This is a genomic window from Adlercreutzia shanghongiae, from assembly GCF_035830635.1.
Lineage (GTDB): Bacteria > Actinomycetota > Coriobacteriia > Coriobacteriales > Eggerthellaceae > Adlercreutzia > Adlercreutzia shanghongiae.
In genome coordinates this window covers 229999-286464 of the sequence record NZ_JAYMFI010000001.1, presented here as the reverse complement: position 1 = coordinate 286464, position 56466 = coordinate 229999, and the positions used below count along the sequence as shown (strand labels likewise).

The window sequence follows — 56466 nt, the reverse complement described above, 5'->3', positions numbered from 1 at the left end:
CTGGCGCATTCACGGGGGAGGGTTCGGCGGCTCGGTGCTGGCGCTCGTGCCCTGCAACGAGGTCGAGGAATTCACGGGCGCCATGAACCGCATGCTCGGTTATCAGGCCTGTCGAGAAGTGACGGTGGGCGGCCCCGGCGTCCTCGTAAGGCCCGTGTCATGAGCGACCTCACTGATTCGTCTTCGATTGAAAAAGACGTCCACGGCAATCCCTTCTGGACCTGCGGTTCCCCGGTGGGAAAACTGGAAATAACCATCAACTTGGCAAAGCCCGAGAAGGACCCGCGGGCCATTGCCGCGGCGGCCCAAACGGCTGTGGGCGAAAGCGAGACCTGCGACTTGTGCTGGACGCCGGCGGGTAGCGACGACCCTGCGCACCTGCTGCATTCTGGCGCGCCTGTGCGCGAGGTGCGCTTGGGTAACGAGAGCTGGGCTTGGTGGTTCTCGCCCTACGGCTACTTCCCCGAGCATCTCATCGTGGCCGCGCCCGAGCACCGCCCTATGCTCATCGATCATGCCACCATTGGCCGCCTGCTCGATTTCGTGGACGTCTTCCCGCAATGGTTCATCGGCTCGAATGCCGATCTGCCCATCGTTGGTGGTTCCATTTTGGGCCACGATCATTTCCAGGGAGGCGGCTACCGCTTCCCCCTCATGGACGCACCAGTGGAGCGCCGCTTCGCGATCGACGGCTTGGAACGCGTCCAGGCCGGCATCGTCCGCTGGCCCGCCTCGGTGGTTCGTCTTCGCTGCGCTGATCGAGTGGCCGTCAGCGAGGCCGTCTGCCGCGTCATGGATGCCTGGCGCCCCTTCACTTTCGAAGAATGCGCCATCGAGGCGTTTACGCTACAAGAGTCAAGCGCGCCTGCCTCGGCGCGCTTCGTCCGGCACAACACCCTGAACCCCATCCTTTGGCGCGAAGGCGACGACTACGTGATGGATCTGGTACTGCGCAACAACCGCATCACACCCGAGCGCCCCTACGGCCTGTTCCACGTGCCTGAATCGCTCTTCCACATCAAGAAGGAAAACATCGGCCTTATCGAAATCATGGGCCGCGCCATTCTGCCCGCCCGCCTCGCTGCGGAGCTCCCCGCCGTCAGAGACGAATGCAGCCGCGCTTTCTGCGAGATCCTACAGGCCACCGGCGTCTTCAAGCAAACCCCCGCTGGTCGCCGCGGTTGGGAGGCTTTCACAAGTTCGATCTAGCAATTCCCAGTGCACACGTGGGGGAGGAATTCGCGGGCGACGTCGGCCAACCGAAAGACGGTGGAGACGGGGGTGGCGCATAAGCAGCGAGCAGGGCCATGGGCCACCTTCCTTTTCCAGCGGGCAAGAACCCGACCGTTCCGGTAAGCAATAGCCCTATGATGCCCTACGACGTTGGGGCGAGGCGGTGGGGCCCGCCAAGCGTCACAGGATTGTAGCCGCCGCAAGGCCCTCTTCTGTCGCAAGCCAGGAGACGGGGATGTCGAGGGCGCCGCAGGCGCCGAGCGCTTCCAGGCTGTCCACGCGCTGCTGTTCGCGCACGAGTCCCAGAGAAATGCCGAGGAATTCCGCGAGAAAACGGTCGTAGTACCCGCCACCGTAGCCGAGCCGGTATCCGGCGTCGTCGAACAGGAGCCCCGGCACGAGGGCGAGGGCGGCAGCCGGCACCTGAGCGGGGTTGAGAAGGGTGGCGTCGTCGTTGGCCGGCTCGTCGAGTCCGCAAAACCCGGGCCTCACGTCGTCTGGCGACGCGATGCGGTGCCAGGCCATGGTTTTTGTGCCGCGCACGCAGCGGGGGACCGCCACAACCTTGCCCGCCTCAAGGGAGCGAGCGATAATCGCCCGCGTGTCCACTTCGGTATCCACCGAGACGTAGGTGAGCACGATGGGCGCCTCGCGATACCATGCGCTTTCCGCGATGACGCGGAAGATGGCCGCGTCCGCCTCGGCTCGATAGCTTGCGTCGAGCTGCTCCCTCAAGGTGAGGGCCCGGCGGCGTAGATTGTTTTTTCCGAGGAGTTCCATGGCCCCATCATAGCCGTGCATCTGCTCGAGCCATTGCTTAGCGGGGGGATTCGCCAAGACAACAAAACCGCTCTGCGACGATTCGGTGGGCTTTGCGACCGCTCCCCTCGCGCCGCTGCCCAATCAGGGGCAAAGGAATGCCTTGACTTGAAGTCGACTCCAACCTTTACCATGCTTCTCATCAAAAGAGAGGAGACTTCATGACTGCATCTTACGAGGGCGTGGCCAAGCTCGGTTTCGGCGCCATGCGCCTGCCGCTCACCGACCCCGACGACGTAACGGCAATCGACATCGAGCAGGTGAAGGCCATGGTGGACGAGTTCATCGCGAAGGGCGGCACCTATGTGGACACCGCCTTCGTCTACCACAACGGCGCCTCCGAGACGGCTCTGCGCGAGGCGCTGGTAGAGCGCTACCCGCGCGAGGCCTACACCCTGGCCACGAAGTGTTTGGCCTGGGCTTGCGGCAGCAAGGAGGAGGCCCAGGCCTGCCTGCCCACCTCCCTTGAGCGGCTGGGGGTCGACTACATCGACTACTACCTGCTGCACAACCTGGGCGGCGCGCGCACGGCCAAGTTCGACGAGTACGACATGTGGAACTACGTGGCGAAGGCCAAGGCTGACGGGCTCGTGCGCCACGTGGGCTTTTCCATGCACGACGGCCCCGAGACGCTGGAGGAGATTCTCACGGCGCATCCCGAGGTGGATTTCGTGCAGTTGCAGGTGAACTACCTGGATTGGGACGATCCGGTCACCCAGTCGGCCCGCTGCATGGAGGTGGCTGCGGCCCACGGCGTGCCGGTCATCATCATGGAGCCGGTGCGCGGCGGACGTCTGGCCAACCTGCCCGAGCGCGGCGCCGAGGTGCTGGCCGCGGCCGACCCGGACGTAAGCCAGGCTTCCTGGGCCTACCGCTTCTGCCTCGATCTGCCCGGCGTGCTCACGGTGCTCGCCGGCGCCTCCACCCTCGAGCAGATGCAGGACAACATGGCCACCTTCCAAGCCCACACCCCGCTGACGAGCGAGGAGCGCGGCGCCATCGACGGTGCCATCGCGGCTTTGCGCAGCGCGGACCTCATCCCGTGCACGAACTGCGGCTACTGCGTGAAGGACTGCCCCGAGGGCGTGAAGATCCCCATCGCCATGAACCTGCTGAACCTGGAGAAGACCACCGAGGACCGCGAATTCGTGAAGGGCCTCTATAGCTGGCAGGCCGCCGAGGGCCCCGCATCCAAGTGCGTCCAATGCGGCACCTGCGAGGCCATGTGCCCCCAGTCCATCAGCATCATCGACCACCTCGCCGAAGCCGTGAACCACTTCGAGGGATAAAGCTTTCTGCTGCAGAACAATTGCCCGCAAGCTCATCGAGCAAGAAGGCCACCTTTTGGTGGCCTTCGCTGCTTTAGGCTCGGTAAAAACCTTCGTCGCTGAATTGCGACCACTTCAGGTACATCTCTCGATAGTTCTCAGCAATGAAAGACTGAATTTGCCTTATCTCGCGATCGTTGAGGATGCCCGTCGATTGGAGCACCGACGATCCGTCTTCCCGCACGAAGAACTTTGCCGAGCCCTGTTCGGTCAGTTTGCGGTCGTTGGCATGCACGTGCATACATTCAACGATGCAATGGCTTGTAAAGTACAAATAATAGCCGCAAACTTTGAAGTTGAAGTACTTCGGCATATTATGCCTCCAGGTACTTGAGGCTGCGGGCAAGATATTCGCGGGAGATTTCCAGTTCGATGTCGTCCATGGTGGTCTCCCACACGTCGCCGTTATTGCCGAAAACTGCAGCGCTGGACGGGCGATTGAGATTGAGTACGCGCACGCTCCCGTCTTTGCAACGGGTGAAGGCATAACCGTTTACGATGACATCGGCCTCGTCGGCGACCTGCAGCACGTCAGGCATAGCTTATCTTCACATTCTTGATGGGGGCCAAAAACCATTCGGGATCAATGTACAAATTTTTCAAGATGGGAACAAGGTCAATGTATTCCTCGGTGGTAGGGAGATCTTTGTATTTGGCGTTTACGACCAGATAGCCATGATCCCATTCGAGCACATCAAGGTAGCGCACGAGGCTGCGAGGGGTTCTAAATCGAATGTTGCGGCCTGCGAAGGAGAAGCAGCTGAAATTGCCATCGCTGCTCAGGATGGCCGAATCTGGCGGAGTCATAGCGCACCTCCGATCTTGTTTCGCTATATTGCCAAGCATACCAAATAGTTGTGGAGATGGGGATGCGCGGTGGCAGTTGCTTTTGGTCGGGGTTGCTTTTCGGACAGCCGATTCCGCCTTCTACATCACCGCGCCAGCAAACCCGGCGAGCACGGGAATCGTCGCCAGCGCCAGCACGGTGGTGACGAAGGTGCCTTGGGCCATGACGCGGGAGTTGCCGCCGTACTGGTAGCAGAGCATGGTGCCGTTGGTGGCCACGGGCATGCCGGCGAGCACCACGGCCACCGAGAACATGAGCCCTGCCGGCACGAAGGCATGGAACACGGCCCAGATGACAGCCGGCATTCCGAGCAGGCGGAATGCCGCGCACAGCCACAAGCGCGGGCCGCCCACCAGATCACGCACCGGCAGGTTCGCGAGCGACGAGCCGATGATGAGCAGCGCCGCCGGCGTGGTGATGGAGCCGAGCGTGTTCAGCGCGTCGCCTGCAATGGGCGCGTAGTGGATGCCGGTCAGCGTGAGGACGACGGCCGCCACGCACGACAGCATCACCGGCGTGACGAAGGTGCGCCAAGTGGTCTGCACCTTCACGTCGCCGTCGGTGTCCTGGGTGAGGAACCATGCGCCCACAGTGAACACGAAGAGGTTGAAAGGCAGGTTGAATACGGCGGCGTACACGAGGGAATCGGGCCCGAAGATGGCCGAGAGCACCGGGTAGCCGATGAAGCCCACATTGCCGAAGCAGAGCATGAAGCGGTACACGCCGCGGTGCCCGTCGGGAATGCGCAGAAGCAGGGTGAACCCGTAGGCCACGGCGAACATGACGAGGTTGCTGGCGACAGAGAGGCCTAAACACAGCCACACTTCCATCTGCGTGGGCAATTCAGTGGCCGTGAGCACCGAGCCCAAGATCATGCCCGGCAGCGCGATGTTGATGACCAGCTTCGAGAGCATGCGGTCGAATTCGTCGTTCATGAATCGCAACCGCTTGGCGGCATAGCCCACCCCCACGATGGCGAACAGCGTGACGATCTCCTGGAATATGCCGATCATGCCCGCGGCCATTGCGGCGCGCCCTCCTTCCCTTCGCAGCCTCTTCCTTGCTTTGAGTTCCCCTTGTCTCCAGGGCTCGTTCCCATGCCGGTCTCGTTAGCGCGCTCGGGCGCAGACGAAGTTTTGTCTGAATTTTTGCAAAGAAAGCACGATTGTTCGACATAGAAACTTCGACAAAACAGATTTCTGGGGCAAAACAGGCCATTTTTGGGCGGCAGAGCGGGGAATCTCGCGCCTGCGTCAGAGGTGCATGTCTAACAACCCTACTTTTTCGTCAAATAATCGACCTAAAGTTTTTTGGCGAGGAGCCCAAAGCTTTGTCGTATACTGGCGCGAACCTCAATGCGGCCCCTGTCAAAATGAAAGCAGCCCGAATCGAAAGGAAGGCCATGTTCACCATCGGTTGCCATCTGTCCAGCGCCAAAGGCTATCTGAAGATGGCGAAGGACGCGGTTTCCATCGACGGGAACACGTTCCAGTTCTTCACGCGCAACCCACGCGGGGGCAAGGCCAAGGCCATCGACCCGGCCGATGTGGCCGCCTTCCACGAGTACGCCGGCGAGCATGGCATTGCCACGTTTCTTGCCCATGCACCTTACACCATGAACCCCGCGGCGGCCAAGTCCGAGACGCGCCAGTTCGCCATCGAGCTGTTGACCGACGACCTTGCGCGCATGGAGAACACGCCCGGCCAGCTGTACAACATGCACCCGGGCTGCCATGTGGGCCAGGGTATGGATACGGGCATCGAGCTGATTGCCGACGCCTTGAACCAGGTGCTCACGCCCGACCAGTCCACCACGTTGCTGCTGGAAACCATGGCGGGCAAGGGCACGGAAGTGGGCGGCCGCTTCGATGATCTGGCCGCCATCATCGAGCGCGTGGAATTGTCCGACAAGGTGGGCGTGTGCCTGGACACGTGCCATGTGTGGGACGGCGGCTACGATATCGCCGACGACCTGGACGGCGTGCTGGAGGAGTTCGACCGCGTCATCGGGCTCGACCGGCTGCGTGCCATTCACCTGAACGACTCGAAGAACCCCCTCGCGGCCCACAAGGACCGTCACGCCCCCATCGGCGAGGGCTGCATCGGCTTCGACGCGCTCGCCGCCGTGACGAATCACCCGGCCCTGCGCGATCTGCCCTTCTTCCTGGAAACGCCCCAGGACGACCTGGCCGGCTGGGGCGCCGAAATCGCCGCTTTGCGCGCGGCGCATGTGGGGGAGTAGGCTCTGGCTCCGCATTCTTTCATCGACAAAGCGGGCCGCCCCTTTCTCGAGGCGGCCCGCTGGCATTTCGGTCCAGATTGGAGGGATATCCGATCCGGATCGTTAAATCACGAAGAAGTACACGCTGAAGAACTGCAGGATGCTTCCGACTAGCACGAACAGGTGGAAGACGGAGTGCAGATAGCGTACCTTCTTGAAGATGTAGAACACGGCTCCCACGGTGTAGCTGATGCCGCCCGCGGCTAAAAGCCAGAAGCCCGCCAGGTGCAGCTGCGCGTACAGCTCGGGCAGGAAGAACACGATGGACCAGCCCAGGGCCACGTAGAGCGCGGCCGATATCCAGCGGGGGCGGAAGGTCCAGAAGGCCTCGAAGGCGATGCCGAGAAGCGAAACGCCCCACACGAAGGTCGCGAGCCACAGACCGCCCACATGCCCCAGCGAGACGAGGCAGTAGGGCGTGTAGGTGCCGGCGATGAGCAGGTAGATGCCGGAATGGTCGAGCACCTTGAACACGCGCTTGGCACCTTCGGCGGCGATGGCGTGGTACAAGGTGGACATGAGGTATTCCACGAGCATGGCGATGCCGTAGACGAGCGCGGCCGCCAGCAGGATGCCGCCGCCGTCGCTCACCGACTTCACAATGAGCAGCACGAGCGCCGCCACGGCAAGTCCCGCCCCCACGCCGTGGGTGACGGCGTTGAAGATCTCCTCGCCCAGGGTGTACTCGCGCACGCTCTTCTTGCCGTGCCGGCGCAAAAGCTCCCGGATCTCGGGCGACACCTTGGCCGCCGCCGCAGCGGCATTGGGGGAGAGCTCGGGATGGGCAAGGGCGACATTCGGCATGACGGCTCCTTCGCGTCGGGGAATTACCGCATGATAGATTACCGGCCTGGTTTTCCGGACGGCGATTGGTAAACCGTAGGAGAAAGGCAAATCGCGGGAAGGCGGTGCAGGAAGGGCGTTTTTTGCTTTGAAAACGACGGGTAGCGTAGTCCTTGCAGCTGGCAAGCGACTGAGCGGGGGGAGTTTCCCCAGTTCATTTTCCTTGACCGGAAATTACCTGCATCTCAAAACTACGCTACCCGTCATTTTCAAAGCAATCGGAGGGGCGCGGTTTATTGCTGCGCGCGCAGGGCCTTCAGGATGGCGCGCTTCTTGGCCTGCGCCTCGGCGTAGGCCTGCTTTTCGGCGCGGTTGCGGGCGCGTTTAGCCTCCTCGGCGGCGCGCTCATGGGCATGGGCGGCGAGTTCGGCCTCGCGGGCGGCTCGGCGGGCGGCTCGGCGCTGGTCGCGCTCGGCGGCGGCCTCGGCATCTGAGAAGCGGCAGCCGCAGTAGTTCTGGCGGTACATGCCGCCCTCGCGCGAGCGCCGGGTGGCCTCGTCGTAGTAGGGGCGGTAGTCGGCGAAGCGGGCCTCAACGCCCTCGCGTTCGCAGGCGCGCTCCAGCTCCTCGCGGATGATGCGGGTGTACTGGTAGGGGCTCACGGAAAGGGTGGTGCCCACAGCGGTAAAGCCGTGCTCGCGGGCATAGCGGGCGGCCTCCTCGAAGCGCAGGCGGTAGCAGGCCCGGCAGCGGGCCTCGCGCGCAGCACGGGCCTCCGTGGCACCCTCCGCAGGAGCGGGGCTTGCACCGTCTCGGCCAAGCGGGGTGGCCTCGCTCGGGGAGGGGCGGCTGAAGCCGTCCCCTGCGAGGTTGGGCCGAGAGGCGGAATTGGCGCCGGCGTGGGGGGCGGCTTCCGCATCGCCTTCCTCGTTGACGATCACGCCGAACTTGGCCTCGGCGGCGTCGCCCACACGGCCGACAACGGCTTCCCACTCCTCGGCATCGTAGGTGCCTTCCACCACTTCCAGCCCCTCGCCTGCGGCCCACGCGCGTAGGGTTGCCAGGCGTCGGGCATACTCGTCGGCAGGATGGATGTTGGAGTTCGCGTAGAACACCACGGGCTCGGCCCCCTCCGAGCGCAAAATGCGGACCGGCTCAAGCGAGCACGGTCCGCAACAGGCATGTAGCAGTATGCGTTCCAAGGGCACGTCGGGCGGCGAGGCGTCGACTACTTGCCAGCCAGCGGGCTGGGCACGGCGTAGACGCGGGCGGCGCACTCGCGGTCCAGGTCGTACAGGCCCTTCGGGTCGCCGCCGAACAGCTTCATGTTGGTGATCATAGTGTCGGCGTTGTCCTCTTCCTCCAGCTGCTCGTCGATGAACCAGCCGAGGAACTTCTGGGCGCGGTAGTCGTGGGCCTCGAGCGCGGCGGCGTAGATGTCGTTGATGAGCGCGGTCACGTACTTCTCGTGCTCCATGGCGGCCTCCAGCGGCTCCAGGAAGCTCGCGAAGGTCTTGTCGGGCATATCGATGGCCAGAAGACGCACCTTCTCGCCGTTCTCGTGCAGGTAGTTGCGGAAGATCATGGCGTGGTCGCGCTCCTCGGCCGCCTGAATCTCGAAGTAGTTGGCGTAGCCGGAAAGCCCCTCCTCCTCGTAGTAATCGGCGAAGGACAGGTACAGGTAGGCGGAGTACAGCTCCTTGTTGATCTGATCGTTGATGAGTTCGTACACTTTGGCGTCCATGGACGGTCCTTTCTGCTTGCGCGCGGCCCGGAGCCGGCGAAAAATTGAACCCCGACAGAATACCGCGAAATTGGCCGCTGCCGTGGCAAATCTGTGCAAATAACTCGCTTTTTGACGAAAGCGTTAGAAGCCCTCCACCGAGAGCATCATAATAGGCGCGATTAGGAGAAGAGGGAAAGAGACGCGCATGCTCCAGCTGAAGAATATCTGCAAATCCTATCGAACGGGCGACTTCACCCAGGTGGCCCTGAACGACGTATCCATCTCGTTTCGCGACAACGAGTTCGTGGCCATCCTCGGCCCCTCGGGCTCGGGTAAGACCACGCTTTTGAACGTGATGGGTGGCCTGGACCACTACGACTCCGGCGACATGGTCGTCGACGGCATTTCCACCCATCGCTACAAGGACCGCGATTGGGACACCTTCCGCAACAACCGCATCGGGTTCGTGTTCCAAAGCTACAACCTCATTCCGCACCAGAGCATTCTGCAGAACGTGGAGCTGGCGCTGACGCTGTCGGGCGTAGGGAAGGCCGAGCGCACGCGGCGGGCCAAGGAGGCCCTGGCGGCCGTGGGACTTGCCGAGCATGTGAACAAGAAGCCGAGCCAGCTTTCGGGCGGCCAGATGCAGCGCGTGGCCATCGCCCGCGCCCTCATCAACGACCCCGAGATCGTGCTGGCCGACGAGCCCACCGGCGCCTTGGATTCCCACACATCCGTGCAGATCATGGACCTGCTTACGCAGATTGCCAAAGATCGCCTGGTCATCATGGTCACCCACAACCCGGAGCTCGCCGCCGAATACGCCACGCGCACGGTGAATTTGGCCGACGGCGTCATCCGCTCCGACACCGACCCCTACTTCCCCACAGAAGAGGAGATGCACGCCTCGCGCAAGCCCGTTCGCAAGACCTCGATGAGCTTCCTCACGGCGCTCGCGCTTTCAGCGAACAACCTGATGACCAAGAAGGGCCGCACCATCATGACGGCGTTTGCCGGCTCCATCGGCATTATCGGCATCGCGGCCATCCTGGCCTTGGCCAACGGCGTGGACAACTACATCGAGCGCACCGAGGAGGAGACGCTGTCGGTGTACCCGCTGCAGATCATGTCCACGGGCTTCGATATGACGGCGCTCATGGGCATGGCGGCCGACGAGGGCGACGATGCCGGCGCCGGCTCGACCGAAAGCGACGGCAACCCCTTGGAGGAGGCCGGCTTCAAAGGCGGCACGGAAGGGGACGAGAACGACCCTGAGACGAGCGGCAAGGTGCCCGAGACGCGCATGGTCACCGACATGTTCGCCAGCCTTGAGAACAACGACCTCGCCTCGCTGAAGCTGTTCTTGGATGAGAACGGCGGCGACATCAACAGCTACGTGAACTCCATCGAGTACTCCTACAACGTGGCGCCCCAGATCTTCGACGGCAACACGGAGGCCGGCGTGCGCCAGATCAACCCCGATACGACGTTTTCCGCCTTCGGCATGGGCGGCACGTCGTCTAACGCGCTTATGTCCACGATGTATTCCACCGACGTGTTCAGCGAGATGATGGGCAATACGGCCATCGTGGAAGACCAGTACGACGTGAAGGCCGGCCGCTGGCCCGAGGCCTACAACGAGTGCGTCGTGGTGCTGACGGGCCGCGGCACCGTGCCCGATCTGGTGAGCTACGCCCTGGGTCTTCGCGACCATGCCGTGCTCGAGGACATGATCAAGCAGTTCATGAACGAGGAAGACGTGGAAAGCCCCGAGGACGACCTCTCGTTCACCTACGACCAGATCATGGGCGTGTCGCTGAAGATGGTGCCCGCCGCGGACTTCTACAGCTACGATGAGACGAACAAGGTTTGGGTCGATAAGACCGGCGACGAGGACTACATGAAGAACCTCGTCGACAATGGCGAGGAGCTGAAGATCGTCGGCATCGTGCAGCCGCGCCCTGATGCGAAGGCAACGGCGCTTTCCATGGGCATCTACTACACTCCGGCGCTCACTCAGCACCTTATCGACCAGGCCAAGGACGCCGCCATTGTGCAGGAGCAGTTGAACTACCCGTCCATCGATGTGTTCAACGGCAAGGAATTCTCCGAAGAGGACGGCTCGTCCGGCTCCGACTTTTCCATGGACAACCTGTTCAGCATTGACGAGGGCGCCATCCAGGACGCCTTCAAGTTCGATGAGTCGAAGCTTTCCATGGACCCAAGCGCGCTGCAAGACGGCATGTCCGCCGACGACATGCCCGCGCCGCCGGCCCTTGATCCCAGCTCGTTGAACCTGGATATGTCCTCGGCGTTCAACGGCGACGCCATGGGAGAGATGATGGGGGCGGCTCTGGCCGGCTACACCCAGGCCCTCGGTGCGGCCTACCAGCAGGCGGCATCGTCGGGCACGCCGCCGGACTTCCAGCAGCTGGCCCAGTCGACGCTGGAATCCTATGCCCAAAGCTCCGAGCTGCAGACGCTCATGGCCCAGTATGCGGGGAAGATCGTGGACGCCAACGCTATGCAAAAGGAGATGGCCACGAAGATTTCCGCAGCCCTTCAGTCCACCATGACCGCCTACATGGAGCAGGTCATGGCCCAGGTGGCTGCCAAGACCGAGGCCTCTATGGCCCAGATGATGACGCAGCTGCAGCAGTCCATCCCGTTGGCAATGTCCGTGGACACGAACGCGTTCCAAAATGCCTTCCAAATGAAGATGACCGAAGAGGAGCTCACGGAGCTCATCATGTCGCTCATGGCCCGCGAGACGCGCTCTTTCGATGCGAACCTGAACAAGCTGGGGTACGCGGAGCTTTCGAAGCCCTCCCAGATTGACATCTACCCGGACAATTTCGAGGACAAGCAGCAGGTCATCGCCATTCTTGACGACTACAACGACCGCATGGTGGCCTCGGGCCAGGACGACAAGAAGATTTCCTACACGGACTTCGTGGGCACGCTTATGAAGTCGGTTACGACCATCGTGGACATGATCAGCTACGTGCTCATTGCGTTCGTGGCCATCTCACTGGTGGTGTCGTCCATCATGATCGGCATCATCACCTACATCTCGGTGCTCGAGCGCAAGAAGGAGATCGGCATTTTGCGCGCCATCGGTGCGTCTAAGGGCGACATCAGCCGCGTGTTCAACGCCGAGACCATCATCGAGGGTTTGGTGGCAGGCCTCATTGGCGTGGGCGTGGTGGCCCTTGCCTGCATTCCGGCGAACGCCATCGTCTACGCGATGCTGGATGTGCCCGACATCGCCCTGCTTCCGGTAACGGCGGGCGCGATCCTTGTGGCCATCAGTGTGTTTCTGTCCTTTGTGGCCGGCCTGTTCCCCGCTATGGCCGCCGCTCGCAAAGACCCGGTGGAGGCGCTGCGCAGCGAGTAGGGCATATTGCTATGCCGGCGTACCTCTCGCTGCCAGCAGAGGGGACGTCGGGTTTGCGCAGCGAGTAGGGAACCGCTTCTTTTCGCGAGCGCAACGGATGAGCGTTTCGCTCAGTAAACGTCGGCCGCATCGCTATTGTTATTGATGTGGCAGCAAGGCGCGAGCGATCGAGCCAAACAGGTGGGCCCGGTAGAGACTGAGCAATCTCTACCGGGCCCAATGTTTTGCAGCAAAACCGGCGTGCGCTGGCAAAAAAGTTCGATTTGAGGCGCAAGGACATCGTTCGAGCGAAGAAAAAGCTCCCTAGAAAGGCATTTTCTAGGGAGCTAACGCCTTGAAGCGCTGCATTCTGCTGCTCGCTGCGCCTCGAATCGAACTTTTTTGCCAAAAGACGCGCCCATCTCTGCAAGAGACAGGCGCGCGAAAACCTGGGGGCCTTTAGGCCTCGTTGCCCACCAGACTGTTTACCAAGGCGGACACGATGGAGATGACGATAGAGGCCACAAAGGCGCTGCCGAAGCTGGCGATGTAGAAGCCCGCACCGAACAGCCCGTTAGCGAGCCATGCGGCAATATAGAGCAGAAGCGTGTTCACGATGAGGTAGAAGATGCCCAGCGTGAGCACCGTTACCGGCAGCGAGAGCACCTGCAGGATCGGCTTGATGGACATATTGATGAGCGACAAGATAAGCGCGAAGAACACGATGCCCACCCATGACGATCCGTTGTTGATGACCTCGACGCCGGGCACGAGCCACACGGCGGCGGCCACGGCGATGGCGGTAACGATCCAGCGAATAATGAAGTTCATGATTGCCTCCTTTTCCGATGCCGCCATTATGTCAAAATGAGACCATGAGCAGAATTCATGACAACAATCCGAAACGCACCAGTAACCATGCCGCTAAGCCTTGCGCCTCGTGCCCGGTGTTCGGCCGCTGCGGGGGATGCAGCCAGCTGAACATCCCCTATGCCGAGCAGCTCGCCGCCAAACAGCGCGAAGTTGCCGCCCTTTTCGAAGGCGTTGCTCCCGCTGACGCGCTGCTGCCGATTCTCGGTATGGAACATCCCTTCCATTACCGCAACAAGGTCGTCTCTCCCTATGCGCCCGCCAAGGGCAAGAGGCGCAAAGGGAGAGACGCCAAGCTCGCCCGAACCGACATCCTCACGGGCATGTACGCGCCGGGCAGCCACCGCCTCGTGCCCACCGATGCGTGCGCCATCGAGAACGAGACGGCCAAGAACGTGACGCTTGCCATCCGCGACATTATGGCCCGCTGGTCCATGGCGCCTTATGACGAGGATGCCGGCACGGGATTCGTGCGTCATGCGGTGGTGCGTGTAGGACATGAGAGCGGGGAAGTGCTCGTCACCGTGGTGACCAATGGCGACGAGTTTCCCGCGTCCAAGGCCTTCTGCCGCGAACTCAAGCGCCGCGTGCCCGAGGTCACCACCATCGTGCAGAACGTGAACACGCGCCAAACCAACGTCATCTTAGGCGATAAGGAGCGCACGCTGTTCGGTCCCGGGTTCATTCTGGACACGCTGTGCGGGCTGTCCTTCCGCATCTCGTCTCAGTCGTTCTACCAGGTGAACGCCACGCAGACCGAGGTGCTCTACAACGAGGCCATCCGGCTGGCGAACCTCACCGGTGCCGAGACGGTCATTGACGCCTACTGCGGAACGGGCACCATTGGCCTGGTGGCTGCCAGGCGCGGCGCCACACGCGTCATCGGCGTCGATTCCGTGGCCTCGTCCATCCGCGACGCTGCCAACAATGCCCGTCACAACGGCGTGGAAAATGCCGAGTTCGTGGCCCAAGACGCCACTGTCTTCATGAAGGAGCTGGCGGCTTCAAGCGAGCGCCCAAAGTCCCTTGTACTACTCATGGACCCGCCCCGTGCGGGCTCTACGCCCGAGTTTCTTGCCGCCGCGGCGTCTTTGGCCCCCGAGCGCATCGTCTACATCTCGTGCAACCCCGCGACCCAGGCCCGTGACGTGCGGCAGCTGGTTGATGAGGGCTACGAGGTGCGCGCCATTCGCCCGGTGGACATGTTCCCCCATACCGACCACGTAGAATCCATCGTGATGCTGGAGAAGAGAAATGACTGACGTGCTTGAGAAGGCGAAGGCTACTATTGCCGACCGCCACTTGGCCTCAAACGATGCTGCGGTGCTGCTCATGGTGTCGGGCGGCTCCGACTCTACGGCGCTCGCGTATGTGGGCGCCGCCCTGCGCGAAAAAGGGGCCGTGGGCCCGGTGGCCATGCTGCATGTGAACCATAAGCTGCGCGGAGAAGATGCCGACGCCGACGAGCGCTTTGTGCAGCGACTCGCCGAGGCGCTGGATATCCCGCTGTTCATCTGCTCCATCGACATCGCCGCCGAGGCCGAGCGCAGCCGCGAGAACGTGGAAGCCGTGGCCCGGCGCGAGCGCTACCTGGCCGCCAACGAGGCTTTGCGCTCGATGTGCCAGCACGAGGGCCGCCCGCTCTCCGAGGCGCGCATCTTCACGGCGCATACCGCTGACGACCGCATCGAGAACTTCTACATGCGCTCCATCGTGGGCACCGGTCCGGGGGGCTTTCGCAGCATGCTCTACCGCAACGGGCCCGTGGTGCGCCCCCTGCTGGATGCCACGCGCGACGAGCTGCGCGACTACCTTGCTGCACGCGAGGCGGCAGGGGAGATGGTGGTCTGTGACGAGGGCGGCGCGCTTTGGCGCGAAGACGCTACCAACGCCCATACCGACCGCTTCCGCGCCTATGTGCGCCACAAGATGGTGCCCGTGGCCAAGGAGTGGAACAGCGCCTTGCCGGACGTGCTCGTGCGCTCGATGAACCTTATCGCCGACGAGGACGACATGCTGCAGGCCATGGCCGAGAAGCTGGCCGAAGAAGCGGTGGTGTGGGTGGCCGATGACGACACCTTCGGCATCGATCGTACCGAGGGCTTTCGGTTGCTGCCCGCCTTCGGCAAGGCGGAGCGCCCTTTGCAGCGCCGTGCCGTGCTGGGTCTTCTGGAGGCTATGCTCGGTCCCGATGCGCGGGTGGAATCCGCCAGCGTGGAAAAGGTGCTCGCTGGCTTTGCGGGCGGTGCGCCGAACGGCGGATACGTCGCTAATATCCAATATGATTTGGCTGTAAGCGCCAATAAGCAGGGCGTCCTGGTGGAGCCCATGGCCTATTTCCGAGCAAGAAGGAAGAAGCATGACTGAGAGAACTGACGAATTCGCCAACGATGTGGCCGCGAAGGTGGCTGCCGACGAGCTGCAACAAGCCGTGAGCGAGAAGGCGGAAACGCCAGTTGCGCCCGCCTTCGAGGTGATTCTCGCCTCTAACAGCCCGCGTCGCCGCCAGCTGTTGGAAGAGGCTGGCGTGAAATTTACCGTGCGCACGCCCGTGACGCCGGTGGACGAGTCACTGGAGCCCGACTTGGCCGCCAATCCCGAGGAGGCGGCCAAAAAGCTCGCCGAGCGCAAGGCCGGCGCGGTCATCCAGGAAGTACTTTCCGAAAGCTACACGGGCATGCTCATCGTCATCGGCGCTGACACCATGGTGGTGCTCGATGGTAAGATCTTCGGCAAGCCCCGCAGCGCTTCGGACGGCAAGCACATGCTGCGCCAGCTGTCCGGCCGCACCCACGAGGTCATCACCGCCGTCTCCGTTTGGATGGTGGCTGCCCCCAACGCCGAGGATGTGTCGTTGGGCTTCCGCACCTTCGCCGATATAAGCCGCGTGACCTTCCGCGATCTTACCGACGAGGAAATCACCGACTATCTGCGCAAAGGCGAGTCTTTCGACAAGGCCGGCGCCTATGCCATCCAAGGTGAGGGCGCAGCGCTCGTCGATCATTACGACGGTTCCCTCGACACCATCATCGGGCTGCCCGCCGAGCGCCTCCTGAAGGAATTCCCGGACCTTACGCAAGCTTGAGATACGATAGGTGCGCTCGTTTGAGGAGGGCCACTGACTTTGCTATACTCCCAAAGGAGTATAGGAGGCGTAGAATGGTCAAGCAGCTTTTCCATGGTTCGAGGGACATTATTGAGCGGCCCCTTTTCGGAATAGGGAAGCCCTACAACGATTATGGGCTTGGCTTCTATTGCACCGAGTCGATTGACATGGCGAAGGAGTGGGCCGTTGCGGTGGATCGCGGCGGTTTTGCTAACTGTTATGAGCTCGAATGCGAGGGGCTGGCGATTCTCGATTTGAATCAAGAGGAATTTTGCTTGCTCCATTGGCTCGCACTGCTTCTGCGCTATCGTGAGTTCGATGCGACGGGACCCTTGGCTTTTGAGGCAAAGGAATATCTCCTCAACCGTTTCGCTATAGATTTGGCTCCCTATGACGCCATAGTGGGCTATCGAGCGGATGATAGCTATTTCTCTTTTGCTCAAGATTTTATTTCGGGCGCTATTTCCTATCAGCAGCTTGGGCGCGCAATGCGTCTGGGTAAACTCGGCCAGCAGTTTGTCTTGAAAAGCGAGCGTAGCTTCGATCGGATTCGATTCGTAGGCTACGAAGAGGCGTCGCGCGAGGAGTGGTACGAGCGAAAGATGAGCCGCGATCGAACGGCGCGCAGGGAGTATCTCGACGTTGAGCGTAATCGGCGAAAGCCAGGGGAGCTCTTCATTGCGACAATCTTGGATGAAGGGATGGGGGCCGAAGATGAGCGCCTACGATGAGGTGTACTTGCAGCCCGCGAGGGCGAATCTCGGCCGTATGCTCGATGTTGCCGTCGATGGCTTGAATTACGAGTTAAGCGAGTTCTATGGGCTCTTTCTCGTATCGGGACTTGCCGGACGGTTTGGGGCGGGAGACTATGGTCTTATCACCGGCTGTTCAGGTGCCGAACTGGCGTTTCGAGTTCTCGACGAAGTCAGGCCGGGCGAGGTTTCGAGAAATGCCGTGAGGTACCGGTACGACAGAAGTCCTGAATACTGGTGTGGATGGGCTTTGGCGCGCTATCAATGGAAAACGTCAATGAGCTTCGAAACGATAAATCGTATGGCACCCATTAACGAGGTGCGGGAGATGTACGATGCGTTTCATGAGATGGATATCCGTCAGTTTGATGCTGCTCTGAATGAGCGGCGGGCGCGTTTTTTCCGTACGCCGCTTCGCATGCGCCGTATGGCAGCCCGACTGAGCCAGGCCCAACTTGCAATTGAGTCAGGTGTGCCCGTGCGCAGCATCCAGCAGTACGAGCAGCGACGTAAAGATTTGAACAAGGCCGCCGCCGAGACCGTCGTCGCTTTAGCGCGGGCGCTCTTCTGCTCGGTGGAGGACCTGTTGGAGTGAGTGATCAAATTCATTTCGTTCGAAATAACCGACTTGATGACAATTGGCGCACATAATTTGTGGCGTTGCTGTCTCGCGGTCGTTCGTCAAAAGGTCTTTGGTAAACTGGACTGCGATTAAAGCGCTCCGCAGCACCTGTGCGTTCGGGCGGCTGCGGGCAAGGAGAAAGTGGTTTACGTGCACAAAGACGTATCAGAGATACTCTTTTCCGAGCAGGACCTGGCTAATCGCGTCCGTGAGATAGGCGCGAACATCACGGCGGACTACGCCGAGGCGGCAGGCGAGACGGGCATCGTCGTTGTCTCCATCTTGCGCGGCGGCGCGGTGTTCGCCTGTGATCTCATCCGGCAGATCGACCTGCCGCTCGAGGTGGATTTCATGGCCGTGTCCTCCTATGGCAACGAGACGAAGAGCTCGGGCGTGGTGCGCATTCTGAAGGATTTGTCTACCGACATCCAGGGGCGCCACGTCATCATCGCCGAAGACATCATCGACTCGGGGCTCACGCTGCGTTACCTCATGGAGAACCTGCTCTCGCGCAAGCCCGCGTCAATTACAGTGGCCGCGCTTCTGCGCAAGAACACCGCCGTTCAGGCGGACATCGATTGCCGCTACGTGGGTTTCGAATGCCCCGACGAGTTCATCGTCGGCTACGGGCTCGATTATGCCGAGCACTACCGCAACCTCCCCTACATTGGCGTTCTCAAGCCAGAGATTTACCAGTAAAGGCAGACAGACATGGCAGACAATAACTCCAAGAAACCGACCCCGCCCAATACCACCCAGCGCACCACCATGGCCATGGTGATTATCCTTTTGGCTGTGGCGTTTTTCGTGGGCAGCCAGTTTTTGCGCACCGGCGCCATGGGCGGCACGGTCACCGACCAGCTCATCACCTCCGAGTTCACCCAGGCGGTGGAGCAGGGCCGCGTGAAGTCGGTCACCTATTCCGCTGGCGATTATATGGTGTCGGGCAGCTACTTCCCGGCGGCCACGGCCGGCGCCGATGCGGCCGACGCTTTCAACGGGGCCTTCGACTCGCTGAACGCGCTCATGGCTACCGAGCGCGGCGAGGACGGCAAGGCGCTTTCGGGCGTCGCCACTACTACTCTGGATCCGGCCACCCTCGGCAAGGAGCACAACTACACCTCCACCTATGTGGGAAGCGACTCGCTCGGCGAGCTTCTGGCGGCGCACCCCGATGTGTCCTACCAGGTCACGCTGCCGAGCCCCTTCCTCGAAATCATCGCCACGCTTCTGCCCATCCTCATCATCGGCGGCCTTCTGTTCTTCTTCTTCTTCAAGATGCAGCAGGCCAACAACTCCCAGATGAACTTCGGCAAGGCCAAGACGAAGAAGGCCGCCGAGGAGCGCCCCGACGTGAAGTTCTCCGACGTGGCCGGCGTGGATGAGGCCGTGGAGGAGATGCAGGAAATCAAGGACTTCCTGGCGAACCCCGCGAAGTACCAGTCCATGGGCGCGAAGATTCCGCGCGGTTGCTTGCTCGTGGGCCCTCCGGGCACCGGCAAGACGCTTTTGGCCCGAGCCGTGGCCGGCGAGGCGGGCGTGCCCTTCTTCAGCATTTCCGGCTCGGACTTCGTGGAGATGTTCGTGGGCGTGGGCGCAAGCCGTGTGCGCGATTTGTTCCAGCAGGCCAAAGACGCTGCCCCTGCCATCATCTTCATCGACGAGATCGACGCGGTGGGCCGCCAGCGCGGCACGGGCCTGGGCGGCGGTCACGACGAGCGCGAGCAGACCTTGAACCAGCTGCTCGTGGAGATGGACGGCTTCGAGTCCAACGACTCGGTGGTGCTCATCGCGGCCACGAACCGCGCCGACGTGCTGGACCCGGCGCTTCTGCGCCCCGGCCGCTTCGACCGCCAGATCGTGGTGGACACCCCCGACGTGAAGGGCCGTGAGAAGATCCTCACCGTGCACTCCAAGGACAAGCCCATCGGATCGGATGTCGACCTCTCCAGGATCGCGAAGATCACCCCGGGCTTCACCGGTGCCGATTTGGCCAACCTCATGAACGAGTCGGCCCTGCTCACCGCCCGCCGCGGCAAGAAGATCATCACCATGCGCGAGGTAAGTGAATCTATGGAGCGCGTCATTGCCGGTCCGGAGCGCAAGGGCCGCGTGATGAACGAGAAAACCAAGCACATCATCGCCTACCACGAGAGCGGCCATGCCCTCGTGGGCCATCTGCTCGACCATGCCGACCCGGTGCACAAGATTTCTATCATCTCCCGCGGTCGCGCCTTGGGCTACACGCTTTCCATCCCCGACGAGGACAAGGTACTGAACTCGCTTTCGGAGATGAAAGACGAGCTTGCGGTCTTCATGGGGGGCCGTGTGGCCGAGGAAATCTTCTGCGACGATGTGACGACGGGCGCCTCCAACGACCTTGAGCGCGCGTCCAAGATGGCCCGCGCCATCGTGACCCAGTACGGTATGAGCCCGCTTGGCACCCAGGTGTTCGGCCAGCCTAACCACGAGGTGTTTCTGGGCCGCGACTACGGCAACACCCAGGACTATTCCGAGGAAACGGCGCGTCGCATCGACGAAGAGGTGGCGAAAATCATGAAGGAGGCCCATGACCGGGCCCACAAGATTCTCTCGGAGCACGCCGACCAGATGAACCTCATGGCCAGCGTGTTGCTGGAGCGCGAGACGGTGGAAGGCGAGGCCTGCGAGGCGCTGCTCGACAACAAATGGGACGAGTACCTGGCCCGCGAGGACGACATCATCGCCGCCAAGGAGGCCGAGGAGGCCGCGGCCCGCGCGAAGGACGCCGAGCTGCTCGCCGCCAAGGGCGAGGGCGGCGCGCAGGGCGGCACCGACGGTGGCGAGACGCTGGCCGACCCGAATTGGCGCGAGGCCCCGGTGGAGCCGGGCGACCAGGATCCGAACGCTCCCTACCGCCAGCCCGCCGAGCACGCCGACCGTGCGGACATGCCCACTCAGGCCGAGGTGAACGCCGAGCTCGACCGCGAGGACGACATGGACGCTTCTGCCGACGCTCCCGACCCTAATAAGAAGTAAGGGCCGCGACAGTCATCAAAAACAAGGGCACCTGCGGGTGCCCTTTTTGCTGCCATGAGCGGTCGGTTGAACCGCACTCTAAGAGATTATGCGGTGCATTCACCTAAAATCATTGTACACGGGCCATTCCTGCCGTTACACTTAGCGCTTAAGTCTTTACGGGAGGAAGCATCAAGCGAGACGAGGCGCGAGCTTTTCATGATTTGGCATTGCGGACAATACGATTTCGACACGGCCACGCCCATCATCATGGGCGTGCTGAACGTGACCCCGGATTCGTTTTCCGACGGGGGAGCGTACCTCGACCACAAAGCGGCCTTTGACCACGCCATGGCTCTGGTGCGCGCCGGCGCCTCCATCATCGACGTGGGCGGAGAATCCACCCGTCCCGGTGCCGAGCCGGTACGCCCCGAAGACGAGTGGGATCGCATTGGCGGCGTGGTGGCGGCCCTTGTCGAGGCCGACGTCTGCGTGTCGGTGGACACGCGACACGCCGAGGTGGCTGTCCGCGCCCTGCATGCCGGCGCCTCCATCATCAACGACGTGTCCGGCTTCCGCGACCCGGCTATGGTTGAGGCTGTGCGCCGTACGGGCTGCGGATGCGTGGTCATGCACATGGCCGGCGAGCCGGCCACGATGCAGGACAATCCCGTCTACGATGATGTGGTGACCGAGGTGCGCGACTATCTGCGCGACGCGGCGGCGTCCCTCGAGGCGGCCGGCATAGATCGCTCGCGCATCTGCGTCGACCCGGGTCCCGGTTTCGGCAAGACCCCCAAGCAGACCATCGAGCTCATGCGCAATCTGCACGAAATCGTGCATCTGGGCTATCCGGTTATGGTAGCTGCCTCCCGCAAGAGCTACGTGGGCTATGCCTACCATGTGGAAGAGCCCCGCGAGCGCGATGTGGCCTCCGCGGCCGAAGCGCTGCTCGCCTGCGAGCTGGGCGCATCGGTGGTGCGCACCCACAACGTGGAGCTGACCGTGGCCGCGCTGAAGGACCTGCGTCCCGCCGTGCTTTTGGGCCTGGGGTCGAATGTGGCTCTTGTGGCCGAACCCGGCGAAGAGACCGAGGCGAAGATTGCCCAGCTGAACCTTGCCGTGGGTCAGTTGTGCAGCCTTCCCGATACCCAGATTATGGACATGTCGTCGTTCTACGAAAGCGAGCCGGCCTACTATGAGGACCAGGATGCCTTTGTGAACGCGGTGGTGCTGCTGCGCACGGGGCTGCCGCCCAAAGAGCTGCTCGGCTACCTGCACGGCATCGAGAACTCCCTGGGCCGCGTGCGCACCGTCGAGAACGGCCCGCGCACCCTCGATATCGATATTCTTGACTATCAGATGTACGTCGCTTCCGACGACGAACTCACGCTGCCGCACCCGCTGGTGACCGAGCGCGATTTCGTCGTGAAGCCGCTGCTCGAGATTCTCCCTGGCTGGGAGTTGGCCGACGGCACGCCGGTGGGGCGCATCCCCGAAGACGACCGCGTTGGCAAGGCAAGGAGGATCTAGCCATGAAATTGACCGTGCTCGATGAGGTGGCATCCACCAACGAGGTCGTGAAGAACGCCCTGCGCGAAGGCAAGGCCGAGGGCCTGATCGTGCGCGCTCGGCGCCAGAACAGCGGCTACGGCCGTCAGGGGCGTGAGTGGGATAGCCCCGCGGGCGGTCTGTACATGTCGGTGCTGCTGCGTCCCGATGTGGCCGGCAGTGGTCTGGCGACGCTCAGCCTGGTCGTGGGCCTTTCGGTCCAGCGGGCCTTAGCCGCCCTGGCCGCACCCCCGTTCGAGGACGGCATCCAGGTGAAGTGGCCCAACGATGTGGTGTATCTGCCCGCCGATTGCGAGCGCGCCGACGAGTACCGCAAGCTCTGCGGCATCTCGCTGGAGGCCTGCGGGGGCGGTGTGTGCGTGGGCATCGGCATCAACGTGTTTCGCCCCGATGTTGATGTGCCGGTCCAGGGGCGCAACGTGCCCGCGTACATGGCCGAGCTCATGCTGGCTCCCGAATCGCAGCCCGGGACGCCCATGACCGTGGCCGAGGCCGCGGCCGCCCTGCCCGAGCGCGAGCAGGCCGCCCGCCGCGAGGGGGTCATCACCGATATTCAGCGCGAGGTCATCGCCCGCATGCTCGTGAGCTACGGCCGCTGGCGCGAGCTGGGCTTCACGCCCTCCCTCGGCAGCTTCGAGGCCGCCTCCTTCCTGCCCGGCCGCCTAGTGCGCGTCGAGGATGCCGTCGGCGCGACCACGGTAGAGGGCACGGTGACCGGCGTCGATGAGCGCGGTCGCCTCCTCGTCCGCACCGCCGATGGTACCGTCCCCGTGGCTTCAGGCGAGGCCCACGTTATGGTGATGCCGTAGAGGTCTACAATAGCGCCGATTATGAAGAAAGGCGCGATAGCATGACCGAATACGAGAAGAATCTTCCCGAGAAGCCCGAAAGCCCCCAGCCGCTGGATTTGCGCGGCGAGAAGCTGAAGCCCACATCTGCTGGCGACGACAAGGTGCTGCGCATGGGCACCGCCTCCATTCCCCGACTCATCACGGAGTTTGCCATTCCGTCGGTGGTGGGCATGCTCATCAACGGCTCCTACGCCATCATCGATTCGGTGTTTCTGGGGCACGCGGTAGGCGAGATCGGCCTTTCGGCCATGACGGTGGCCAACCCTATCATGATCGTGTTCATGGCCATCTCCATGCTCATCGGCAACGGTGGCAATGCCTTGGCGGCCTTGCGGTTGGGCGAGGGAAAGCGGGAAGACGCCGAGCGTGCCCTGGGCAACGTGGTCTCGCTCAGCCTTATCGCATCGGTCATCGTGCTCATTATCGGGTGGAACCCGACGCTGGTGGCGGCGGTGCTCGACATGGCCAGCGCCACGCCCGAGGTGCGTCCCTACGCCCAGGTGTTCATCCAGATTCTCTGCGCCGGGTTCATCCTGCAGTGCATCGGCCTTGGTGTGAACAACTTCATCCGCACCTGCGGCGCCCCCAATCGCGCCCTGGGCACCATGGTCATCGGCCTGGTGGGCTCGGTGGCCTTCAACGCGCTGTTCGTGCTCGTTTTCGGCTGGGGCGTTTTGGGCAGCGCCCTTGCCACCGTGCTCGGTTGGGCCTGCTCGTGTGCGGCGGTGCTACAGTACTTCTGCCTGCGCAAAGACGTCCCTATGCGCCTGCGCTTCTCGGCTATGCGCTTCAACCTTGCCATGGATCGCACCATTCTGGCCTTCGGCCTGCCGAGCTTTTGCGTGCAGGCGGGCATGGCCATCGTGAACTTCGTCATCAACTTTCAGCTGGTGAAGTACGGCGCGCTCACGCCCATCGGCGCCGACGACGCTCTGGCTGCCATCGGCGTGGTGCAGCGCATCGGCCAGTTCTCCGTTATGCCGCTCATTGGCATTGCCATCGCCTTGCAGCCGCTGCTGGGATTCAACTACGGCGCCCACAACGTCGACCGCGTGCGCAAGACGCTATGGTACGGCATCGGTGCCGCGTCTTCCATTTCGGTGCTCATGTTCGCTATCGTGGAGATCTTCGCCGTGCCCATCGCCCATGCCTTCGGTATCTCCCATGATGGTCTGGTGGATTTCACGGCCTTTGCCATTCGCGTGCAGTTCCTGATGCTTCCCTTCGTGGGCTTCCAGATTGTCAGCTCGAACTACTTCCAGGCCACGGGCCAGCCGGCCAAATCGGTGTTTCTCACGCTGACGCGCCAAATTCTGTTCCTCGTGCCGCTTCTGTATCTCATGCCCGTGATCCTTCCGGACATGTTCTCGCAGTTCACGGGACTTGACGCTCTGTATTTCGCGGCTCCGGTGGCAGACTTCTTGTCCATCTTCACGACAGCTATCTTCGTGGCCTGGGAGATGGTGCGCCTGCGCAAGCTCGCGGCGCTATACGACAAAAAGTAGCGCGGCGTCGCCGGATGGGCGGCAAGGCGGCGTGCGGCGCATCGCCATCGTCGGCCATCGCGCTGGATTTGTGCGCCTTTGCTTAGAGTGTTATGCATATGCACAAAACGCTCGCATCCGCGTTCCTCCGGCCGTTAGCTGCGCAGTGCGCCTCCTGCGGGGTTCAGCCTCGCGGCTACCATGGGCTTCTCGAGAAAGGAGCCCTCTATGGAATCAGTGAAAACTCGCAGCGCGACATCGCAGCGCGCTCGCTCGGTGGCCTTTGTGGGCCTTGCCATCGCCATCATGGCCGTGTCGGCTTGGGTGGTGGTGCCTTTGGGCCCCATTCCCTTCACCCTGCAGATGTTCGCTATCACCTTCGCCATTGTGGTGCTGAAGCCCAAAGATGCCATGGTCGCCATCGCGGGGTACCTGCTGTTGGGCGCTGTGGGCGTGCCGGTGTTTTCGGGCATGCGCGGCGGTATCGGCGTTCTGGCCGGACCTACGGGCGGCTTTTTGTGGGGGTATCTCATCGGCGTTCCCGTGGCATCGCTGTTCTTGTGCCTCGTGCGCGATGGGCTGGGCATTGCGAGCAGTAGGAAAGCGGTGGGGCGGACGCGCGCCGAGAAGACTGCTTTGTCGAAGGTCCAGCGTGCAGCCGGCTTCTTCCGTAGCTTCGGGTTGGAAATTGTCGCGGGCGTCATTTTCACGGTCATTGCCGACCTCTGCGGCTGCGTCCAGTTCATGGTTGTGGGCCATGTGGATTTCGCCACAGCGTTTCTTGCCGCAGTGGCTCCTTTCGTGGTTCTCGATTTCTGCAAAATCGTAGCTGCCGTCATCTGTGCTCGCGCCGTCTCTGAAGCAGTGAGGTAGCCAGGTGCTTGCCACTGGCCGAGCGGATGGCTGGATGCTTGAGGCGAAGGGGAAAAGGCCAAGCGTCTGCGGCTGAGCAGATGGTCGGCGCGGCACTTTCAGGACAAATACGGGCGATATGGACAAGTTTCGCTGTCCATATCGCCCGTATTTGTCTTCAATATAACGATGAACGTTTATCCTAAAGTCCATTTCGGCGATATTTGACAAAAACGATTTTAAAGCCACAGGGGAGAGCGGTATGGGTAGCCAAAAAGAGAAGCCCTCCGATAGGAGAGCTTCTCATGCGAGCGAATCGATACGGGGAGCGCTGCCGGCTGCTTACGCCTTGAAGCGATAGCCGTAGCCGCGGACGGTTTCCACAAGGGCCGGGTCGTAGCCGGCGGCGTGGATCTTGTCGCGCAGGCGCTTGATGTGGGTGTCCACCGTCTTGGTCTCGGTGAGGTACTCCCAGCCCCAGGCGTCGCGGAGCAAATCCTCGCGGGAGACGACCTTGCCGGCGCTCTTCATGAGGCTGGCCAGAAGCTCGAACTCGCGGGGCGTCAAATCGATCTCGCCGTGGTCGCCGGCGGCGGTGTGGGCGTCTTCGTCCAGCGTGATGCCGGAGGCGGTGATGGAGTTGGAGGCGCCGGGGAACTCGCCGCCCTGGCCGCGGCGCAGCAGCGCGCGGACGCGGGCGATGAGCTCGCGCACGCCAAAGGGCTTCGCGAGGTAATCGTCGCCGCCGATTTCCAGGCCCACCACCTTGTCGAGCTCGGTGTCGCGGGCCGAAAGGAACAGCACGGGCGCGGTGGTCTTCGAGCGCAGGCGGCGGCACAGCTCGTAGCCGTCCATACCCGGCAGCATGATGTCCAGAATGAACAGGTCGTAGTTGTTTGCGCTGGCGAGCGCGAAGGCGTCCTCGCCGTTGTCGACGACGTCGGCTTCGTAGCCCTCCTTCTTCAACGCGTAACTTACGAATTCGGTAATTGAAGGCTCGTCATCAACGACAAGGATGCGGCTCGGTGTCTCAATCATGGTCTTGCCTTTCTCTCGTCATTTCGACGACTGCCCATCGGGGGCATATCGTTGAGACCTTGCTATAATCTCTTACGCGTTAACTATACGCAAACAAGCCTATTGTACTGGAAAATTGAGGAAGATTGTCATAATTATGTTACTTGCTATTGACATAGGGAATACTCATACCGTAATTGGCGTCTACGCTGGGGAAACGCTGGGTTCTATGTGGCGTATCGCAACGGAGCGAAACGCCGCCGCCGATGAGTTGCGCATCACGCTTTCCACACTGTTCGCCTTGGAGGGGCTTTCTTTTGAAAAGGTGAACGCGTCGGCGCTGGCCTCGGTGGTGCCCCAGTTGCGTCTCGCCTGGTCCCAGGCCATCGAAGATGCCACGGGCTCGACTCCCATTTTGTGCTCGGCCGAGACGGCGGGCGACCTGTTCGACACCGATTATCCGAACCCCTACGAGATCGGTGCCGATCGCATCGCCGATGCCGTGGCGGCACGCACCATCTACGGAGCTCCGGTAGTGGTGGTCGATTTCGGAACGGCTACAAATATCGAGGTCATCAATGCCGAGGGCGTTTTTTGCGGAGGCGTTATCGCGCCGGGCTTGCATACCTCGGCCAACGCGCTGTTCTCCCACGGCGCCCAGCTGCCGGCCATCGATCTGGTGAACCCGCCGGCGGTGGTGGGCCGCTCCACCATGGAGGCCATCCAGGCGGGCATCATGTTGGGGGAGGCCGACCGAGTGGACGGGCTCGTGCGCCGCATCTTCGATCAGCTCGGGTACAAGGCCAAGGTCGTCGCCACGGGCGGCCTTGCCTCGGTGGTGGCCCAGAATTCCACGACCATTGACGAGGTGAACGACGAGCTGACCTTGGAGGGTTTGCGTTTAATTGCCGAGCAGGCGGCCCGATAGCCAATGTCGCCTCGCAAAGGCGCATCCGTTCGATAGAATGGGGCAGTCCCCAGAACCTGGCCGCCGGGCACCCGGCGCCGCGACAAGAGAAAGAAGGGCCCGACGTGTTGACCGACATTGAAATTGCCCAGGCGACCGAACCGAAACCCATTGGCGAGATCGCCGAGATTGCCGGCGTCGACGAGAAGTACCTGGAACTCTACGGAAACCACAAGGCCAAGGTGGATTACAACCTGCTGCGCGAGGAGGAGCACGCCCCGGGCAAGCTCATCCTGGTGACGGCCATCAACCCCACGCCGGCCGGCGAGGGCAAGACCACCACCACGGTGGGCCTGGCCGACGCGCTCGCCAAGCGCGGGAAGAACGTGGTCGTGGCCCTGCGCGAGCCGTCGCTCGGCCCCGTGTTCGGCATCAAGGGCGGCGCCGCCGGCGGCGGGTACGCCCAGGTCATCCCCATGGAGGACATCAACCTGCACTTCACCGGCGATTTCCACGCTATCGGCGCGGCGAACAACCTGCTCGCGGCGCTGCTGGACGCGCACATCCAGAACGGCAACGAGCTGAACATAGACGTGCGCAAGATCACCTGGAAGCGCGTGGTAGATATGAACGACCGCCAGCTGCGCCACATCGTGGACGGCTTGGGCGGCAAGGCCCACGGCGTCCCGCGCGAGGACGGCTTCGACATCACCGTGGCCAGCGAGGTCATGGCCATCTTCTGTCTGGCCACCTCCATCACCGACCTGAAGGAGCGTCTCGGCCGCATCGTGGTGGGCTACACCTACGACGACAAACCGGTCACGGCCCACGACCTGAAGGCCGAGGGCGCCATGGCCGCGCTTCTGAAGGACGCCCTGAAGCCGAATCTCGTGCAGACGCTCGAGGGCACCCCGGCCTTCGTGCACGGCGGGCCCTTCGCCAACATCGCCCACGGCTGCAACTCCATCATGGCCACCCGCATGGCCATGGCGCTCGGCGACTACTGCGTGACCGAGGCCGGCTTCGGCGCCGACCTGGGCGCGGAGAAGTTCCTCGACATCAAGTGCCGTCTGGCCGACCTTGCGCCCGATGCGGTGGTGGTCGTCGCCACGGTGCGCGCGCTGAAGAACCACGGCGGCGTGGCCAAAGCCGACCTGAATGAGGAGAACCTGGAGGCTTTGGAGGCGGGCCTGCCGAACCTGCTGCAGCACGTGGAGAACATCACCAACGTGTACAACCTGCCCTGCGTGGTGGCCATCAACGCCTTCCCGACCGACACTAAAGCTGAGCTCGACTTGGTGGAAGCCAAGTGCCGCGAACTGGGCGTGAACGTGGCCCTGTCCGAGGTATGGGCACGCGGCGGCGAGGGCGGTCTGGCGCTTGCTGACGAGGTGGTGGCCCTCTGCGAGAACGGAGACGCGGCCGGTCGCTCGGCCGACACCTTCACCTTCTCCTACGAGGGCGACCTGTCCATCGCCGAGAAGATCGAGGCCATCGCCCAGCGCGTCTATCGTGCCGACGGCGTGGTGTTCGAGCCGGCCGCAAGTAAGGAGATCGCGCAGCTGGAAGCGCTCGGCTTCGGCGACATGCCCGTGTGCATGGCCAAGACCCAGTACTCCTTCTCGGACGATGCCGCCAAGCTCGGCGCCCCGCGCGACTTCACCATCACGGTGCGCCAGGTGAAGGTGTCGGCGGGCGCGGGCTTCATCGTGGCGCTGACGGGCTCCATCATGACCATGCCGGGCCTCGGCAAGGCGCCGGCGGCCCACAAGATCGACGTGCTGGAAGACGGCACCATCACGGGCTTGTTCTAGTATAAGAAGAAATCAAGAGCAGCCTCTAATTTAATGATTAGAGGCTGCTCTCATGTTAGAATGTCCGGCGCTGGCAAAGTCCGATGCGGGCGGCGCTTCTCTTGAGAGGAGTGACGCCTTATGCTGAAAGAAGCTCTCATTCTCGTAGTAACAGCACTGCTCAACTGGTTGGCCCTAGTGCTTATGGGGTTCGATCGGTACGAGCGATGGAAGTATAAGCAATCGGATGGAGCGGGAGAACAATAAAAAGCCCGGCGGCAACCGGGCTTAATCACTAGCACCGCGCTGCCCGTACTCAGGCTAGCAACCTACGGGCTTTGCCAGTGCTCTTGCATTATAGGATGTTTCTTTACGAGATTCAATAGACATGTAGGAGCGGCGGGGAGAACCGTAACGGCGGACGACCCGCGACCAGAAAGGTCGCGGGTCGTTTTAAGTGCGCGTCGCCGAGGGAGGGAGGGAGGGAGGGAGGGGTCTACGGCGACGCAGGGAAAGACTTGCTATTCCTTGCCCGCCAGATAACGGCCGACCAAGTAGCCGCCTGTCATGTTGTGGCCGTGGCTGATGCCTGCAAAGCGAGTGGTGTAGCTATTGGCCCAGAAATCACCGGCTGCGAGACCCACAGCGAACAGGCCTTCAATGACTTCGTCGTTTTCGGTGAGGACGCGGGAGTCCTCATCAACATGGAGACCGCCGTGCACGGTGAGCATGCAGACGCCGTTCTTGAAGCCGTAGTAAGGCGGTTCGTCAAGAGCGAAGAGGAACTGCGCGGGCTTGTGGAAGTCGGTGTCCTTACCGGCGGCGCACATGGCATTATAGTCGTCCACGGTCTTCTTCAAGGCAGTGGGATCCAGTTCAAGGTCGGCCGCGAGGGCTTCCAGGGTATCTTCCTTGAAGTATGCGCCCGCTTCTACGAGTTCGTCCCAGGCGCCGATCATCTGGCTGGGGGTGGGGACGTCCGCGCCGATGTAGCCGGGGACGTAGGGGAGTTGGCTGGCGTACTTCTCGTTGAAAAGGCTGTAGGTCTTGCCCTCTTCCTGCTGCATGATAGCCCAGCTGAGGCTCGAAGTGGAGGTGTACTCGTTCGTAAAACGCTCGCACTTCTTGTTCACGTTGAGGTTCCACACGGGATGAGCGTCCCCGCAGAATCCGGACGGCGCGTGGTCGGGCCATTTCTGCATGGCCGCGCCCACCCACATGGCTTGACGGTGCAAATCGCCGGTGTTCATGGTCGAAATCATGAGGTCACTGCCGAAGCGGGCCGCCTGCGGGCAGAAGTACTCAAGCATCTCTTCGTTGGCGCCGTAATCACCCGACGCGATGACCACGCCTTTTGCCGCGTTGTACTGGATGTAGGCATCCCCCTGGGAGGCGACGATGCCCGTCACGCGGCCCTCGTCCTCACGCAGGATGCGCTCCGAGGCGGTCTCGTAGTCAACCTGAACGCCGAGGCCCGTGATGTAATCAGTCATGGCGTTGAGGTAGTCGACCATGGGAACGTACCCGAGTCCGAGGTCGCACGTGTAGGGATCGAAGTCGGTGACGTCGGTCGGGGTGTTCTCGCCGCCGCGGAGCACCAGCGTGCCAGGCATGGCCTCGTTGTTCGGGTCTCCTTCGTATCCTATACCCTGCATGACGGGCTCCATGCCGTAGCCCGCCATGATGTCGCAGAACCAGTCTGCCATCTCGCCCGAACGATCGAAGAACCTCCAGACGTTCTTCTGGCTGACTTTCTTGCCCATCGCCTCCAGGTATTGGTGGCAGATGGCTTCCGCGTCAACTTCGTAGCCGATGGATTTCTGGTACGTCGAATTGACGGCGAAGAATGCGCCACCGTTGGCGTTGAAGCCAGCGTCCTTTTCGATCATGATGACGGAAAGACCGTTTTCCGCCGCGCTGGCTGCCGCGCAGAAACCCGAGGGACCGGCGCCTATGATGATCACATCGGCCTCGCGCGTCTCGCTGATGGCGTCGGCGGCAATGGGCTCGGGAGCGTTCTCCCAAGAATACCCGCCGGTTTGCGCGAGGGATGCGGCGTCTTCCGCGTCAGCGGACGACGATGCCTTAGGGGCGCAGCCGGCGGTCACGGAAAGGGCCGCCAAAGCTCCCGCTGCTGCTCCTCCGGTGATGAAATCGCGTCTGCTCAGAGTGTTCATGATGTCCTCCTTCTCATGGATGTGCTTGCCCGCGGAGCGGACAGTGACACTATGGCGCGACAGGCGGCGGACTCACATCGGGCGATGGTTCCCATTTAAGGGTTTTTTCGATATCGGGTATTGTTACCGATGAGTTCTACCAGGGGTTTTACTACACTAAGTTGAAACATGTTGGGAGGGAAACGAGTATGTCAGGCACGACAAGCGAAGCGCTGGATCCGCGCGGCGCGCGAAAGACCGAGCTCATCATTAGCACCCTTCGGAGGCTGCCACAATTGCGGGCGTTGGGATGGGGGCTGCTCGTGGCGTGGGGCACGATTTCGACGTTCACGGATGTGTTCGCTCCTGCGGATATGCAGTCGTTTCGCGACTACTGGATTGCTAATATGGCGACGACGACGCTAGGCTTGGTGGGTCTTGGAATCTTCTGGCGCCCGAACGTGAAGACACTGATGTGGCCCGCTGTGCCGGCTGCTGCAGCGCTCATCGTCATCAGTACGGCGGTCATGGCGTTTTGGTACGGGGGCACAACACCACAAGCTCATGCGGTCCAGATTGCCGCGGGTGTTCTCTCCGGCTTAGGCATGGCCGTGGGAACGCTGTGTTGGGGAGTCCATTATGCCCGTCAGGATGCAGCGGTAATCGAGAGCCAAGTCATCTGCTCTCTCGCCCTTATGACAGTCTTCTATGGTTTGGCGCTCGCATCATCCTGGGCCGTGAAGATAGGCCTGCTTGTCGCGCTGCCCTTGGGCTCAGCTGCCTGCTTTTTGCTGTGCCAAGATGAAAGAGCGCTCGAAGATGTGGACGCTGATCGCTCTGATAGGGGATTAAAGTCGAAGTTATTCGATGGCTCGCTGACCTCTGCGGCGAAGCCCGAAGCCCCCGCTGAAAAGACGGAGATGCGTGGTGAAGGCTCTGGCGATGGCCGCGCATTGGCTTCGGAGCTCTTTCGTGCGGGTGTGGGCATCGTCGCGGCGGGTTGCGCGGTCAGCTTGACGTGGTCTCTGATATCCGAGGGCGTCGTATCCCTCGACAGCGGCCTGTTCGCCGCGTCGCTGCTCTCGGGCGCAGTCGTGACTGTGGTACTGCTGGTCAATTGCGTGACCTTCGCCAATCGGCTAAACCAAGATTCCCTGTTTCGCTGGCTGCTGCCCCTCATCGTTCTTTCGCTGTTCTTCCTCGTAGGATCGAGCCAAGCATCACGGTTTGTCGGTAGCATGGGCATTCTCGCAGCCCAAATGGGGCTCGATGCCTTCACTCTCATTCTCTTTTGCGAGCGGGCGAGCTTTTGGAGGGGGAGGGCCGTCCTCGTCGTTGGTCTCGGCAGGGGCTTTCTCCAGGGCGGAATCCTGGTCGGCGCGCTTTTAGCCGGCGGTGTGGTAGATGTTATCACCGAGGGTAGCGTGTCGCCGGCCGAGGTGTTCCTCTGCGTGGCGGCGGTGCTCTCGGGATGCGTCATGTGGTCGTTGGCAGGATCGCTCTCCCCGTTCGCTTCACGACAAAACAGTGCGGAACCGGGAATCATCAAGAGTGTGGAGCGGCGGCTGTCGCTCCCCGAGGACGCCAACGAACTGGAACGCATCCTGTTCGAGAGGAAGTGCGATGGAGTTGCCGAGAGGGGCGGCCTCTCGCAACGAGAGCGAGAGCTTCTGAGTTACTTGGCGCGCGGGCGCTCACTCCCGTATATTCGCAACGAATTGTTTATATCGAAGAGCACGGCGAACACTCATGTTGAACATATCTACGCGAAGCTGGGGATTCATTCTAGGGAAGAACTCATCAGCCTCGTTGAAGAAGCACCTGCCGGTCTGGGCGATTGAGTGCCTCCCGCCCGCCGTGGGGCTGAACGCGCAGGATTGCCGTTTGCGAGGCTTTGTGAGATGCTGGCAGCCGTTGGACTTCTGTCTGTAGGCGAGAAACCTTGCCGTGGCTCTTACGGCATGGCTCCTTTCAGAATGGCCTTAAACGGCGAAATAGCGACAAAAGGGGAATTCGTGATCGATACACAGTTTATCGAGGAGCTGGCTTCTAAGGCGCCCACGCCTGGTGGAGGCGGGGCCTCGGCCTATGCGGGGGCGCTTGCTTCGGCGCTGGCTTCCATGGTGGGTAACCTTACGGTTGGCAAGAAGAAGTACGCCGAGGTGGAGGAGCGCGTGCAGGCGGAGCTGATCGAGCTTGAGAGCACGCGTCACCATCTGCTCGAGCTCATCGATGAGGATGCCCGCGCCTTCGAGCCTTTGGCCGCCGCCTACGGCATGCCAAAGGGGACTGAGGCGGAGAAGAGCGCTCAGAACGAAGCGCTTCAGGCTGCGCTTGTTGATGCCTGCGAAGTGCCGCTCGAGATTATGGTCACCTGCCTCGAGGTCATCGAATCCTGCGTGTTCATGGCGCGTCATGGCTCGGTACTGGCGCTTTCCGATGCTGGCGCTGCGGTGGTGATTGCCAAAGGGGCCCTTCAGGCGGCGAGCCTGAATGTTGTCATTAACCTTGGCTCCATGGCCGACGAGGAGCGCGCGTCTCTCTATCGCGGCCAGATGGAGGACCTTCTCGCCGCGGGTAATTCCATGGCCGATGAGGTGTACGCCGACGTGCTGGAGAGGTTGAGCTAACATGGTGAAGCTGCTGACCGGCAAGGAAGTGGTCGCTGCCCTGCGCGAGGACCTGGCTGCGCGCATCGAGCATTTGGCTGACGCCGGCATCACGCCGACGCTCGCCATCGTGCGGGTAGGGGAGCGCCCCGACGATATGTCCTACGAGCGCACCGCGATGAAGCGGGCCGAGGGCCTGGGCATTGCTGTGCGTTCCTTCGCGCTTCCCGCCGATGCCGCCCAGGCCGACCTGGAGGCAGTCATCGACGAGGTGAACGCCGACGATGCTCTTCACGGCTGCCTTTTGTTCCGCCCGCTGCCGCCCTCCATGGACGAGCGCGCCGTGTGCGACCGACTCGCGCCCGAGAAAGATATCGACGGCATTTCTTCGGCTTCGCTCGCGGGTGTCTTCGCCGATACCGGCGAGGGCTTTCCGCCGGCCACGGCCCAGGCGTGTTTGGAAATACTCGATTTCTACGGTATTCCCATCGAGGGCAAACGCGCTGTGGTGCTTGGGCGCTCGCTGGTTATCGGGCGACCCGTGGCGTGCATGCTGCTCGCCCGCCATGCCACGGTCACGCTGGCCCATTCCCGCACCGCCGATGCCGCCGCCCACACTCGCGAGGCGGATATCGTCGTGTGCGCCACCGGCCGCGCCCGCGCCTACGGGGCTGAATTCTTCTCGCCGGGACAGACGGTGCTCGACGTGGGCATCAACTTCGAAGACGGCGCCCTGTGCGGCGATGTCAATTTCGATGCCGCCATCGAGGCGCTCGGGGAGGGCGGGGCCATCACCCCGGTGCCCGGCGGCCTCGGCTCGGTCACCACGTCGGTAACTATGGCCCATGTGGTGGCCGCAGCCGAGCGCGTGCTGGCGGGGTGATGGCCGGAGCTTTCGGCAACGCGGGGCGCCTGCATCGAGGAGGGCACCGACCGAGCAAAAGAAGCCGTGGGCGAAGTAATCGTTTTTCCGGCGCTGCCCTGTGGAAAGATAGCCTCAGAAACCTGAATTGAAGGAGCGTCCATGGCCGTTCTCACCCCCACCGAGATTACCGATAACTACGCAAAGGCCTCCGTCGCGAAGGCGACCATGCCGATCTGGCGCATGTTCCTGCTGTCCATTGCCGCCGGCATGCTCATCGGCTTGGGAGCGGTGGCCTCGTCCACGGCCGCCCACGCCCTCGGCGACGCCGGAATGGTGCGCCTGGTGTCGGGCGTCATCTTCCCCATCGGCCTGATGATGGTCGTTTTGCTGGGCACCGAGCTGTTCACAGGCAACGCCCTCATGATAACGGCGGCCATCTCCGGCAAGATCACGTGGAAGCTGCTGCTGCGAAACTGGGGCATCGTGTTTTTGGGCAACCTGGTGGGCGCGGTGGTCCTGGCGGCGCTCATGGCGTTTTTCGGCCAGCTGAACATCGGCGGGGGAGAGCTGGCGGTGTACACGGCGAAGGTGGCGGCGAACAAGTGCGGGCTGCCCTGGGTAAACGCCTTCGTGATGGCCATCTTCTGCAACCTGCTCGTCTGCATTGCCGTCTACATGGCGAACACGGCCCAGGATACGGCGGGCAAGGTGTGGGCCATCTTCTTCCCCATTATGGGCTTCGTGCTGTGCGGCTTTGAGCATTGCGTCGCCAACATGTACTACATTCCGGCGGGCATTTTCGCGTACCTGAACCCCGCTTACACGGCCATGATCGATGCGGCGGGCATCAATACCGCGCTGCTTACCTTCGGCGACTTCATCTTCGCGAACCTTATCCCCGTGACGCTGGGTAACATCGTCGGCGGCGTGGTCGTAGGACTGGTGATGTACGCCTGCCACGGAACGAAGAAGGCCAACTAGTCGATCCGGTTCAGGGAGAGAGGGCGGCGGGGTGTCCCGCGCGCAGGTTGCGCAGCGAACGGAACAGGACTAAATGTCCTGTTCCGCCGAGCGAGCCATTGCTTGAGCACGGGACACCCCGCCGCCCTCTCTCCCGGCTGTCCCTTCGGTTTCGTCAGAAGTATGGGTAATTCGGTTGGGTTTTGCGGCTTCGGTGTGAGAGGTCTTGCACGGGGCGCGGACGTGTCTATGATGGGGGCATGGCAAACGGACTGACATATGCGCGCACCACCACGACTCCCGAGGCTACCAAACAGCTGGCCGCGACGCTCGCGCCCTATCTGCACGCGGGCGACACCGTCGTGCTCAACGGCGATTTGGGGGCTGGCAAGACCCAGTTCGTGCAGGGGCTGGCCGCGGCTTTGGGCGTGCGGGGTGCGGTAACGAGCCCCACCTTCAACATTCTGCTTGAGTACCACGATGGGCGCCTGCCGCTCTACCATTACGATTTGTATCGCCTTGACGAGCGCTGGCAGTTGGAGGACATCGACTACTACAGCGCCATTGACGGCTACGGCGACGGGGTGGCCTTCGTGGAATGGGCCGAAAAGTTCCCCGAGGACATGCCCTACGACTATCTCGAGATCACCATCACCGCCGATGCGGAGGGAACGCGCCGCATTGTCGCCCACTCCTACGGCAAGCGCAGCCGACAGCTGCTCTGTGTCTGGGCCAACGATTCCAAATCCCGCCTGGGAAAGTGCAAGCTGTAACGAGCGCCTCCTGCAGCCTCCTGCGCTGTCGCCCCGCGCTCGAAATCCAAGGCGCTTGTGGCCTCGTCCAGCGCGATGGTGGGCAATCGGCCCAAGAAGCTTGAGCCGACTGCCTCGAGGCGGCGTTCTGAAGATTCGAACGTCGTCGGGCGTCGTCCGAGGGCCCGGCTGTCTTTGGGGTGCCGTCTTAAGTCGCGGTTGCAGAAACCGACGGAGGTTTTGGCAAAAAAGTTCGTTTTGAGGCGCAGGGTCCGAAAGATTTTCTCTAAATAAGGGTCAAATGGCTCGCAAAGCGTACTTTTTCGCGGCCGTCGGGGGCCAAATCGAAAGGCTATGCGCCTCAAAACGAACTTTTTCGCCAGAGATGGACGATTTTCTTGCGCTATGATAGTCAGTCGCTGATTCGATCGAAAAGGGTAATGACGTGGCGAAGCGATATGTTCTTGCATTTGATACGGCCAATGAGGTTATCGCTATCGGTTTGGGCGAGCTTGACGGCCCGTCGCAGACAGTTGTGCCGGTGGCAACGGTGGAGGTGGAGGCGCGGCGGGCGTCGAACACGCAGTTACTGCCGCGCATCGACGAGCTGTGCCGCGAGGCGAAGGCGGCCCGCGAGGATATAGCCTCCGTGTGCGTCGGTCGCGGCCCCGGGTCGTTTACCGGCGTGCGCATCGCCATGGCCTGTGCCAAGGGCATCGCCAGCGCGCTCGAGGTAGGCCTGGTGGGCGTATCGTCGCTGGATGCCGTGGCCTGGGGCGCGTGGAATGCGGGAGAGCGCGGACGCCTTCTCGTGCTCGCCGATGCCATGCGCCGTGAGGTGTACCCCGTCGAGTACCGCCTTGGCGAAGACGGCGCCGTCCGCCTAACTTCCGACCGCGTCATCAAAGCCGAGGCCTTTGCCGAAGAGCTGGGCTGCGCGATGGGCGATTCTGATTCCCCGCGTGATGACATCGCCACGACTGGCGCCCCCCTCCATAGGGGCGGACTTCAGTCCGCCCTTTCAGCTGCCGACGATTCCCAGCCGCCGTGCCCCGACCTTCTCATCGCCGGCGATGCTCTGCGCAAATATGCCGAGCTCTTCGAAGGCGCCGGCGTAATCCTTCCCGAGGCGCTCTGGACGCCGACGGGCTCGGGTCTGCTGCTCGCCTTCCAAGCGGCTTGGCAAGCAGGGGAGTGCGATCCCCTCAATGCCGTTCGTCACAACCCGGCCTTCGTGCTGCCGGTTTACACGCGTCTGTCCGATGCGGAAGAGAACGAGCGGGTGCGCCTTGCCCAGGCCGATGCGGCTCTTGCGGGCAAGCGCGGCTCGAAGCACGTGACCATGAACGATACGGCCATCGCCAACGCCCGGGCTAACGGCGAGGGCATCGCCTACAAGCCGCTGGATGCGCGCCATGTGGCTGAGGTGGCGGCTCTGGAATCCCAGATCATGGGCTCGGATGCTTGGAATGAAGCGCTTGTGGTCGACGAGTTGGGCCGCGCCGATCGCGTGTGGTGGGCCGCCTATGCCGCCGACCCCAAGATGCCCCTTTCGGCCGAAGCGCCGCTGGTAGGCTATGCCGGCGGCTGGGTCGTCGATGGCGATGTGCAGATTCTCAAGGTGGGCACCGATCCCGCATGGCGCCGTCACGGCATCGCTCGCGTGCTGCTCGCCCGCGTGGCCGACGACGCTCGCAACTTGGGTGCTCGTACGAGCTCTCTGGAAGTGCGGGCGTCCAACGTTGGCGCCCAGGCGCTGTACGAGGCCTTGGGCTATAAAAGCCTGGGTAGGCGTCCGCGCTACTACTCCGATGGCGAAGATGCGGTCATCATGGAAGGCCCGCTGCCCACCATTACCTTGGCGGCAGTTCCCAACGGAGAGTTCGTTGCAGCCGAATCCAGCAGGGACGGTGCTTGTGCCGCCCACGGGTCGGGAGATAGAGCGACTGAAGTCGTCCCATGCGAAGGGGGCGCGGCGTCGGGCGAAGGTTCCGATGCGCGTCGCCCTCTCATTCTGGCCATCGAGTCTTCCTGCGACGAGACGGCCGCGGCCGTCATCGACGGCGAGGGTGCGTTGCTGTCCGATGTCGTCGCCTCCCAAGTCGATTTCCACGCTCGTTTCGGCGGCGTTGTGCCCGAGATTGCCAGCCGCAAGCACATCGAGTCTATCTGCGGCGTGTGCGACGACTGCCTCGATCGTGCTGCTGCCGCGCTCGGCCGGGATGGTCTGCGCTGGCGCGATTTGGATGCGGTGGCCGTCACCTATGCGCCGGGCCTCGTGGGCGCGCTCGTGGTGGGCGTCGCTTTCGCCAAGGGTGCGGCCTGGGGTGCCGACAAGCCGCTCATCATCGTGAATCACCTGGAAGGCCACCTCTACGCCAACAAGATCGGCTTGCCCGATTTCGAGCCGCCCGCTGTGGTGTCGCTGGTCTCTGGCGGCAACACCATGCTTGTCTACATGGCCGACTGGGGAAGTTACCGCGTGCTCGGCACCACCATCGACGACGCTGTCGGTGAGGCCTTCGACAAGGTAGCCAAGGCTTTGGGCCTCGGCTATCCTGGCGGTCCGGTCATCTCGAAGTTCGCCGCGGAAGGCGACCCTCGGGCCATCCCGTTCCCCCGTGCCATGATGCATTCGGGCGACCTGCGCTTCTCGCTCTCGGGTCTGAAAACCGCCGTGGTCACCTATATCAACGGCGAGCGCGAGACCGGCCGCGAGCTTGCCGTGCCCGATATCTGCGCCAGCTTCGAGGCCGCTGTGGTGGACGTCCAGGTTGCCAAGGCCCGCACGGCCCTGCAAGAGACCGGCGCCCCCACCTTCTGTCTCGGCGGCGGTGTGGCGGCCAACCCCATGCTGCGCCAAGCCTACGAGGCCATGTGCGCCGAGGAGGGCGTGCGCCTGGTCATGCCCCCGCTCGCCTCCTGCGGCGATAACGCCGGCATGATCGCCGAAGTAGCACTCGATCGCTACCGTGCCGGCAAGTTCTCGCCCCTCGATGTCGACGCCCTCGCCCACGGCGATCTGGAGCAGCCGTACTAAGCATTCTGTCTCACGTTGTCATATACAACGCAGACCTTTTGTGTCATACTTCGGGAAACGAGTCGAAGGGGGCGCGCGGTGTTCGGCGAGCTGGTGATAGCCTATCTGTTTCTGGCCGGTGTCGGCGCCGGCGGAACGGCGGCGGCGTCGCTCGCCGATTTGTTCGTCGTGCGCGACCCCTTCGGTGAGGGTGCCAAGCCCGACGTTGCGGAAAAGGCTCCGGCCGAGCGTCTTATCGCCCTCGTCTTCGTTGTCTCCGGCGGTGCGATGGTGCTAGGCGCAGCGTGTCTCGCTCTCGATCTCGGACGGCTCGATCGCGTGATCGCCCTGTTCCTGTCGCCGCCGACCACGCTCATGAACCTGGGCGCCTGGGCCGTGACGCTGCTGGCGGGGACGGCAACGGCTCTTGCTCTCGTGCGTGTGATGTACGTGCCCGCTGTCGGACGCGGCGTGGTGGCGGCCCTGGAGGTTGTGGCTATCGCCCTCGCCATCGTTGTCGCCGCGTACGCAGGGTTGCTCCTGCGAACGCTGACGGGCGTGCGACTCTGGTCGTCTGTCTGGGTGCCGGTGCTGTTCGTGCTGTCGGCCGCTTCTTGCGGCTGCGCCCTCATGTTGGCCGCGGCTCTGTTTTTCCGCAGCGACAGAACAGTGGCGCTGCTGGCAAGTCGGGCCGCCCGCGCCGACGCGGTGGTTATCGTCTTCGAGGCGGTGGCGGGAGCCTTCTTCCTTGCTTTCGTGCTGGGGGGTGACCACCCGGGCGCGCAGGCGTCGGGCGCAAGCCTCATGGAAGGCAGCGCCGCCCTGCCGTGGTGGGTCGGTTTCGTGGCCTGTGGGATTTCGGTGCCACTCATCGTCGAGGCAGTCTGCCTCGTGCGCGATCGCTGGCAGACGGGAGCGCGGTCGTTTCCGGCCATTGCCCTGGCCCTATCCGGCGTCTTGGTGCTCGTCGGCGCCATGGGTCTGCGCACTGCTGTCGTCGATGCCGGCGTGCATCGCGATTTGGAACTGCAAGAGCCCCAAGCGGCTTTGGAAAGAGAGGACGTGAATACGTGGTTAAACTAGGCAAGACCATTCCTGCCGGGGACCTGTTCGAGCTGGACGAGTCCAGCTCCATCCCCATCTGGCTGCAGCTGAAGAACCGCTTCATCTACCTCATCACCTCGGGGTTCTACCTGCCGGGCGACCAGCTGCCCACGGTGCGGGGACTGGCCGCCGAGGTGGAGGTGAACTACAACACCGTGAGCAAGGTTTACCAAAGCCTCGAGGAAGACGGTTATATCATCTCGAAACGCCGTCAGGGTGCCTTTGTGGCCGACGTGTCCGATAAGCCGGGAGTCGACGCCGCTGTCACGGCCGAAATCATCACCGCCGAGTATCTGCAGCGTTGCCAGGAGCTCGGCATGTCGCTGGAGGATGTAGACGCGCAGTTCACTGCCGCTTTGGTAGCGGCTAAGGCCAAGCGCGAGCGCGAGCAAGGAGCAGATTATGCGCAAGAAGCAGGTGGAAGCCGCGGCCGTATCGTCCACTTCCCGGGATCCGAGGACGATTCAGCCGAACGTTCAGTTGGAAACGGGGCGTAGGCGCACCTCCCGCAACGGGGCCATCGTCTTCACGTTTGTGGTGTTCGCTCTCGCGGTGACGCTCGTGCTGGCGATGTTTCAGGTTGTCTCAGGCGCGATAGGCCTGGCGGCGCTTCTGGCGGCGGTAGTCGTCGGCGCTTTGGCGGCAAGCTCCGTTCATCTGGTCATGGAATGGGAAAAGGCCGTGGTCATGCGCCTCGGCAAGTTCAACCGCGTGGCGGGACCGGGCATCGTGTTCACCTGGCCCATCATCGAGTTTTACACCCTGCGCATCGACCAGCGCGTCATTGCCACGTACTTCGGCGCCGAGGAAACGCTCACGGCCGATTTGGTGCCCGTGAATGTGGACGCGGTCATCTTCTGGATGGTCTTCTCTGCGAAGAAGGCCGCCATGGAGGTGGAGGACTACGCGAGCGCTGTGTCGTGGATGGCCCAGGCGACCCTGCGCAAGGCCATCGGTCGTGCAAGTCTCTCGGAGGTGGCTGCGCGCCGCGACCAACTTGACGCGGAGTTGAAGGACGTGCTTACCGAGAAGCTCTCGGAGTGGGGCATCGATGTCATGGACGTGGAAGTGCGCGACATCGTGGTGCCGCGCGAGCTGCAGCAATCTATGGCTGCCGAGGCCGTGGCCACCCGCGAGAAGAACGCCCGCATGATTCTGGCCGAGGCCGAGGCCGATATCTCCGCCATGCTGAAGGATGCCAGCGCCAATTATGCTGACGATCCCGAGGCCATGCGCCTGCGCACCATGCACCTGGCCTACGAATCGGTGAAGCAGTCCGGCGGCACGCTCGTCATCCCCAGCGCCTTCAGCGAGGGCTTCACCGACCCCGACGCTGCCGAAGCCCTGGCGAGGGCGGCGAAACAGGGCTAGCGAATGACGCAGAAAAGAACTTCCGGCGAATCGGCGCGAAAGCATGCTACAATAGGCCTTGCCTAGAAGACTTGGCCCCGAGGGGCCGGGACGCCGCAAGGACGTCCCGGTAGCGAGGGTGCCTAGTCCTCGCTATTGTGACGCGACCCATCGCCTGGCGGTGGGTCGACCCTTTTCAGGGCCAGTAGAGCCACCCCTAACGAGGCGGCCGCCACAAAGGTTTGAACTAAGGCCAGGAAAACGCTCATCTGCATCACCTCCCTCCCGCATCTAGAATTGGTGATAGGGAAGGTGTATGCAGAGAGCCCCAGCTCCCCGCTTATCTACAAGAATACAAACAAATATTCCCATTTCAAGACTTGACTTTGCAAAATAGTGCAATTTCCTGCTAAGTAATCAGTAGCGAGAAGTAGCTTATGAACAGGCGTTTCAAAGTGATGACAACCTTTGTCATAGTTTGTCCTATATTTTGCCTTGACAACCTATGACAGAGTATGACAAACTGGTCCCATCAGAATCCGGCCGATTCTAAAGACAGGTATGGAGGCCCCATCGACTTTGTGGCGAAAACAACCGGATTTGCTCACGAGGGATGGGGGAGAGGGAACCTTCCAGCAAGCGATACGGAGTAGCTTCCCGGAGGGCTTGCCACGGAGGTTCCCGCCTACAAGAGGAGGAGAAATGTCCGGAAGCGAGAAGACGCATTCTGGTCTCACCCGTCGAGGGTTTCTGAAAGCTACTGGTGCCGTAGGCGCCTTGGCCGCTGTTGGTGGTGGTGCAAGCCTCGCTGGCACTGCTCTTGCTGATGGCAATTCCGATGAAGGGTTCGAGACGAAAGTATGCAACTGCACGGGTAACTGCGCCGGCCATTGCTGTCTTGAGGTCGACGTCAAGGACGGCAGAGCGTTCCGCGTAACCTCGGCCCATTACGAAGACCCCGACATGGACCAGTGTTGTCTCAAGGGGCTTTCCCATCTGCAACGTCTGTATGACCCGAACCGTATCAAGTACCCTATGCGTCGCGTGGGCGAGCGCGGTAGCGGCGAATTCGAGCGCATCACCTGGGAAGAGGCCATCGCCGAGATCTGTGATAACTGGAAAAAGACCCAGGAGGAATATGGCGATGACAGTGTTCTGTTTTTCCCTGGATCTGGCAATCTTCGCAACGATACCGGTGTCGGTTATGATCGCCTTCGTTTCTTGATTGGAGCGACAACCGCTGCGAACTCCTATGACAACAACGGTATGACTGGCATGAGCGACTCGCTCGGTTACTGCAACTTCATCGGCAACGACTGGCGCGATCTCCGCAATGCGGATTATTGCTTCGTGTGGGGCGGCAATACCACGGAATCCGGCGTGGGCCGCTTCCGCTGGATCAATCAGGCGCGCAAGGCGGGTACGAGATTCGTGTGCATCGACCCTGTCTACACCATCTTCGCTTCTAAATGCGAGGAGTATCAGCCCGTTCGTCCTGGTACTGACGGACTTCTCGCCATCGGTATGATGCAGCATATCATCGAGAACGATATGCACGATAAAGAGACGTTGATGAAGCTCTCGGTTGCGCCGTATCTAGTGAAAGACGAAGACGGTAACTTCTTGCGTCAGTCCGATCTCGACCCAGCCGTTATGGCTGCCAAGATGCAGGCGATGGAAGACGGCAGCATCATGATGTTCGACGATCCGGTAATGGTGATGGGCGTTGACGGCAACATCTCGGCGGCTGGCACGACTGATGAGGTCGAACTCGAGGGCTCGTTCAATGTGCAGGGACATGCGGTCGCTACCGCCTTCTCACTGCTCCTCGAGCGGCTTGGAGAGTGGGATATGCCCACCATTGTGGAGTATACGAACATCCCCGAAGAGACCATCCGACGTTATGCGGACATTTTCGCGAACAACAAGGTGACGCTTTGCACGGGCTATGGCCCCGACCATTATGTGAATGGGTACACCTTCTATCACAATGTATGCGCGCTTCTCATGATTTCCGGCAATATTGGGAAATCTGGAACTGGCACGGTAGGCTCCGATATGTCGCAGCCTGGAAATGGCTGGGGTCTTTCCAATACCTACACTGTGCCGGAAAACGTCAAGGAAGCAAAGACGATCTATGGTGTCGATGTTCCGCGTGTTATCGAAACGGGGACTGACGGCGAGGATCCTCTGGTTATCAAGTCGATGTTCGTGTACAAGGGCAATCCTCTAGCCAACAATTCTAATCGCCTGAGCTATCTGGCGGCCTGGGAGAAGATTCCCTTTATCGTAGACGCTGAGGTCTATATGACCGAAACAGCCAAATATAGCGATATCCTGCTGCCCGTTACTCACTACTTCGAGGATGAGGGCGTGCACGCGGGCAACACCTATATTCGCATCAATGAGCGTGCGGTGGAGCCGGCTTTCGAGGCCAAGGGCGATTTTGAAATCGCCAAATTGCTGGCAGAGGGTCTGGGGCTGGGTGGAGATATGCCCTATACGCGTGAGGATTTCAATCGCTCTCTGCTGGATAACGACCTTGCAAAGGCCGCAGGTGTGACTTGGGACGCGCTCAAGAAGAACAAGATTATGAAATGCTGGCCCGATGAGTTTGTCATGCCGGATGGCTCAACGACTCCCTACAGCATTTACGGCCAGGATTCGTATTTCAGCACGGCCACGGGAAAGCTCCAATTCTATTGGGAAAATCCTGCTCCCTGGTCCAAGTTCGGCGAGTACGACGCTCGTCGAGAGTGCCTTCCGCAGTGGTTTGAGCCCGATGGCTCCTGGTATTTGAGCGATGAGGCGTCGAGATTCCCCTTTGTGTTCACCACGGAGCGCAGTAAGTACATGATTCACACTCAGTTTGGCACGTTGCCGGTGTTCCATGAGCTGGAACCGGAGCCCATTGTCAAGATGAACAATCAGGATGCTGAGGCGTATGGCGTCCAAACGGGCGACTACGTCCGCCTGTTCAACGACTACGGCGATTGCACGCTGAAGGCGGTTGTGAACGCGGGTTGTCAACCCGGTATGCTGGTTATGGATCATGGGTGGCAAGAGTGCCACTTCGTCGATGGCCACTACAACAATTTGACTTCGAACGTCCAAGCTCCGCGGTACGCCGCAAACAACTGGTTCGATGCTCGCGTCGATCTCGAGATAGTTAGGTAGGAACTCTTATGAGATACGGAATGGCTATTGATACGGATAGCTGCATCGGGTGCAACACCTGTGCCGTTATGTGCAAGCACACCAATAATCTCCCAAACGATATTTGGTGGAATCGGGTTTTCACCGACGGCGGTGATTTCTCGGACACTGCGCGCGGTCAGTATCCGAATGTCGAGATGAGCTTTTTGCCCGTCGCCTGCCAGCACTGCGAAAACCCGGCTTGCGTGAAGGTGTGCCCAGTTGGCGCTACGTACAAAGACCCCGAGACGGGTGCCGTGCGCCAGGATTACGATAAATGCATCGGATGCCGTATGTGCATGGGTGCTTGTCCATATACGGGGGTGCGCTCTTTCAACTGGGATGAACCGGCATATGCCATCGACTTTCCCATTGGCGACCCGGCGGTACCGACCCATCAGAAGCATACGGTGGAGAAATGCACGATGTGCTACCAGCGCATTAGCAACGGCGAGAGCCCGGCGTGCATTCGTGTTTGCCCCGGACAAGCTCGATACTTCGGTGATTTGGATGACCCCGAATCGGAGGTCTCCAAGCTCATCGCGTCCCGCGAGTACAAGCAGCTGCTTCCCGAAGAGGGAACCAGGCCGTCGGTGTACTACCTGGTGTAGGGCGCTTCCTTCCGTTATGTGATATCGCGGGCGGGGCATCGTCGCGCCGCCCGCCTACCTCTAGGAGATTCTCATGTCTGATTTCTCTTCTGGGGCCATCGTTGACGATGACCTCGACTTCAGTGCGGCCCAAAGTCGACCGAAAAGCCGCGAGGTGGCCGGCGCCAGGGCGGTTGCGTGGGGCGGCCGCGGCCTGAACATTGCCATCGGCATCTCGGCCGTGGTGATGGTCGCGGGCATCGCCCTTTGGCTCGTGCAGCTTTCCGGCGGCATGGTCCAGACCGGCATGCGCAACCTGGACTCGTGGGGCCTCTACATCACGTCCTTCATGTTCTTCGTGGGCCTGTCGGCCGGCGGCCTCATCATCTCGTCGGTGCCCAAGGCCTTCGGCATTGCGGGCTTCGGCGGCATCTCCAAGGTGGCCGTCATGAGCTCCATCGCCTGCACGGTGGCTGCCATCGGCATGGTGGTGGTCGATTTGGGCCAGCCGGCGCGCCTGTGGGAGTTGTTCGCGTACTCCAACCTGGGGAGTCCTCTTATGTGGGACATCCTGGTGCTGGGCACCTACCTGATTCTCTCCTGCGTGTACCTGTGGGCGCAGGTACGGGCCGATTCAGGCAAGATGTCGCATACGGCCCTGCGCGTGATCTCGGTGGTGGCTCTGGCGTGCGCGGTGCTCGTGCACTCGGTGACCGCCTGGATCTTCGGTCTGCAGCAAGGCCGCGAGATGTGGCACACGGCGCTTCTGGCCCCATGGTTCGTCTCCTCGGCGCTCGTGTGCGGCACGGCTTTGGTCATGGTGGTGGCCGTGGCGCTGCGCCGCGCGGGCTACCTTGAGCTCGATCAGGCCTATCTGGTGAAGCTCGCCAAACTGCTCGGCGCCTTCGTGATGGTTGACCTGTATTTCTTCGGCTGCGACCTCCTGACGGAGGCCTTCCCCGGCGGCTCGGGTGCCGAGGTGGTCGCCATGCTGACGAGTGGACCGCTGGCTCCGTACTTCTGGGTCGAGGTCATCGGCTGCGCCATCTGTGCCGTCATCTGCTTCACGCCGGCGCTGCGCACCAACGCGCTGTTGGTCGTGGGCTCGCTGCTCGCCATCGCCGGCATCTTCTGCAAGCGCGTGCAGCTCTTGGTGGGCGGCTTCCAGATCGCCAACCTGGACTACGCCGGCCCGCTCACTTCCATGCAGCACACGGCGTGGGACTCCGGCCTTGCGGGCATCTATGGGCAGATGGTCTACTGGCCCACGCCGCTCGAGTTCGGCGTGACGCTCGGCGTGGTGGCGCTGGCGGTGCTCGTGTTCCTGCTGGGCATCAAGTTCCTGCCCCTGCGCCCGGCGGCCGGCGAGCGGTCTTCCCGATAGCCGTCTTCCTTGCATGCGGGCCCGCGCCGTCCCTTCCCGGCGCGGGTCCTTTCGTTCCTTGGAGAGGAGGGTTTGTGAAGAAGCTGATTGCGGTGGGCGTGCTCGCTGTCGTGGCGGCGCTTGTTGCCGTCGCCGGCTTTGCAATGGAGCCGCGGTCGGCCGTGCTGCCCATTGCCGCCGATTCGCCGTGTCCTGCGGTAGGTTGCGCGAGCGGTACCTGCCACGGCTTCGGGGCGGTGCCGGAGCCCGATGGCATTCACGAGATGACGTGTCCCGAGGCCGGGTGCGCGGCGACGGACTGCCATGCGTGGGAATCGCTCACCGGCCGCTACCATCAGGCATCGGACATGTCGCTGAACGTGTGGATTCTCATGCCCACGGTGCTGGTGCTTGGCCTGTGGCTGATGGCACGTCGCATGGGTCGCGGCGGTCGCGATCGTGCTGGAGCCGGGTTCGACCATGGGGAGGCCTGTCATGAAGCGTAGCCACGTGCTGTTCGACGTCGTTGTGCTCGTTGCTTACGTGGCCGCGGCCAATCCTGTTGTGACGGGCATTCCGCTGCACGAGTTCGTGGGTCTTCTCGTTGTCGTCCTTGTGGCGGCTCATGTCGTGGCGAGCGCCGATGGGCTTCTGGCCCGAGGGCGCAAGGGGGGTGTGGCGCGCATGGCGCTGAACGCCGTTCTTCTGCTCTCGCTGGGCACCTGCGCGGTGTCGGGCGTCATGGTGTCGGGCGATGTGCTGCCCGCGCTCGGGCTGTACGCGACCGGGTACCATTTCTGGGACCCGTTGCACGCGTTCGCCGCAAAGGTGCTGCTGGCGGCCATCATCGTGCACGTAGTCGTGCGCGCTCCCGCCGCCTTGGCGGTGCTGCGACGCGGTGCCTCATTGTCGGGCGACCTTGACGCCTGCGACGAGCGCGAGCCCGTTGAGGCGTGACGCGAGCATTCACGCTATACTAGCGCCAAGCAAAACCGACGAAGGAGGAACTTCCATGACCGTATCCGCTGATATGTGGCAGGCGCGCGCGGCGATGTGCGAGCTTTTGGCCCTGTCGTTTCGCTACCCCGAGGACACCGTGTTGGCCGATGCCATCGCGTCGGGGGAGTGGGGCGAGGCGGCCGACGAGATCGCGGGCGCTTTGGGCTTGAGCTGGACAACGGCGACGGCTTCCGGTGCGGCCGAGGCGGCGGCGCTTCCCGACCCGGCCGAGCTGCAGCACGAGCTGCGTGCTGAGGCGACACGCCTGTTCGTGGGTGCGCCCAAGCCGGCGGTGAGCCCCTACGAGGGTGTGTGGCGCGCGGCCGATGACGGCGTCGACGCTCTGCTGTTTGTGAACCCTCATTCCATGGCCGTGGAGCGCTTCTGCAAATCCTGTGGCCTGGGTCGTCCCGAGGGCACCAACGAGCCGTTGGACGCTGTGTGGACCGAGTTGGAGCTTCTGGAATACCTGGCTCTGCGCGCGGCTGCCGATGCCGCCGAGGCCGAGGGCATTGTCGATGATGCGACAGCCGCTGAGGCCGCCGTGGAAGACGAGGATACTCTGGAGGAGTTCGAAGATGCCGGTGAGCCCGGTGACGTGGTGGCTTCGGCCGACCTGCCCGGCGGCAGCCCCGAAGCAGCCTGGGACCAGTTCGTGGCCGACCATGCTCAGGTCTGGATGGGTCGTTTCGCCGAGGCCGTGCAAACGGAATCCCGCGCGCCGTTCTACAAGCAGGCCGCCAGCCTATTGGAGGCATTCGTCGGCTAAGCGCCCCCAATCCAAGATAAGCTCTTTAGAGGCCCGCGACCGCATCGCGGGTCTCGTTGTTTTTGCGGTAAGTACGGTTGAACTGGATCCAGATTCCTTCGTAAAGGACGCTGCGCAGAAGGTGCAGATCTTGTTCCAGGGGGAGGCGCTCGAAGGCGTCGGCGGCATCGGCGGCCACGAGGCTGAGCGTCTCGCCCATGGCCACGGGGGTGCTACCAAGGGCAACGAAGGGGTTGTAGCTGCCGGATTTCTCATCGTCGGCGTAATCGACGGCCGCATCCATCAGGTAGACGAAGCGCCCCAAGGCGTTGCCGAACGTGCGCATGGAATCGGCCCAGAATCCCTGATCGTGACCAAACAGCTCGCCAAGCAGCTGGCCGAACTCGTTAGCGGCAGCATCGGGGCTCGGCTCTTCGCGCGACTTCTCAAGTTCCCGAATACGGGCCATGGATTGCTCGATGGCGGCGCATTGCTCGGGAATGCGCGCTTCGGCCTGCGCGTATGCACCGGCAAGAGCAGCACGTCCAGCGCGGGCCGTAAGCGACCCGTCATCGGCGATGTCGTCCAGGCACTTATGATAGGCGAGCGCCACCGAAAGGTCGGCCGCGTAATCGGTCCAGGAAGAGCGCGCGTAGGGCATCATTTTCACCGGATGGGTGACGCAGTGCGCCTCGCCCGTTGATTCCGCAGGCTCATGCAGAGAATCGCACAGCAGCACGAAGAAGGTGAGGTCGTAGGTGAGCGCCGCCCGTGCCGCCTGTCCGTAACGTTCGCCCAGCGCCCGGCACAGCCCGCAGTACACAGCCTGGTAGCGGGCTTTCTCCTCATCGGAAAGAGAAGAAGCGCTGGCGACGACGAACCCAAACATGGGCACCCTCTTTTCTCCCGGGACTCCAAGTGCGACAAAGGCATTCTAGCATTCGCCGGTATCTGCGGGGCGTTGGTGCCGCCTCGGCAATCCACGTTGCGCGTTCTATCTTCCGTCGCTGCGCATTGCTTTGCGAGGTTGACAAATCTCTACAATTTAAGAAAAAATATGTCAACCACTGTTTGGGGAGATATCATTGCGTTATGGAGAAATTTGCAGACATACTGAAAGAGCGCTTCGGCGAGAACGCGCCCATTCTCACTGAGGAAATTCTCAATGAGTTTTCCGATGTCAGTCGCCAGGCGGTGTATAAGAAGATTGACGCCGCGATAGCGGAAGGCTTGCTGGTCCGTTATGACCGGGGCGTATATTACCTACCCACGGAAACGCGGTTGGGGAGGTCTCGTTTGTCGGCCAGGCAGGTTGCGATGAAGCGCTGGCTTGAGTCGGACGGGGAAGTATACGGATACACATCGGGCTTTAACCTCGCCAACGAATCGGGCGTGTCTGATCAGGTTCCTAATACGTTGGAAATCACGACGAATAAGGAGAAAACGCGCGTTCGAGACGTGAAACCCTTCGGTGGCTGGAAGCGGGTGATACTGCGCCGTCCGCGACGTCCTGTTAATGCTCGCAACGTGGACGCTTTGCGGTTTCTTGACCTCATCACTGCCGAGAACATCCAGTTCTTCGATGAGTACGAAATGGATGCTCTTCGAAAGCTCGCGAGAAAAGCAGGGAGGACGATGATTTATGACTGCTCAGCTAGCTATCCCGGGAGAACCGCAAAAAAACTGGCAGAATGCGAACGGTATCGCGTATTTGCATAATCACTGGCGTCTGTTCAGCGATCTGACAGCTGCTGTTTCGGAGGGGGCGGGCCTAGACGAATCCTTTGTCGTCAAGGACTACTTCGCCGTTGCTATGCTCAAAGAAGTAACCTGCAGGAATCCCGCGCTTGTGTTTAAGGGCGGAACCTGTCTTTCGAAATGCTATGGCGTCATTAATCGCTTCTCGGAAGATGTGGACTTGGGCATCCAGGAGGAGCATGCGACAGAGGGAATGCGTCGATGCATAAAGCAGGCCATTCTGGAAAGCGCGGAGGCGCTCGGCCTTTTCATCGTCAATCTCAATCGTACGCGAAGCCGTCGCGAGTACAACCGCTACGAGATAGCTCTGCCCGGCATAGATGGCACTTCGCTCAACGAGCAGCTCATTGTCGAGACAGCGGTCATGACTCCGGCCGATCCTGCCCAAAAACGTCCGCTTCAAAGCCTGATAGGGGAGTATTGCGAAGCTCAGGGCTATCAAGACGTGATGGAGGAATTCGATCTGGGAGCGTTCGAGGTGTTGGCGAACTCCCTTGAGCGCACGTTCTGCGATAAGGTGTTCGCGGTATGCGACTATTACCTTGCCGGCCCCATTCCCCATCGTCAATCGCGCCATCTGTATGATTTGAGGAAGCTTCTGTCTGTCGTGGCCCTCAACGAAGACTTGCTTTCGCTGCTGTCGGTCGTGAGGGGACAGCGCCTCGGCGGCTATCGCACGCCCTCGGCAGGGCCTGAAGTCGATGTGGCGGAGGTATTGGGAGAGATTGCGCGCAGCGAAGTTTACCGCACTGACTACGAGCGCGTGACTGCGCCTCTTCTCTACGAGCAAATGAGCTATGAGGAAGCGTCGTCTGCTATCAGAGAAATAGCAGACGTGCTCAAACGGGTATCGTGGCAGTAGCGCTCGGTGCTTCCCTCACTCAGGCTTTTTCGCCACGTGCACCGCGGCGATGCCGCCGGTGTAGTTCTTCCAAGTGACATCGGTAAAGCCGGCCTCGCACATCAGGGCGGCCAGGCCCTCCTGGTCGGGGAAGGCCTTAATGGAGCGCGCCAAGTACACGAAGCCGTCCTTGTCGCCGGTGATAAGACCGCCCCAGAACGGGATCAGATGGCGCAGGTAGAAGTGGTACAGCGCCCGCCACGCCCCGTTGGGCGGCGTGGAGAATTCCAGGCACACGAGCGAGCCGCCCGGGCGCAGGACGCGGAACATCTCGGCCAGGGCGCGCGGGCGGTCGGGCATGTTGCGGATGCCGTAGGCCATGGTGATGACGTCGTAGGACTCGTCGGCGTAGGGGATGTCCTGGGCGTCCACCACCTCGAAATCGATGGGCACGCCGGCACCGTCGCCCTCATCCACGTGCATGCGGGCCACGTCCAGCATCTCGGGCACCAGATCGGTGCACTGGATGTGGCGCGGGTGCTTCGTGCGCGCCACGGTGAAGGTCACATCGCCCGTGCCGCCGGCGATATCCAGCACGTCGTGGTGCTCCTCGATGGGCGCTTGGCGCATCATGCCCGCCAGCCACAGCTTGTAGGCGCCGAAGCTGGAAATGGCGTTGAACCGCTCGTACTTCCGCGCGATGGACGAGAAGATGTCGCGCACGCGCTCGCTTGAGAGCTCGGCGGGGGCCTCAAGCCCGGTGGCGGTATCGATGGTCATAGGGGCGCAACTCCTTGGGGCGGCGGGAAATGAGGGGCCAGGCGGTTTTGCGCGCAGGCGCAACCGGCGTCCGGCATCGTCGTTTGGCCCCAGTATAGGGCACTCGCCAGCAATTCGCGGGCGCTTATCCATGGGCGGCGCGGCGCCGTGCTATCATGGGCCTCTGATTGAACACGCCCCTCATGAATTGGGAGGTCCTATGCTTCTGTGCGCTCAGTATATTCTGCCGGTCACCTCCGAGCCCATCGTCGATGGCGCGGTGCTCGTGCGCGACGGCGTCATCCGCGATATCGGCAAGATGGATCAGCTGCGGCTGCGCTATCCGGAGGAAGAGGTCGTCGACCAGGGTCTGGCCGCCATCATGCCCGGCCTGGTGGATTTGCACACCCGCCTCGAGCAGTCGGTGCTGCGCGGCGTAGTGAACGATGCGCCCTACGTCCAGTGGCTGGTGGAGGTGGCGCGCAAGAGCGGCCGTATGGAAGCCTCCGACTGGTTCGATTCTGCCATTTTGGGCGGCCTCGACGCGCTTTCCAGCGGCATCACCTGCGTGGCCGACATCACCCAGACCGGCGCGTCCTGCACGGCAGTGAACAAACTCGGCCTGCGCTCGGTCATTTACCGCCAGGTGGGCGCCATGGACAAGAACCGCATCGAGGCGGCCATGCAGAACGCCCAGAAAGATATCCTGCACTGGCGAGAAGAGGTGGATTCGGGCCGCGTTACCATCGGTGTCGCCGCCTCTCCCTTGTTCACGAATCATCCGGCCACGCTCTCGGCCATTTCGAAGTTCGCCACCAAGGAAGACCTGCCCGTGGCGCTGTGGCTTGCCGGCAGCCGCGAGGAATACGACTTCGTGCGCTACGGATCCTCGCCCTTCCAGGTGCACGGCGGCGATGTGAAGCGCGGCTATGTGGAGATTCCGCCCTGGCTGCCCACGGGCGTGAGCCCCGTGCGCTATGCGCTCAACTGGGATGCCTTCAACGCTCCCAATGTCATGATCGTGGGCGCCGTCTATGTGGATGACGAGGATTTGAAGAAACTGCGCTCCTATGACGTGGCTGTCTGCGTGTGCCCCCGCGCCACGGCCCAGCTCGGCATGGGCGTCGCGCCGCTCGACGAGTACATCCGCGCCGGTCTGCGCGTGGGTCTTGGCACCGATTCGCCGGCGGCCACCGAGTCCACCGACATGCTCTCGGAGATGCGCCTCGGCATGCTGCTGCAGCGCGCCGTGAATCCGGGCCGCTTCCTCGATGCCGACGCGATGCTGGAAGTTGCCACCTTGGGCGGCGCGCGGGCCCTCGGCATCGACGACAAGGTGGGCTCGCTGGAAATCGGCAAGCGCGCCGACATGATCGCCGTGGATCTCTCCAGCTCGCACCAGTCCTTCACCACCGATCCGGTGGCCGCGGTCGTCAACACCTGCACCACGGCCGACGTGCTCATGACCATGGTGGACGGCAACGTGCTCTACGAGAAGAACCGTTGGCATGTGAAGGTGGAGGTGGCGAAGAATATCGCCCGGGTCATCGAGATTCGCAGCAAACTGCGCCCGGAGGCCTAGTCATCGCAAGGCCGCGCGGGGTCGGCTTATTGCTAACCCGAAGGCTTTGCGCAATTGTTAATTCGTGGAGCGCGGCGCGCCTAGCCGGTTTTCGGTGGCGCGCCGCACCGTATTCTGCGATAATGCCGTATTTGCGTATACAAAAGTTGGGAATTCGAGGAGTGCCCACGATGCCATCCAAGAAGAACAAGACCGGCGCGAAGAACCCCACGCGCAAGCAGCAGGCCGAGCGCATCAAGCAGGCCCAGGAGCGCGAGCGGCGCGCCAAGGAGGCCGCCGAGGCCAAGGCGCGCACCAAGAAGATCTTCACCGTGGTCGTCTGTGTCATTTTGGTGCTCGCCCTCGGCATTCCCACTATGGCGTTGACCGTGCTCTCGATGTAGAGCTGTTGAAAGGAAACCAGTCGTGTTTGGAATCGGCGGATTCGAGCTTTTTCTCATTCTGCTGTTCGGGTTCCTTATTTTCGGGCCCGACAAGCTGCCTGCCATGGCGAAAACCTTGGGCAAGGCCATCGCGAAGTTCCGCAACGCTCAGGAGGAGATGAGCGGCGTGCTGAAGGGCGAGATGGTGTTCGACAAGGACGCCGAGGATCCCTTCAAAAACCCGCTCGACGCGCTTGACGAGGCGGCGGCCAAGGCCAAGAAGGGCGCCGACAGCGCCAAGAAGGCCGCCGACAGCGCCAAGAAGGCCGCCAGCGCTGCCTCCAAGAAGGTGAGCGAGGCCAAGACCAAGAAGAGCACCTCCACGGCGGCCGCCGGTGCCGCCGCGGCTGCTGCTGCCAAGGCCGAGCAGGCCGAGGCCGCCGATGCGGCTGCCGATGGGGCTGCCGCCAAGCCGGAGAGCTTCGCCGAGCGCAAGGCCCGCTACGACAAGGAGCGCGCCGAGCGCAAGGCCGCCGAGGCGGAAGAGCTGAAGAAGCAGGAGGAGGCCGAGAAGAAGGCCGCAGCCGAGGCTCGCAAGGCCGAGGCGGCCAAGAAGCGCGAAGAGCTTGCCGCCAAGCGCAAGGCTGAGGCCGAGGCCAAAAAGGCCGCCGAGGCCAAGAAGGCCGTGACGGAGGCCGTTGATGCCTCCGACGAGAAGAAGGAGGCCTAAAGCTATGCCTATCGGACCGGCACGCATGCCGCTTTTCGACCATCTGGGTGAGCTGCGTATGCGCCTCGTGCGCATCGTCGCCTGCCTGGCCGTGGCCGTGGTCGTGTTCTATATGGCCACGCCCACTATGGGCCAGTTCCTGCTTATGCCCATCGCCGAGTTTCTGCCGGTGAACCCGGCCACCGGCATGGCGTCGCTGCAGGCCATCGATCCCTTCGAGGCCTTTGCCGTGCGCTTCCAGATATCGGTCTGGGCCGGCATCGTGGCCACCTCGCCCGTTATCCTGTGGCAGCTTCTGGCCTTTTTCCTGCCGGCGCTGAAGCCGAGCGAGCGCAAGTGGTTCATGCCCACCTTCATCGCGGCGGTGGCCCTGTTCATCATTGGCACGGTGTTCTGCTACTGCGTCATTTTGAACCCGGCCTTCCAGTGGCTTACCGACCAGGCCATGGGTCTTGGTTACGTGGCGCCGCGCATGAACTCCTACATCGACATCATCATCAAGTTCGAGCTCGGCTTCGGCTTCGCTTTCGAGCTGCCGCTTGTCGTGTTCTACCTCGTCATCTTCGACGTCATCCCCTATAAGAAGCTGCGCGGCAGCTGGCGCACCGTCTACGTGGTGCTCATGGTCATCTGCGCCGTGGTCACCCCCGACGCCTCGCCGGTCACCATGCTGCTCATGTTCGCCGCCATGATCATGCTCTACGAGGTCAGTCTGCTGATCGCCCGCGTGGTGCTCAGCCGCCGCATCAAGCGCCAGAACGAAGAGCTGGTCAAAGAAGGAGACGAGTAAGTGCACGAGCTGGGACTTATGACCAGCGTCATGGACGCGGCGGTGGAAGCCGCCCGCGATGCCGGCGCGACGAGGCTGCTGGGCGTGAAGGTCTCCATCGGCGAGGCCACTGAGGCGGTTGAGGACGCGCTCATGTTCGCTTTCGAGGCCCTGGCGGAGTCCGACCCCTTCACCCAGGGCGCCACCATGGACCTCACTATGATTCGTCCGCGGAGCATGTGCCTGGAATGCGGTCACGAGTTCGAGCACGACCTGTACAACCGGTTCTGCCCGAAGTGCGACAGCTTCGCCACCGAGCTGCTTGCCGGCCGCGAGCTGCAAATCGACTCCATCGAGGTAGACCTGCCGGAGCACTAACGCCCGACACTGATGCGACACCAAAGCGCTGCCACCCTATAGGCGGCGCTTTTGCTATGGAAAGGACGCCTATGAACCCGCAGCAGATGTATACGGTCTGCACCGAGGCCCTCGGCGCCTTCGTGCGCGACGCCGGCTTCACCGATGTGGTCATGGGGCTGTCCGGGGGCATGGATTCCGCCCTTGTGGCCGTCATGGCCGCCGATGCGCTGGGCGCCGGCCACGTGCACGGCGCTCTGCTGCCCGGGCCCTTCTCCAGCCCCTCTTCCATTGAGGATGCCGAGGCGCTGGCGGCCAACCTCGGCATAGCCACCTGCACGATTTCCATCTGCGAGCCCTTCGTGGCCTTCGAAAGAGCGCT

54 protein-coding genes (2 of these 54 cut by a window edge) are annotated in these 56466 nt (G+C 62.1%); 41 read left to right on the top strand and 13 right to left on the bottom strand.

Annotated features, from left to right (window positions below; translation table 11 throughout):
* Together VJ923_RS01315 and VJ923_RS01310 are read left to right on the top strand one after the other, a co-directional pair.
* Positions 1 to 163, top strand: partial view of a galactokinase gene (locus VJ923_RS01315; protein WP_326437728.1) — the end only. The gene continues 1226 nt to the left of window position 1, outside the view; 163 of the gene's 1389 nt are visible here — the last part of the coding sequence; its start codon lies beyond the left edge, outside the window; its stop codon occupies positions 161 to 163.
* Positions 160 to 1209, top strand: coding sequence for a galactose-1-phosphate uridylyltransferase (locus VJ923_RS01310; RefSeq protein ID WP_326437726.1), 1050 nt, complete (start codon positions 160 to 162; stop codon positions 1207 to 1209). The genes VJ923_RS01315 and VJ923_RS01310 overlap by 4 nt, the downstream gene beginning before the upstream one ends.
* A gap of 204 nt (positions 1210 to 1413) precedes the next feature.
* Here VJ923_RS01310 and VJ923_RS01305 read toward each other — a convergent pair whose 3' ends face one another.
* Positions 1414 to 2013 carry a 5-formyltetrahydrofolate cyclo-ligase gene (locus VJ923_RS01305; protein ID WP_326437724.1) on the bottom strand — a complete coding sequence of 200 codons (600 nt, stop codon included), beginning with the start codon at positions 2011 to 2013 and terminating at the stop codon, positions 1414 to 1416.
* Positions 2014 to 2213: 200 nt separating this feature from the next.
* On the opposite strand from VJ923_RS01305, the gene VJ923_RS01300 reads away from it, so the two are divergent.
* Positions 2214 to 3341, top strand: coding sequence for an aldo/keto reductase (locus tag VJ923_RS01300; RefSeq protein WP_326437722.1), 1128 nt, complete (start codon positions 2214 to 2216; stop codon positions 3339 to 3341).
* Between the two features lie 73 nt (positions 3342 to 3414).
* On the opposite strand, the gene VJ923_RS01295 is transcribed toward VJ923_RS01300, so the two are convergent.
* The 4 genes from VJ923_RS01295 to VJ923_RS01280 all read right to left on the bottom strand — a co-directional run bounded on the left by VJ923_RS01295 (position 3415) and on the right by VJ923_RS01280 (position 5252).
* On the bottom strand, positions 3415 to 3693 hold the full coding sequence (locus VJ923_RS01295) for a DUF4160 domain-containing protein (RefSeq protein WP_326437720.1): 279 nt from the start codon (positions 3691 to 3693) through the stop codon (positions 3415 to 3417).
* A 1-nt stretch (position 3694) separates the two neighbouring features.
* Positions 3695 to 3919, bottom strand: a complete 225-nt coding sequence (locus tag VJ923_RS01290) for a DUF7723 family protein (protein ID WP_326437718.1) — start codon at positions 3917 to 3919, stop codon at positions 3695 to 3697.
* Complete coding sequence (locus tag VJ923_RS01285) at positions 3912 to 4187, bottom strand: DUF7724 family protein (protein WP_326437716.1); 276 nt, start codon at positions 4185 to 4187, stop codon at positions 3912 to 3914. The genes VJ923_RS01290 and VJ923_RS01285 overlap by 8 nt, the downstream gene beginning before the upstream one ends.
* Before the next feature lie 120 nt (positions 4188 to 4307).
* A complete protein-coding gene (locus VJ923_RS01280) occupies positions 4308 to 5252 on the bottom strand; it encodes an AEC family transporter (protein WP_326437714.1) in 945 nt (314 codons plus the stop codon).
* A gap of 377 nt (positions 5253 to 5629) precedes the next feature.
* Between VJ923_RS01280 and VJ923_RS01275 the strand changes: the two genes are divergently transcribed.
* Entirely contained in the window at positions 5630 to 6469 is an 840-nt protein-coding gene (locus tag VJ923_RS01275) for a deoxyribonuclease IV (protein WP_326437712.1), read from the top strand.
* Between the two features lie 102 nt (positions 6470 to 6571).
* On the opposite strand, the gene trhA is transcribed toward VJ923_RS01275, so the two are convergent.
* The 3 genes from trhA to VJ923_RS01260 all read right to left on the bottom strand — a co-directional run bounded on the left by trhA (position 6572) and on the right by VJ923_RS01260 (position 9035).
* On the bottom strand, positions 6572 to 7312 hold the full coding sequence (gene trhA / locus VJ923_RS01270; protein ID WP_326437710.1) for a PAQR family membrane homeostasis protein TrhA: 741 nt from the start codon (positions 7310 to 7312) through the stop codon (positions 6572 to 6574).
* Positions 7313 to 7584: 272 nt separating this feature from the next.
* Positions 7585 to 8499, bottom strand: coding sequence for an epoxyqueuosine reductase QueH (locus VJ923_RS01265; RefSeq protein WP_326438052.1), 915 nt, complete (start codon positions 8497 to 8499; stop codon positions 7585 to 7587).
* A gap of 20 nt (positions 8500 to 8519) precedes the next feature.
* Positions 8520 to 9035 (bottom strand): ferritin, encoded by a 516-nt coding sequence (locus tag VJ923_RS01260; protein ID WP_326437706.1) that lies wholly within the window; start codon positions 9033 to 9035, stop codon positions 8520 to 8522.
* Positions 9036 to 9222: 187 nt separating this feature from the next.
* Here VJ923_RS01260 and VJ923_RS01255 point away from each other — a divergent pair, with 187 nt between their 5' ends.
* Positions 9223 to 12414, top strand: a complete 3192-nt coding sequence (locus VJ923_RS01255; protein WP_326437704.1) for an ABC transporter ATP-binding protein/permease — start codon at positions 9223 to 9225, stop codon at positions 12412 to 12414.
* Between the two features lie 438 nt (positions 12415 to 12852).
* Here VJ923_RS01255 and VJ923_RS01250 read toward each other — a convergent pair whose 3' ends face one another.
* Positions 12853 to 13224, bottom strand: coding sequence for a phage holin family protein (locus VJ923_RS01250; RefSeq protein WP_326437702.1), 372 nt, complete (start codon positions 13222 to 13224; stop codon positions 12853 to 12855).
* Between the two features lie 44 nt (positions 13225 to 13268).
* Here VJ923_RS01250 and rlmD point away from each other — a divergent pair, with 44 nt between their 5' ends.
* The 11 genes from rlmD to VJ923_RS01195 all read left to right on the top strand — a co-directional run bounded on the left by rlmD (position 13269) and on the right by VJ923_RS01195 (position 25520).
* On the top strand, positions 13269 to 14525 hold the full coding sequence (rlmD, locus tag VJ923_RS01245) for a 23S rRNA (uracil(1939)-C(5))-methyltransferase RlmD (RefSeq protein ID WP_326437700.1): 1257 nt from the start codon (positions 13269 to 13271) through the stop codon (positions 14523 to 14525).
* Positions 14518 to 15630: a tRNA lysidine(34) synthetase TilS gene (tilS, locus tag VJ923_RS01240; protein ID WP_326437698.1), complete on the top strand. Its 1113-nt coding sequence runs from the start codon at positions 14518 to 14520 to the stop codon at positions 15628 to 15630. The genes rlmD and tilS overlap by 8 nt, the downstream gene beginning before the upstream one ends.
* Positions 15623 to 16348, top strand: coding sequence for a Maf family protein (locus VJ923_RS01235; protein ID WP_326437696.1), 726 nt, complete (start codon positions 15623 to 15625; stop codon positions 16346 to 16348). Before tilS ends, VJ923_RS01235 begins: the two co-directional genes overlap by 8 nt.
* 74 nt (positions 16349 to 16422) lie before the next feature.
* On the top strand, positions 16423 to 17100 hold the full coding sequence (locus tag VJ923_RS01230; RefSeq protein ID WP_326437693.1) for a DUF3990 domain-containing protein: 678 nt from the start codon (positions 16423 to 16425) through the stop codon (positions 17098 to 17100).
* Positions 17084 to 17716, top strand: coding sequence for a helix-turn-helix domain-containing protein (locus VJ923_RS01225; protein ID WP_326437691.1), 633 nt, complete (start codon positions 17084 to 17086; stop codon positions 17714 to 17716). Before VJ923_RS01230 ends, VJ923_RS01225 begins: the two co-directional genes overlap by 17 nt.
* A gap of 177 nt (positions 17717 to 17893) precedes the next feature.
* Positions 17894 to 18442 carry a hypoxanthine phosphoribosyltransferase gene (hpt, locus tag VJ923_RS01220; protein WP_326437689.1) on the top strand — a complete coding sequence of 183 codons (549 nt, stop codon included), beginning with the start codon at positions 17894 to 17896 and terminating at the stop codon, positions 18440 to 18442.
* 12 nt (positions 18443 to 18454) lie between these two features.
* Positions 18455 to 20761: an ATP-dependent zinc metalloprotease FtsH gene (gene ftsH / locus VJ923_RS01215; RefSeq protein ID WP_326437687.1), complete on the top strand. Its 2307-nt coding sequence runs from the start codon at positions 18455 to 18457 to the stop codon at positions 20759 to 20761.
* A gap of 198 nt (positions 20762 to 20959) precedes the next feature.
* The gene (gene folP / locus VJ923_RS01210) at positions 20960 to 22273 is read left to right on the top strand and encodes a dihydropteroate synthase (RefSeq protein ID WP_326437685.1); all 1314 of its coding nucleotides are present in this window, start codon (positions 20960 to 20962) and stop codon (positions 22271 to 22273) included.
* 2 nt (positions 22274 to 22275) lie between these two features.
* Positions 22276 to 23121 (top strand): biotin--[acetyl-CoA-carboxylase] ligase, encoded by an 846-nt coding sequence (locus VJ923_RS01205; RefSeq protein ID WP_326437683.1) that lies wholly within the window; start codon positions 22276 to 22278, stop codon positions 23119 to 23121.
* A 41-nt stretch (positions 23122 to 23162) separates the two neighbouring features.
* On the top strand, positions 23163 to 24668 hold the full coding sequence (locus VJ923_RS01200; RefSeq protein WP_326437681.1) for an MATE family efflux transporter: 1506 nt from the start codon (positions 23163 to 23165) through the stop codon (positions 24666 to 24668).
* A 207-nt stretch (positions 24669 to 24875) separates the two neighbouring features.
* Positions 24876 to 25520 carry a biotin transporter BioY gene (locus VJ923_RS01195; protein ID WP_326437679.1) on the top strand — a complete coding sequence of 215 codons (645 nt, stop codon included), beginning with the start codon at positions 24876 to 24878 and terminating at the stop codon, positions 25518 to 25520.
* A gap of 321 nt (positions 25521 to 25841) precedes the next feature.
* Here the strand turns inward: VJ923_RS01195 and VJ923_RS01190 are convergent, their stop codons facing one another.
* Complete coding sequence (locus VJ923_RS01190; RefSeq protein WP_326437677.1) at positions 25842 to 26537, bottom strand: response regulator transcription factor; 696 nt, start codon at positions 26535 to 26537, stop codon at positions 25842 to 25844.
* Between the two features lie 136 nt (positions 26538 to 26673).
* Between VJ923_RS01190 and VJ923_RS01185 the strand changes: the two genes are divergently transcribed.
* Both VJ923_RS01185 and VJ923_RS01180 read left to right on the top strand, forming a co-directional pair.
* A complete protein-coding gene (locus VJ923_RS01185; RefSeq protein WP_326437674.1) occupies positions 26674 to 27444 on the top strand; it encodes a type III pantothenate kinase in 771 nt (256 codons plus the stop codon).
* A gap of 104 nt (positions 27445 to 27548) precedes the next feature.
* Positions 27549 to 29237, top strand: coding sequence for a formate--tetrahydrofolate ligase (locus tag VJ923_RS01180; RefSeq protein WP_326437672.1), 1689 nt, complete (start codon positions 27549 to 27551; stop codon positions 29235 to 29237).
* Positions 29238 to 29737: 500 nt separating this feature from the next.
* On the opposite strand, the gene VJ923_RS01175 is transcribed toward VJ923_RS01180, so the two are convergent.
* Positions 29738 to 31393, bottom strand: coding sequence for an FAD-dependent oxidoreductase (locus VJ923_RS01175; RefSeq protein ID WP_326437670.1), 1656 nt, complete (start codon positions 31391 to 31393; stop codon positions 29738 to 29740).
* Positions 31394 to 31581: 188 nt separating this feature from the next.
* Here VJ923_RS01175 and VJ923_RS01170 point away from each other — a divergent pair, with 188 nt between their 5' ends.
* The 15 genes from VJ923_RS01170 (at position 31582) to VJ923_RS01100 (ending at position 48947) form a co-directional block, all read left to right on the top strand.
* Positions 31582 to 33213, top strand: a complete 1632-nt coding sequence (locus tag VJ923_RS01170; RefSeq protein ID WP_326437668.1) for a LuxR C-terminal-related transcriptional regulator — start codon at positions 31582 to 31584, stop codon at positions 33211 to 33213.
* 174 nt (positions 33214 to 33387) lie between these two features.
* Positions 33388 to 34002: a cyclodeaminase/cyclohydrolase family protein gene (locus VJ923_RS01165; RefSeq protein WP_326437666.1), complete on the top strand. Its 615-nt coding sequence runs from the start codon at positions 33388 to 33390 to the stop codon at positions 34000 to 34002.
* Position 34003: 1 nt separating this feature from the next.
* Positions 34004 to 34864: a bifunctional 5,10-methylenetetrahydrofolate dehydrogenase/5,10-methenyltetrahydrofolate cyclohydrolase gene (locus tag VJ923_RS01160; RefSeq protein ID WP_326437663.1), complete on the top strand. Its 861-nt coding sequence runs from the start codon at positions 34004 to 34006 to the stop codon at positions 34862 to 34864.
* 141 nt (positions 34865 to 35005) lie between these two features.
* Positions 35006 to 35827 (top strand): formate/nitrite transporter family protein, encoded by an 822-nt coding sequence (locus tag VJ923_RS01155; protein WP_326437661.1) that lies wholly within the window; start codon positions 35006 to 35008, stop codon positions 35825 to 35827.
* Positions 35828 to 36066: 239 nt separating this feature from the next.
* Positions 36067 to 36579, top strand: a complete 513-nt coding sequence (gene tsaE, locus VJ923_RS01150; protein ID WP_326437659.1) for a tRNA (adenosine(37)-N6)-threonylcarbamoyltransferase complex ATPase subunit type 1 TsaE — start codon at positions 36067 to 36069, stop codon at positions 36577 to 36579.
* Between the two features lie 424 nt (positions 36580 to 37003).
* On the top strand, positions 37004 to 39598 hold the full coding sequence (tsaD, locus tag VJ923_RS01145; protein WP_326437657.1) for a tRNA (adenosine(37)-N6)-threonylcarbamoyltransferase complex transferase subunit TsaD: 2595 nt from the start codon (positions 37004 to 37006) through the stop codon (positions 39596 to 39598).
* A gap of 15 nt (positions 39599 to 39613) precedes the next feature.
* A complete protein-coding gene (nrfD, locus tag VJ923_RS01140; RefSeq protein WP_326437655.1) occupies positions 39614 to 40660 on the top strand; it encodes an NrfD/PsrC family molybdoenzyme membrane anchor subunit in 1047 nt (348 codons plus the stop codon).
* The gene (locus tag VJ923_RS01135) at positions 40648 to 41178 is read left to right on the top strand and encodes a GntR family transcriptional regulator (RefSeq protein ID WP_326437653.1); all 531 of its coding nucleotides are present in this window, start codon (positions 40648 to 40650) and stop codon (positions 41176 to 41178) included. The genes nrfD (VJ923_RS01140) and VJ923_RS01135 overlap by 13 nt, the downstream gene beginning before the upstream one ends.
* A complete protein-coding gene (locus VJ923_RS01130; protein ID WP_326437651.1) occupies positions 41084 to 42052 on the top strand; it encodes a slipin family protein in 969 nt (322 codons plus the stop codon). Before VJ923_RS01135 ends, VJ923_RS01130 begins: the two co-directional genes overlap by 95 nt.
* Positions 42053 to 42733: 681 nt before the next feature.
* Positions 42734 to 45208, top strand: coding sequence for a molybdopterin-containing oxidoreductase family protein (locus VJ923_RS01125; protein ID WP_326437649.1), 2475 nt, complete (start codon positions 42734 to 42736; stop codon positions 45206 to 45208).
* A gap of 8 nt (positions 45209 to 45216) precedes the next feature.
* Positions 45217 to 45837, top strand: a complete 621-nt coding sequence (locus tag VJ923_RS01120; protein WP_326437647.1) for a 4Fe-4S dicluster domain-containing protein — start codon at positions 45217 to 45219, stop codon at positions 45835 to 45837.
* Positions 45838 to 45910: 73 nt separating this feature from the next.
* The gene (nrfD, locus tag VJ923_RS01115) at positions 45911 to 47200 is read left to right on the top strand and encodes an NrfD/PsrC family molybdoenzyme membrane anchor subunit (RefSeq protein WP_326437645.1); all 1290 of its coding nucleotides are present in this window, start codon (positions 45911 to 45913) and stop codon (positions 47198 to 47200) included.
* A gap of 74 nt (positions 47201 to 47274) precedes the next feature.
* Positions 47275 to 47685 carry a hypothetical protein gene (locus VJ923_RS01110; protein ID WP_326437643.1) on the top strand — a complete coding sequence of 137 codons (411 nt, stop codon included), beginning with the start codon at positions 47275 to 47277 and terminating at the stop codon, positions 47683 to 47685.
* Positions 47675 to 48136, top strand: a complete 462-nt coding sequence (locus tag VJ923_RS01105; RefSeq protein ID WP_326437641.1) for a DUF4405 domain-containing protein — start codon at positions 47675 to 47677, stop codon at positions 48134 to 48136. Before VJ923_RS01110 ends, VJ923_RS01105 begins: the two co-directional genes overlap by 11 nt.
* 55 nt (positions 48137 to 48191) lie before the next feature.
* Positions 48192 to 48947 carry a TorD/DmsD family molecular chaperone gene (locus tag VJ923_RS01100; RefSeq protein ID WP_326437639.1) on the top strand — a complete coding sequence of 252 codons (756 nt, stop codon included), beginning with the start codon at positions 48192 to 48194 and terminating at the stop codon, positions 48945 to 48947.
* A gap of 25 nt (positions 48948 to 48972) precedes the next feature.
* Here VJ923_RS01100 and VJ923_RS01095 read toward each other — a convergent pair whose 3' ends face one another.
* The gene (locus tag VJ923_RS01095; RefSeq protein ID WP_326437637.1) at positions 48973 to 49815 is read right to left on the bottom strand and encodes a DUF5685 family protein; all 843 of its coding nucleotides are present in this window, start codon (positions 49813 to 49815) and stop codon (positions 48973 to 48975) included.
* Between the two features lie 203 nt (positions 49816 to 50018).
* Between VJ923_RS01095 and VJ923_RS01090 the strand changes: the two genes are divergently transcribed.
* Entirely contained in the window at positions 50019 to 50645 is a 627-nt protein-coding gene (locus VJ923_RS01090; protein WP_326437635.1) for a hypothetical protein, read from the top strand.
* Complete coding sequence (locus VJ923_RS01085; RefSeq protein ID WP_326437633.1) at positions 50569 to 51546, top strand: nucleotidyl transferase AbiEii/AbiGii toxin family protein; 978 nt, start codon at positions 50569 to 50571, stop codon at positions 51544 to 51546. The genes VJ923_RS01090 and VJ923_RS01085 overlap by 77 nt, the downstream gene beginning before the upstream one ends.
* 15 nt (positions 51547 to 51561) lie before the next feature.
* Here the strand turns inward: VJ923_RS01085 and VJ923_RS01080 are convergent, their stop codons facing one another.
* The gene (locus VJ923_RS01080) at positions 51562 to 52305 is read right to left on the bottom strand and encodes a class I SAM-dependent methyltransferase (protein WP_326437631.1); all 744 of its coding nucleotides are present in this window, start codon (positions 52303 to 52305) and stop codon (positions 51562 to 51564) included.
* Positions 52306 to 52504: 199 nt separating this feature from the next.
* On the opposite strand from VJ923_RS01080, the gene VJ923_RS01075 reads away from it, so the two are divergent.
* The 6 genes from VJ923_RS01075 to nadE all read left to right on the top strand — a co-directional run.
* Positions 52505 to 53866 (top strand): amidohydrolase family protein, encoded by a 1362-nt coding sequence (locus VJ923_RS01075; protein WP_326437629.1) that lies wholly within the window; start codon positions 52505 to 52507, stop codon positions 53864 to 53866.
* A gap of 170 nt (positions 53867 to 54036) precedes the next feature.
* Positions 54037 to 54249: a CASC3 protein CASC3 gene (locus tag VJ923_RS01070; protein WP_326437626.1), complete on the top strand. Its 213-nt coding sequence runs from the start codon at positions 54037 to 54039 to the stop codon at positions 54247 to 54249.
* A 22-nt stretch (positions 54250 to 54271) separates the two neighbouring features.
* A complete protein-coding gene (locus tag VJ923_RS01065; RefSeq protein WP_326437624.1) occupies positions 54272 to 54958 on the top strand; it encodes a Sec-independent protein translocase subunit TatA/TatB in 687 nt (228 codons plus the stop codon).
* A gap of 4 nt (positions 54959 to 54962) precedes the next feature.
* Positions 54963 to 55748, top strand: a complete 786-nt coding sequence (gene tatC / locus VJ923_RS01060; RefSeq protein ID WP_326437622.1) for a twin-arginine translocase subunit TatC — start codon at positions 54963 to 54965, stop codon at positions 55746 to 55748.
* The gene (locus VJ923_RS01055; RefSeq protein ID WP_326437620.1) at positions 55749 to 56105 is read left to right on the top strand and encodes a hydrogenase maturation nickel metallochaperone HypA/HybF; all 357 of its coding nucleotides are present in this window, start codon (positions 55749 to 55751) and stop codon (positions 56103 to 56105) included. It begins immediately after the preceding gene.
* Between the two features lie 71 nt (positions 56106 to 56176).
* A protein-coding gene (gene nadE, locus VJ923_RS01050; protein ID WP_326437618.1) for an NAD(+) synthase crosses the window boundary here: on the top strand, positions 56177 to 56466 show its beginning. It continues 529 nt past the right edge of the window; the window shows 290 of its 819 coding nt (coding positions 1-290); its start codon is at positions 56177 to 56179; its stop codon lies off the right edge, out of view.

What these genes read in the sequence shown, in the direction of transcription:
- VJ923_RS01310 (WP_326437726.1), top strand. Translation starts at nt 160, where the DNA reads ATGAGCGACCTCACTGATTCGTCTTCGATTGAAAAAGACGTCCACGGC.
- VJ923_RS01305 (WP_326437724.1), bottom strand. Translation starts at nt 2,013, where the DNA reads ATGGAACTCCTCGGAAAAAACAATCTACGCCGCCGGGCCCTCACCTTG.
- VJ923_RS01300 (WP_326437722.1), top strand. Translation starts at nt 2,214, where the DNA reads ATGACTGCATCTTACGAGGGCGTGGCCAAGCTCGGTTTCGGCGCCATG.
- VJ923_RS01295 (WP_326437720.1), bottom strand. Translation starts at nt 3,693, where the DNA reads ATGCCGAAGTACTTCAACTTCAAAGTTTGCGGCTATTATTTGTACTTT.
- VJ923_RS01290 (WP_326437718.1), bottom strand. Translation starts at nt 3,919, where the DNA reads ATGCCTGACGTGCTGCAGGTCGCCGACGAGGCCGATGTCATCGTAAAC.
- VJ923_RS01285 (WP_326437716.1), bottom strand. Translation starts at nt 4,187, where the DNA reads ATGACTCCGCCAGATTCGGCCATCCTGAGCAGCGATGGCAATTTCAGC.
- VJ923_RS01280 (WP_326437714.1), bottom strand. Translation starts at nt 5,252, where the DNA reads ATGGCCGCGGGCATGATCGGCATATTCCAGGAGATCGTCACGCTGTTC.
- VJ923_RS01275 (WP_326437712.1), top strand. Translation starts at nt 5,630, where the DNA reads ATGTTCACCATCGGTTGCCATCTGTCCAGCGCCAAAGGCTATCTGAAG.
- trhA (WP_326437710.1), bottom strand. Translation starts at nt 7,312, where the DNA reads ATGCCGAATGTCGCCCTTGCCCATCCCGAGCTCTCCCCCAATGCCGCT.
- VJ923_RS01260 (WP_326437706.1), bottom strand. Translation starts at nt 9,035, where the DNA reads ATGGACGCCAAAGTGTACGAACTCATCAACGATCAGATCAACAAGGAG.
- VJ923_RS01255 (WP_326437704.1), top strand. Translation starts at nt 9,223, where the DNA reads ATGCTCCAGCTGAAGAATATCTGCAAATCCTATCGAACGGGCGACTTC.
- VJ923_RS01250 (WP_326437702.1), bottom strand. Translation starts at nt 13,224, where the DNA reads ATGAACTTCATTATTCGCTGGATCGTTACCGCCATCGCCGTGGCCGCC.
- rlmD (WP_326437700.1), top strand. Translation starts at nt 13,269, where the DNA reads ATGAGCAGAATTCATGACAACAATCCGAAACGCACCAGTAACCATGCC.
- tilS (WP_326437698.1), top strand. Translation starts at nt 14,518, where the DNA reads ATGACTGACGTGCTTGAGAAGGCGAAGGCTACTATTGCCGACCGCCAC.
- VJ923_RS01235 (WP_326437696.1), top strand. Translation starts at nt 15,623, where the DNA reads ATGACTGAGAGAACTGACGAATTCGCCAACGATGTGGCCGCGAAGGTG.
- VJ923_RS01230 (WP_326437693.1), top strand. Translation starts at nt 16,423, where the DNA reads ATGGTCAAGCAGCTTTTCCATGGTTCGAGGGACATTATTGAGCGGCCC.
- VJ923_RS01225 (WP_326437691.1), top strand. Translation starts at nt 17,084, where the DNA reads ATGAGCGCCTACGATGAGGTGTACTTGCAGCCCGCGAGGGCGAATCTC.
- ftsH (WP_326437687.1), top strand. Translation starts at nt 18,455, where the DNA reads ATGGCAGACAATAACTCCAAGAAACCGACCCCGCCCAATACCACCCAG.
- folP (WP_326437685.1), top strand. Translation starts at nt 20,960, where the DNA reads ATGATTTGGCATTGCGGACAATACGATTTCGACACGGCCACGCCCATC.
- VJ923_RS01205 (WP_326437683.1), top strand. Translation starts at nt 22,276, where the DNA reads ATGAAATTGACCGTGCTCGATGAGGTGGCATCCACCAACGAGGTCGTG.
- VJ923_RS01200 (WP_326437681.1), top strand. Translation starts at nt 23,163, where the DNA reads ATGACCGAATACGAGAAGAATCTTCCCGAGAAGCCCGAAAGCCCCCAG.
- VJ923_RS01195 (WP_326437679.1), top strand. Translation starts at nt 24,876, where the DNA reads ATGGAATCAGTGAAAACTCGCAGCGCGACATCGCAGCGCGCTCGCTCG.
- VJ923_RS01190 (WP_326437677.1), bottom strand. Translation starts at nt 26,537, where the DNA reads ATGATTGAGACACCGAGCCGCATCCTTGTCGTTGATGACGAGCCTTCA.
- VJ923_RS01185 (WP_326437674.1), top strand. Translation starts at nt 26,674, where the DNA reads ATGTTACTTGCTATTGACATAGGGAATACTCATACCGTAATTGGCGTC.
- VJ923_RS01175 (WP_326437670.1), bottom strand. Translation starts at nt 31,393, where the DNA reads ATGAACACTCTGAGCAGACGCGATTTCATCACCGGAGGAGCAGCAGCG.
- VJ923_RS01170 (WP_326437668.1), top strand. Translation starts at nt 31,582, where the DNA reads ATGTCAGGCACGACAAGCGAAGCGCTGGATCCGCGCGGCGCGCGAAAG.
- VJ923_RS01160 (WP_326437663.1), top strand. Translation starts at nt 34,004, where the DNA reads ATGGTGAAGCTGCTGACCGGCAAGGAAGTGGTCGCTGCCCTGCGCGAG.
- VJ923_RS01155 (WP_326437661.1), top strand. Translation starts at nt 35,006, where the DNA reads ATGGCCGTTCTCACCCCCACCGAGATTACCGATAACTACGCAAAGGCC.
- tsaE (WP_326437659.1), top strand. Translation starts at nt 36,067, where the DNA reads ATGGCAAACGGACTGACATATGCGCGCACCACCACGACTCCCGAGGCT.
- VJ923_RS01130 (WP_326437651.1), top strand. Translation starts at nt 41,084, where the DNA reads ATGCGCAAGAAGCAGGTGGAAGCCGCGGCCGTATCGTCCACTTCCCGG.
- VJ923_RS01125 (WP_326437649.1), top strand. Translation starts at nt 42,734, where the DNA reads ATGTCCGGAAGCGAGAAGACGCATTCTGGTCTCACCCGTCGAGGGTTT.
- VJ923_RS01120 (WP_326437647.1), top strand. Translation starts at nt 45,217, where the DNA reads ATGAGATACGGAATGGCTATTGATACGGATAGCTGCATCGGGTGCAAC.
- nrfD (WP_326437645.1), top strand. Translation starts at nt 45,911, where the DNA reads ATGTCTGATTTCTCTTCTGGGGCCATCGTTGACGATGACCTCGACTTC.
- VJ923_RS01105 (WP_326437641.1), top strand. Translation starts at nt 47,675, where the DNA reads ATGAAGCGTAGCCACGTGCTGTTCGACGTCGTTGTGCTCGTTGCTTAC.
- VJ923_RS01100 (WP_326437639.1), top strand. Translation starts at nt 48,192, where the DNA reads ATGACCGTATCCGCTGATATGTGGCAGGCGCGCGCGGCGATGTGCGAG.
- VJ923_RS01095 (WP_326437637.1), bottom strand. Translation starts at nt 49,815, where the DNA reads ATGTTTGGGTTCGTCGTCGCCAGCGCTTCTTCTCTTTCCGATGAGGAG.
- VJ923_RS01090 (WP_326437635.1), top strand. Translation starts at nt 50,019, where the DNA reads ATGGAGAAATTTGCAGACATACTGAAAGAGCGCTTCGGCGAGAACGCG.
- VJ923_RS01085 (WP_326437633.1), top strand. Translation starts at nt 50,569, where the DNA reads ATGACTGCTCAGCTAGCTATCCCGGGAGAACCGCAAAAAAACTGGCAG.
- VJ923_RS01080 (WP_326437631.1), bottom strand. Translation starts at nt 52,305, where the DNA reads ATGACCATCGATACCGCCACCGGGCTTGAGGCCCCCGCCGAGCTCTCA.
- VJ923_RS01075 (WP_326437629.1), top strand. Translation starts at nt 52,505, where the DNA reads ATGCTTCTGTGCGCTCAGTATATTCTGCCGGTCACCTCCGAGCCCATC.
- VJ923_RS01070 (WP_326437626.1), top strand. Translation starts at nt 54,037, where the DNA reads ATGCCATCCAAGAAGAACAAGACCGGCGCGAAGAACCCCACGCGCAAG.
- tatC (WP_326437622.1), top strand. Translation starts at nt 54,963, where the DNA reads ATGCCTATCGGACCGGCACGCATGCCGCTTTTCGACCATCTGGGTGAG.